The following is a 57,671-nucleotide window of genomic DNA, read 5'->3' as shown; positions in this document are numbered from 1 at the left end:
TGGTGTATAATTTTACAGACAATGCATTAGCTAGTTTTGGGGAAGATGCAAAAGGTGACTTGTATTTTACAGACGTAAATACGAGCAGTATTTTTAAAATTTCAGACACCTGCAATTTAAAAGTAAATGTAATCACCACGGATCCGATCTGTTTTGGAGAAGCCAATGGGCAAGCAAAATCGGATGTGCAGGATCCATTAAATACAAAATTTAAATGGTCAACCGGAGATACACTTGCTGAATTAAAAAATCTCAATGCAGGAACTTATCAACTGAGTGTATTGTATAATGGATGTTTGGCAAATTCCTCATTTACTATAAAAAATCCACCTGCCAATATTACTCAACTTGAATATTTTAGTTGTGATGTAAATGGTTTAGGCTCTGATACCATTGTTTTTGCTACACAAACCTGTGATAGCATTGTGATCGTAACAACCAGCTTAAAAGTTCCCGATACTTCATGCATAACCACCCCTTTTATTACCTCTTTTTGCAAAGGAGATTCTGCACTATTAATTGCTTGCGATCCAGTGGGAGCTGTTTCTTATAAATGGTATCGGGATGGTATTTCAATAACTAAATCAAATGTAAAGAGGCTCTGGATTTATGAACCAGGAAATTATCAATTTACTTACCTAGATAGTTTAGGATGTGAATCTTATTTTTCACAAGCGGTTAATATCACGGTATTCCCGATTCCTGAAAAGCCTTCTATAACTTTGAGTAATGATACCTTGGTGGCTACACCGGGATATACAAGTTACAGATGGTTTCTAGATGGAAACCTGTTGGGTGGTAGCATCATAAATACCTGGATTGCTAAGAAAGAAGGAATTTATCAGGTTGAAATTATTGATTCAAATCAATGTCACAGCGTATTGTCTGACACCATTCGATTTCTAGTTACAAAAAACAGTGACGTCTTTAAAAAAATTCGCCCCATTGAACTGATCCCTAACCCGGTAACTTCACAACTTTTGATAAAACTCAATGCATTTGATGAATCAGCAGTAAACTGGAAAATATTAAATGCGCAATCAGAAGTTGTACTTCAAGGAAACGGTCTTGCAATTCGTAATTCGTTGATTGTGGATGTCCAAAATTTGTTGGCTGGTTTTTATATTTTTATCGTAGAGCAGGAACAGGATAAATCCATTAAATATTTCCTAAAAATTTAAAACCAAAAAGAAAAGATACTGGTCCGGTATTGTAAGTGCTGGTGGGTGTTGGCAGGCTCGAACTGCCGACCTCCGCCCTGTCAAGGCGGCGCTCTGAACCAACTGAGCTAAACACCCATTTTCAGCTTGCAAATTTAAAGGTATATCTGTATTCTCCAAATAAGTTTGTTGGATGAACGAGATAGCCCAACATAAACTGGCTTATTTTTGTATGAAAGACGGAGGTTTGATCTATTTTTGACCGGTTATCGGATTATTCAATAAAAATTAAAATTTTGATCGATGTTTGAAATACCTGATTTTGGAAGTTTCGAGATTATTATGAGTTTTCTCACCCTGACTTTTTTAGAAATAGTTTTAGGTGTTGATAATATTATTTTTATATCGATTACTGCTGCCAGATTAAATGATGAAGATAAAAAGAAAGCGACCCGGATTGGTCTTTTGGCTGCTATGGTTTTGAGGGTTATCTTATTATTCGGATTAAGTTTTTTAACTGCAATGCAGGAACCATTATTTATTATAAATCAAACATGGTTGCATGCAGGATTTTCAATCCAAAGTTTAATATTAATCGTTGGAGGTATTTTTTTAATGTATAAAAGTGTTACAGAAATCCACCACAAACTGGAATCTGATAATGACATGGATCATGCAGGAAGTGGAATTAAAAAATTGAGTTTAACAAATGCTGTTATTCAAATTTCTTTGATTAATCTCATTTTTAGTTTGGATTCAATATTAACAGCTGTTGGAATGACCAATGGATTGCATGGGGCATTGTGGTTGATGATCATTGCTGTAATTACATCTATTTTGATAATGATAGCTTTTGCAAATCCGGTTGGTAAATTTGTAAATGAGCATCCAACCATCCAAATGCTGGGTCTTTCATTTTTGATTTTGATCGGGTTTATGTTGATCGCAGAGGGTTCTCATCTGGCCCATCTCCATGTTGGCGAAAGTGAAATTGGTACCATACCTAAAGGATATCTTTATTTCGCAATTGCATTTTCGTTGCTGGTCGAATTTTTAAATATGAGATTGCGTAAAAAAGTGCGGCCTGTCCAATTACATGGCATTGAAAAGGAAGCTAAAAAATTGGGCTATTTTAATAAAGAAAAACAATAGAATGTTCAGCTTAAATAGAGATTTGATATTTTTTGATGTAGAAACAACCGGATTGCATGTTATAAGGGACCGCATATTACAAATTGCAATGATTAAGTACTTCAAAAGTGGAGCACCTCCTGAAGAATTATCTATGATTATAAATCCTGGAATTCCTATTGCAGCGGAAGCATTGGCTATTCATGGCATAGGTCCGGAGCAAGTAGCCAACCAACCAACATTTAAGGATGTGGCCCAATCGCTGTATGATTTTATTGGCGATGCGGATTTGGCAGGATATAATTCAAATCGATTTGATATTCCAATTCTGGCCGAAGAATTTGCACGCTATGGATTTGATCTTGACTTAGATAAGCGCAGACAAATAGATGTTCAGCGAATTTTTTATAAAATGGAACCTCGAACTCTCAAAGCGGCGTACCAATTTTATTGCAATGAAGAATTAATTGATGCACACGATGCATTGATTGATATCAGAGCCACAGTTCGCGTTCTGGAAGGCCAGTTGGAGCGATATGCCGGACAAGATTATCATGGAGACGATAATGAATTTATTGCCGCTCCGGTAAAACCAGATACACAAGCCTTGCACGATTTTACCAATGACTTAAAAACATTGGATGCCACACAACGCCTGCGTTATAACGAGCAGGGTGAAATTGTATTCAATTTTGGAAAATTTGTTGGTCAAACATTTGAACAAGTTTGGCTAAAGGAATCAAAATATTTTTATTGGATTTTGGATAAGGAGTTTTCGTTTCAGGTAAAAGCCATTATTAAAAAATACATTGAATCAAAGAAAACCGAAAATAACCAAAAATGATCTGATAAAGATCATGCTTGTTTTGAAAGATTTCGCCTTATTTTAATCAACTAATTGTCGTTCTTGTTCGTTATAAGCATATAACAACATAGTATGAAAAAAATAAGCTCGCTTTTAGTGTTTTTACTTTCTTTTATGTCTTGTAGCGATGAGAAGGATTTAAGTGGTTATGGAACCCTTCAAATTGTAATAAAGGCAACGTATGGTGGAATTCCCTTATTTCTTGGCAATTCATACGATTATTTTGGAAACGGTTCTATTAAGTTTACCAAAGCAGAATTTTTTCTGAGTGACTTGACTGCAATCGGGGAAAGCCGTTCCGTAATTTTTAAAGACGTGGATTACGTGTCAATATTAGCTCATAATTTGACTTTACAAGATGCAATTGATGGACTCACTTTGAGTTATTTAGTACCCGGAGGAAATTACAAGGGCATTTCTTTTAATATTGGTGTAAATCCAGCTCAAAATAAAACAAAACCTGTTGATTACAGTCCATCCTCACCGCTTGGAGAAGGGACCCATTATTGGGCAGGCTGGAATTCCTATATTTTTTCTAAAACCGAAGGGATCCTGAACAATGGAAATTCGTTTAGTTTTAGTTACCACGCTGGTTTTGATATTGCACTGCGGAATATTTCGGGCGTAAAAGATTTTTACATTGAAAATTCAGAAACCGCGACCCTTTATATGGACATAGACTTTAAGAAAATATTTGAAATCAATGGAACGGGCATGGATATAGCCAGCAACCCTCAAATCCATAATTCCAGCGACATTATGACTGCATTTGTTGACCGATATAAAGCTGCAATTCAAATCAGGTGAACCGATTTGTAAAATTTAGCCTTGTATTGGCAGGTTTTTACTGGTTCAGTGCCTGTAATGAGGATCCGGTTAAAGGGATGGATGATCTCAGCCAGATCCCTTATGTACCAGAGTCCTATTCTAATGTTATACCGCAGGGAATGCCCCAACTGCCCTTCACAACGGAAGATCCACTGACCAAAGAAGGCGTTCAGCTGGGAAGACATTTGTTTTACGATCCAATCCTTTCATTAGACAGCACCATAGCTTGTGCAAGTTGTCATGATCCACGAAAATCATTTACCGATAATCTTCCGGTCAGCCCGGGTGTTGGAGGCAGTCTTGGCACCAGAAGCAGTATGACCATATTAAATACGGCTTATTTCTATAAAGGACTATTTTGGGATGGGCGCGCTGCGTTTTTAGCAGATCAAGCAGCTCAACCGGTTGAAAATCCTGTAGAAATGCATGAAATGTGGCCATCCGTAATTGAAAAACTGAAACGACATCCAACATATCCAGGCATGTTTCGTAAGGCATTTGGGATTAACTCCAAATCAGAAATCAGTAAGGAATTGGCAACTAAAGCCATTGCCCAATTTGAGCGAATTCTTCTTACCGGTGGCAATTCAATTTACCAAAAACAAATACGGGGTGAGTTGTTTTTTGATGCGGATCAACAAGAAGGACATGATCTATACTTTAATGTGGATGTCCTGATCCCGGATGCAGAGTGTTTTCATTGCCACGCTGCTCCGTTGATGATGGCAAATGATTATTTCAACAATGGCATTGATACTGTCGCCAGTCTGGATGATTTTAAGGACACAGGAAGAGGCGGGATCACCGGAGTTCGGTATGATAATGGCAAATTCAAGGCTCCGACACTTTATAACATCGCCTTGACAGCACCTTATATGCATGACGGTCGCTTTAAAACCCTGGAAGAAGTTATAGAGCACTACAATTCAGGAGGCCATTTTGCAGAAAACAAGGATGGTTTTATTAGGAAGCTGGGATTGAATCGTCGTCAAAAGCAAAGTCTGATTGCTTTTTTAAATACCCTAACCGACACTTCCTACCTTCAAAATCCGGATGTTTTAAGTCCGTTTTAAATTATTTTCATTTTTTTTTAGTTAAAAATGACCTTAAATCAGGCCATTTTATAATTTTTTATAAAATTATTATCGCAATTAATTGTCTCTTAATTTTTTAAATAATTAATAATCAATTAGTTAGAATTTTAAATAGAACATATATATAAATTTGTTATATGACAACGGCATTTTTTTGTACTTGTACAGCCATTTAAATCATCGGATACTTGTATCGTGATTGTTTAACAAAGGGAAAGAATACAATCAGAATGCCGGTAAACGTATCGGCGACCGTATAAAAATCGGATATGTTCATGGGATTAAAATTTGTTAATAGGGAGTTTGGCTCCCAAAAGTCAGGCTCCTATTAACAAATTGATCTTGAACCCCCCAGTAATTTGAAATTCGTCTTTTCTATATTATAGAAGCTATTTTGGATATGTTCATGGGATTATCAGCCGGTTGATGAAAGCAGCCGGCTCTTTTTTAAGAATTTAAAATGTACTTTCTGATAAATCTATTTCAAAACGAAAAACAGAAAAGGTCCTGCTGAAGTGCAGGACTTTTTTTTTGTACTTAGACTAAATACAATTTGTTTGTTATAAAAATTACCGTACCACCGTCAAATCACCGGATTTAAGAATTACCGATCCATCCTGAAGTTTAATACGAGCATTCCAGACATAAACACCCGGTAATACAAATTGCTCATTGGATTTGCCATTCCAACCTTGCTGTGTGTCATTAGGAACCAGTTGGATAGTTTGCCAAATTAAATTTCCCCAACGATCAAAAATGCTCAAATCGTCAATGATTGCTTGTTGACCAAAAATAAACAGGTTGAAATGATCATTTTGCTGACTGGACGTATTGATCACATTGGGGTAATAAATTTGAAGATCTTTATTTATCGTCAAGACCAACCAATGAATGGAATCACAACCTAAAGAGGATAGAAAATTCTGTCTGTATATTCCGGAAGCTGAATAACGCTGTTGATTGACTTTCCAGGTAAAAACTTCCTGCGTATAAACCGAATCGGTAAATTCATAGTCTGGTAGAATATCCAAATGAAGTTTTATTATCGAATCACAACCAGCTACAGATTGAAACATAGCAACATAATCCCCCGAACTGGAAAGCTGTTGTTGCTTGGGCAACCATAAAAAGGGATCGCAAGTCTTGACAGAATCAATATGTATGAAAGAGGGATGTATTAATAGATTTAAACGAAACGAAGAATCGCAGGCATGCTGATTGATGAAATGTTGTTGATATATACCGGATTGAGTATATAAATTACCGTTAACCGGCCATACCAATGAATCACAAACTTCTACAGTATCAGAATGAAAATCGGATAAGATATGGAGTTGAACTGATACTAAGGAATCACAAGCTTGAGCATTCAAAAGTTTAAATAAATAATTACCGGAATTACGTAAAATTTGTCCATTAAAAAGTAATGAATCACAAACGGAAAAACTCAAGTCTGAACGGGAAGCATGGTTGACTGATAGTTTGAGAAAAATTGTACTGTCACAACCCAATTTATTTTTTGTAGTAAATGTATAATCACCTGAAGCTTGAAGGTTGGCACCATTCCAAATTAATGAATCACAAACAGTTTTAGTGAAGATGCTCGAATCAGAAGGTAAAACAACTAATTGTAACATAGCCAAACTGTCACATCCATAAGCATTATGAGACTTAAAAGTATACAATCCGCTTTGATGATAGCTGCTGTCATTCCAAAAGTAAGAATTGCAACTTGTAATTGAATCCAACGATCGCGTGGCAGCATGGATTGTAAGATCCAGGAAAGCCAGACTGTCGCAACCTGCAGCATTTTGTGTTAGCTTAGAATACAAACCATCCTGAGTATAAAACAAACCATTCCATAAAAAGGAATCACAAGCAGTAACTCGTAAATTGGATTGATTGGAATGATTGAGTTGTAAATCTAAATGAGCCATACTGTCACAACCAAGCGTACTCAGGGTATTGAATAGATATTGACCGGAAGCCTTGTAAAGGGTGTTGTTCCAGATCAATGAATCACAGGATTGAATGGATTGAAACGAATGAATGACCGAATCAATTTTTAAATCGAGCACAACCAGACTATCACAATTAAATTGATTAATGGAATTAAATGAATAGATACCGGTTTTATAAAGCCAGCTTCCATTCCAAAAGAATGAATCACAAGCCGTTTGAGTGGAGAAGCTGGTATCCGCTTGATGAATGATCAGATTTAAAACCGCCATGCTATCACAGCCAACCGAATTGGTGGTAGCAACAACAAACTGTCCGCTGTTTAAATAAAACTGTTGATTCCAATAAAAGGAATCACAAGCAGTAGCAGTTAAAGAGGAAAAACTGGAATGCATAAGTTGAAGATCCAGGATGAGGCTGCTGTCACAACCAAATTGATTTGAAAGTACATGTGAATACAATCCGCTGGAATCTAAATGCATTCCATTCCAGATCAGAGAATCACATGCAAAAACCTGAATATGAGTCTGAGATGTATCGCGGAGCTTTAAACTTAATATATGAACGATACTATCACATCCTTTACTATTGATAAAAGAATGAAAATGTAATCCCGGCACTGTAAGGGTAGAATCAAAAAAGCGGAAGGAACTGTTTTGACAAATAAAAGTATCTGTTTTTATAATTGAAGGCAGCTCAAGGGTACTAAAAAAATTATCAGTGTAATCACATTCGTTCAGAATAAAATCAGCATCATTAAAACTACCGGAAGCATTGCGTTGTGTATTAATCACCATAAACAGATGCTTTAAACCGCTGGCAGAAAATTGGAAAACCAGATTTATCAAACTATCACCGGCAACCAAAGTTTGGCTGGTATGGTAGATCCCCAATAAGGGAGCTCCCAATTCAGGATTGCCATTGTAAAAGGCGACAGACAAACCGGAGTCCGCAGCATGAGATGCATTTTTTTTATTAAATAAACTGAAGTCAACCGAATAAAGATCTGTAATGGGATCATATTGAATGCAATCCATCATCCCAAAGAGACTGGCAGCCGGTCTTTTATAATACCCATTGGAATCTACTAAAGACTCCTGTACATAAAAATTATTGTACTTACCATTTTTATAGGTAGCATTATTTTTTTGAACACGGGGTACGGTCAGATCATCATTGATATTCAAAACATGATAATTGTATTGATTCCAGATGCCACGGGCAGGAGCCCAGCCGGGTAAAGAATCGGGCGGACCGAAGATAAAAAGTTTATAATATGTACTATCAAAATTGTAGCAAGTGACACAAATTTTTGATTTTTTTGAATTATCTAAGTCACCTAAAATAGGTCCTTCTTGTATTGAAGATGCAGGACAAAATATTATAGCAATTTGAGTTGGTACATTTCCATCACTGGCTATTATTCGTAGATATCCTTCATCTCGGTAAATAATTTCTTTTTTATTGTCATTATCTAAGTCAAAGAGAGTCAGACAAGAAAATCCAGATAAATCTTCAACTTTCAATTCCCATTCCTTTTGTAAAATAAATGTGCCATTATATTTAAAGCAGTATAATTTATTTGGACAATTAAATACAATAGAAACTAATCCATTTCCTGTAAGATCACCAATAACTGCTGGACCAATTCTATGAATTGGGTCGGTTATTGAAGTGCTAGCTAATTTGATTAAAGTACCATTTTTCAAAGAATAACAATAAATTAAAACATCATTGAGGCCTGCACTAGTTACGATAACATCTAAAGCACCATCACGATCAACATCTGCAATTGAAGTAAAGCCATCACGGTATTCATTATTAATTTGTATATTATTTGCTATGATACTATTACCAGAAATTCCATTGAGATTAGATATACTTATTTTATAAATAGTGTAGCCTGCAGCTAATTCTAGGTCATTAGTTTCGTCATCTAATTGTGCAGCGATCGTAATTGTAGTTGAATACGCATCAAAGATTGATTGTTTTCCAATTCCGAAATTACCTCCATCTATTAATTTGAATCCAGATTGTGCATTAAAAATAGAATTATGAATATAAACTTCTGTAAAACCATCTTGATTGAAATCTGCAAATGCGGGAGAACCCGATTCTTGAAATGCCTGATTTAAATCATATCTTTCATTAGAAACCCATTTTATAGTGCCATCCAAGTTATAACAAATTAATTTTCCTCTATAATTTATTGGAATAGAAAAATACCATGTAATAGCAACAACTATTTCAGGAATCCCATCATTATCTACATCTGCGACAGCAAATGGGGTCGGAGAATCTGAATTAAAAAAGAATGTGCTTATTTTAGATATAATCTTTCCCGAAGTTGAATTTATTATATAAATTTCATTTGCATCTTTGCCTCCTACTAGAATTTCAGGAATGCAATCATTATTTAGGTCTACTAAAATTGGGGATGAAAAAAGTTGTACATCTACTTCAGACTCTAATTTTTTTTCAATTGGTAATAGATTTATATGTTTGTTTAAGAAAATACTACATAAACTACTATCAAACCAATTACAATTTAATTGCTGTGCGTAAAGATTGCTTGATTGAAGAATTATAAAAATGTATAAATAGGTAATCGATAGGTTGATAGTAATGAAATCTAACTTAATATATTTGCTTAGAACACAATTAGTGATCAAAATATATATTTATTTTATTTACTCAAAAAATACCCAATAATTAAAACAAATTTTATAATTTCATTAACTTAATATATTTGAAGCAGCCTTTAGTATCTAAATATTTTATTATGTAAATTCCTGGAATATTAATATTGTTAACATTGTAAGATGTGCCATGGAATTTAGTTTTCTTCAATAATATCATTGAAGAATTATATAATTCAAAATACGTTTCTTTCATAGATGAAATTATTGAGAATTCAGTTAAGGAAGTTGGGTTTGGTAATATATTTAAGTCGGGATCCTTGAAAATTTTATAATTTGTATGAAAAGTTCGATAATCAAGGTTTTCGCAATCAGGTTTTGGAAAATAAATTACCTTAAAGCAACTTGATTCGCAGTCGCAAGAAGACGTGCTACAAATAGAAAGAATTATGTAAATGGAGCTATTAAAAGGACCTAACGGATTACCAAAATTACCGTGATAATAATTAAAATTGCTAGTATTCCCTGGATCGTTAAATGCAAAACTAGTATAGCATAAATAACCGGATCCTACATTGGCACTGTCAAGTTCTAGGTAAAATTCATCTCCTTCTTCATTGCATGAAATTTCTTTCAGAGACACTTCAAGCTCGCATTGTGTTTCATTTGAACATGGTTTAGGTGGGCAAATGATAAGCTTTGATTCACAAATTTGATTCACTATATTTTCATCTTTAAGTAGAACAAGTATGCATTCTTTAGTAATTATTCCTACATTAATTGTGTGATTTGAGTTATAAGAATAAGGAGCACCATTTACTTTATAATTTAGGGAAGGATTTCCCGGAATAAATAAATCAAATGTCCAAGTATCATCTGCAACACTGTACGTACCATGATCATTGCAAGTAATATTACTAACACTTGTTTTTCTAAATTTGAGACAGGCAGAACAAAAGTCTGGGGGTGTTATGTAAAATGTGTCTATGCAATCCTCAAATTTTATTGTCAACATCCAGCTTCCTTCCTGAATAAAAAAGGGCCCTAAATTATACGTACCATCGCCGTTACCGGTTTTAATAACGGAGTGCCCGGATTCATTTGGATACGGATCATCCAATTGTCTTTCGACTGTAAAGGTATCACCGTGTAAATTGGTTAAATCAACTTGTACATAGTAATAATCGTAAGATAATAAGTCATCTGTTGCATTATTTTGACAAATACCAGTATACACATCAACTTGATATTTTTCATAATCACCGGGACAAATTGCAATGGAATTGCTTAGCACAGGAGGTGGATGCGAGAATGTAGAATTAAAATAAATAGCGGCATATAGATCTTTGCATTCTTCCGTAAAAACATAGAGTGGTATATCAAAACAAAATGTATGATTTGAGGTGTCAATATGAATATTAAATAGGGTATAACCAGGAGCTCTTATAGAATCAATTCTCCAGTTTCCGCATATTGTAGGAAGGGTATAACTTCTACAAAAAGTAATCGTATCTAAACAACCATTATAAGCAATTCCCAATCCACTACCATCCAGATCCTGATCATAAAGAGTAGCTGAACCCAATGCGTTTGAAGTACAATCTTCACAAATGCCGTCAATATAAGCATAGCCAAAATGTATAGATTGTCCACAATCACCTGCAATTATTTCAAGAGTGGCAATACTATCTACTATATTTTTGGGAATTTTAATCCTGTGACAAGACCAATCTAAAACATTGATTGTATCAAATGTGCAATAGTGTACTGTATCGCTATAAACATTACCGCATTTTTTTAAAATATTAGCATCAAAACATAATTCACTTGCCGGAGCTCGGTCACATTTAATATTAAACCAAGGTTGTTCATTAAAATGGCCAGAGGTTGGATTTTCAAGGACTACTGCAAACCAAACGGTAAAATCTCTATTTTCTTCCGTTACTTTAAACCGTTTAATTATCTTATATACGCCACCGTTTGTGTGTTGGCAATTATCTCCCGTTTGGCTATATCGGTCATTTAATAATAATGCTTTATTTCCAAACTTGGTACGGTTTATTCCTACTAAACTATCCAGACCATTCGTTACAATTTTAAATCCTCGGAAAGCAGGTAATGATGATACATTCCAAATAACTGAATTGCCATTATTATATGGAGTACAACCATTTATTATGGTATCAAATACAGTTGTAGCACCAGAATAATATACAAAATCCGATTCAAACCCACCATTATCGCAGACTAATGTATCCGAACTTTGAGCCATCATGGGAGGAGTTAACATTTGAGTCAAGAAAATAATAATTGGAAATAAAGCAATTTGTCTATGTGATTCAGAATAATATCCCCCCCCCCCCTCAAATTGTTAATATTTAATTTCGAAAAAAATCGAATAATTGGTTGAATGATTGAAGAGTATTTCATATTGCAATATTTATGTTGGTTAAATAGAACTACCAAATATACAATTTAGATCTGAATAATAAATGAAAATTCAAAACCAGCACCCTGACACTCTTATCAATTGTAATGGCAACTATTTAGCATTTGCAAAAATGGAAGTTTTATTCAGTATTCATTTTTTCCAAACTCCAACGGGTACCTATTAAAAATATAAATGATAAACTAGTACAAATGATAGGAGGCAAAAAAGTAAACACCCACATTAATACTGCCAAGATTCCAAAGATTAGTAGGAAGATATTTATAATTCCAGTCATGACATTCTTTGCCGTTTGATGCTTTAACAAATGCCACAATAGGATTGAACCAAAAAGACACAACAAACTAAAACAAGCGCTCAGAGATGTAAATATCTGAGCAAAGGTCCGGTGAAAACCTGCGCCCATATCCATTTGATACTGGGTCATGGTTTCAACAAATTGTTTTTCTATATCATTGGTTCCCTGAGGTGCTACAAACAAACTAATGCTGTGCAATGCGGCAGTTAAAAATAAGCAGACAATAGAAGCCCAGGTCATTGCAATGTAAATTTTCATAAGCTTTAATTTTAGATTAAAAATAGGCTCATTTTATTAAAAACAAGTAAAAAAAACGGCCTGCAAATTCTTACAGGCCGTTTCAATGATTTTAATTTAGCTTGCTCCAATCCCTTTTAAAACCTAAATATTGATTTGGGGAGGAATAATAATAGGCACTTATATTTTATATCGGCAAGCTACAACCAGATTCCTTCCGGCTCCACTGATTCCGGAGGAAAAAACCCGGTAATACGTATCCAAAATATTTTCCAATCCTAATTGAATATTCAATTTTTCAGTAAGCGCGTATTGAGCATTGATATGGAGGATGGTCCAGGATGGACTGCCATAACTGGAAGCATAAATTAAATTATCCTCTCCGATCTTATTGTAATTTTTAAGTCGTTTCCATCCATTGTACATCGCCGCAGCTTCAACACTCCATTTGTGATTTTTCCAGGTCAATGCAGTTTTTCCCGTGAGTGGTGAAATGTGATCCAATGGATAATCTGTTGTGTCGGTTTTGATGCGCCCAAAAGAATAATTGAGTACCGAACTAAAATTCCATTGATTGCTCAGTTTTAAATTTAAAGCTCCATTCATTCCATAAATAAATGCTTTCCCGGCATTGGCTTGCGTAAAAACTTTACTGAGCGTACCCAGATAATCGATGCTATCCTGACCATTGTATTGTGCACTTTGTACAGTTATTACATCCTGGTACCAGGTATAAAATCCATTCACAGTAAAGCTGCTCCCTTTCATGAATTCTTTACGGATTCCCAGATCGAGACTTACTACTTGTTCTGGTGTTAGATCCGGATTGGGTACAATTAAACGACCTGCACTGGATTCAAACACTTTAACCAGGTCATCTACATTGGGAGATCGAAATCCACTGGATAGATTTGCCTGTAGCTGAAATTTATTACATGGTTTGTAAACAATACCAAAACTACCATTGAAGGCCGTATGTTTTTGTTCAACAGTATTAAATGGCAGGTGAAAAAAACTGCTGTCCTTAAATTCAGATTGAAGTGTGTAATAATTAAATCGCAATCCGGAATGTACAATCAACCGTTCAACGGGTTTCCATTGATGAGACACATAAAGCCCATGATGACTCGTTTGAGAACCCCCATCCGGATACCGGGTATCCAGACCAGTAATTACACCCGATTGGATGTTCTGTCTGTTGGCGGTAGATTTTACGTCATTGAAATTGCTTTCCAATCCGTATTGAAAAATCTGACGTTTCCAGTTTTTAGTAAAATCCAAATTGATGCTTCCGATGGTAACTTGTTCGATTCGATGATTTAAATTATTGCTGTTAAAATTCCTATTATGACGGCTTTCTTCAATTTTTTGAAATGCAGGGATTAGTTGAACCTCATCAAAGAATTTATAATTACCCGATTTATTAAGTTGATATGCAATTAATAGTCTGTCTTGCGGACCATAATACCATTCAGCACTTCGTAAAATTCCATTGCCGTCCGTTTCTGTCAAACGATCATATCTTGGAATATCTGAAGAACTCGACCATTGGATGTTTAATTTATGTTGTGTGGTTTCAGTTGGTTTCCATGCAATTTTTTGAAGGAAATTATACTGTGTATAGCCGCTTTGTTTTTGTATGCTTGGATTGTCATTTACTATCATACTGTCCCGTCCATTAATTCGTTCTGCATACGACAGGCGTTTTCCCCAATTTCCATAAAACGGATCCCGAACGGCTCCTTGTCTTAAATCACCAAAATCAGAATAGCCAAAACCAGTATAGGAAGCCCATTTTCCAGAAGTAAGATTCAAGCCGAGACTGGTCGTTTTTTCTTGATTTGCTGTTGCATATTTTACCAGGGCATTTCCTGAAATCATCGAATTGGTTTGATTTCTAAATTGTGCATTTCGGGTAATCAGATGAATGACTCCGCCCAAAGCATCGCTTCCATAAATAACTGAAGAAGGTCCAAAAACAAGTTCTGCTTTTTCTAAAAGCAATGGATCCACTGTGATAATATTTTGAAGATGTCCGCCCCGATAAATGGCATTGTTCATACGGACGCCATCAATAACCAATAATATTTTATTGGCTTCAAATCCCCGCATGACCGGACTGCCACCGCCTTGCTGACTTTTTTGAACCATAATCGATCCGGTTGATTCAAGAAGATCTGCTGTAGTAGAAGGTAACTGAAAATCTATTTCAGAACGTTTCAGTTGCAAGGTTTGCACAGATAAATCCGAACGGGTTCGATCCGTTCTGGTTGCGGCCACCAAAACCTCGTCCAAAAGATTTGTTCTGGATTTTAGTAAAACGACAAACCCATTTTGTGCAAGTTCTTCTTTTGAAAGGAATAAACTTTCAAAGTCCGGGTGCATGCAATGAATCCTTGTAAATTCTAGATCATTGGATATACTTAGAATACCACTTGGATCTGATGTGAGTTCTTGCAATCCGGGTTCTAGTTTAATATGAACCTGTGGGATTGGGTGCATGTTCTGTGCATTCAAAAATTGAATGTGTTGTGCATTTGCTACAATGCCAGTAATTGAAAAAAAGAAGATGAATAGTTTATAAAATGACTTCATGTTATATTTTTAATAGTTGACAATTCATCACTAAAAATTCGAATGGGTATTTATTAACCCTTAAATTTTTAATAGCTGATTACAACAGGACCTGTTAATTGCAATGGAGTTCTTCTAGTTATAGAACGCTGCAATCCCGCTTGTCAAGCCGATGTAGTTTAACAATTGATTGCAAAAATTAAATGTTGAATCAACGAGCAATTTGCCCTGATAAACGAAATTGATTTCCAATTGAAATTAAACGAAATGAATAAAAATATTTTAAACCCGGGGCGGGGGTTTAATTACAAATTTTGTCAATGAACTGTAGGTTTCCTGCTTTAAATCATGAGATGCAACATCACATTGCCAGATAGATGAAATAAATTCAGCAGGTAGGTACAGGTGGATTTCATAGTGCAGGGTGCCGGTATTCGAATTTGAATTCTTTGAGGGGTCTGCATCAAGAATGATTGAAAGGATGTGTTTTTCTTTTGTATCCTTATACACTAAAAAGGATACAGAGCCATCTTCATATGTCTTTTTATCTACCACATCATACCAGTTTTGCTCCCAGACAAATTCATGATTTTCAATCCAATGAATGGATGATATAGTCTCTGAATTAAAACACAATGTAATCAGCTCCTTGTGTTTTTTACTGCTACCTAAAACAGAATGGATGTAGGATTGGTGAATTTCTTTGATTAATAAATAGGAAAGCAGGTTGACGGACAATAAGAGAATTACGATCCAATTTAGCAAACGGTATTTTCTTGAAAAAGGCATTTAATTACTGACAAATATAGTAAGCAATCTGCCTAATAATTCAAGAGCTTGAAATGAATAATAAAATAGGCCTAAGCCCGATAAGAACTTATTGACCTGGTCCGGCAGGTTGCTCAGCCGGTGGTTGTGCCGGTTGTTCGGTTGGGGTTTCCTCTTGCTGTTGACCATTGCCAATATTTCCTCCAGCTGAAGCCATTACCGCTGCAACAACACATAGCGCAATAAGGATACCAGCAAGCCACCAGGTTAATTTTTCCACAAAATCAGCTGACCGGGCAGCTCCAAACATTTGATTAGCACTTTGTCCACCAAAGGTTGAATCGACGCCTCCTCCCTTAGGATTTTGGATCAGGATCACTCCAATCAATAAAATACAATCCAATGCAATCAAAATCGTAAGTAAAGTCAGCATAGTGCTTAGGTTTTTAATTTTTCAATAGCGGTCGCAAATGTACTGCCTTTTTCGGGAAATTTAAGCATCAATTTTTCATACATCGCGATGGCTTCTAGTTTATGGCCCTGTCTGGCCAGCAGTTTAGCCAGGGTTTCAGAAATGACCTCTTCTTTTAAAGTCAGACTGGATTCAATGACTTTTCGGGTTTCTGAAGCTGGGCTGGTTTCGGTTTTTAGTGGCAACTTGGATTCTGTTGCTGTTTTTTGCCTTTTGACTGTTTTAGGGCCGGAATGTAATTCTTCCAACCACTGGTAAAAGTCCAAATTTTTTGAGATTCGCTTGCTGCTTAAGCTTGAAACAGGGTCAGCGGATTCGTCATGCACCGTTATCGGGGCTTCAATGGGTGTGACTTCAGGCATCTCTTCTATGGGTTTGCGTTGCGTACGTTTGACCGATTGGCTGGGTTGTTGTGCTTTAGCTGGAGGGAATTCGGCAATGGATTCTGTTTCCGGAGCTTTAGTTTCAATTAAATCCTTGGGATTTGGCTCTGCTTCAATGGGAATGGATTGGATGTTTTGTATTGCCGGTATTTCTGAAACTTTGATGAAATCAACCGAATCATTGGATTTTAATGAACTTATTTTTTCCTTTTTCATATAATCCGACCAGTTTTTTGAATCTGCAAATGCAGGATCTGGAAGTCTATAAGAAACCTGCGCTGATTTGTCAGTCGAAGCCAACCACAAAGCGGATGACAAAGGCTGAGATTGTAACAGGATTTTAGCATCCTCCGGATTCAGTTCATTGATTCGTTTCATAATTACCAATTGGTAAAAGCTTTATTAAAAATATCATCCACCAATAAATTATTGATTTCTTTTGTTAGCTGTTGTTGAATTGTACTAAAATTTGCATTCGCATCAAAATCCTGATATCTGGCAAATCCGGTCTTCCAATTTAATTTAGCATCTTTTGCATTGATCATTTCAACTTCAACCGTAACACTTAATCGATTGATTGCTGAACTTGCATTTGCCTGTGCAGCCTGACTGGATACATTAAATTGTGTTATTTTACAGATAAACTTGATATCAGGTTCGCGGTCATTTACTGTAAGTCTGGAATCTTTTCTGATTTTTGACAACAAGGATTCATAAAAATCCAATGGATAAGTTGCAGGAGCCTGATAAGTTTGATCAATCACCTGTTCCAATTTAAACGTATTTACTTCTGCAGGAATGCTGATGCCTTTAAAACTGTAACACCCGCAGAAACAGAAACACAACAATAGATAGCTCGTTATAAATTTCATGTGTCTAAGCCGTATTGTTTAATTTTTCTGTAAAGGGTGCGTTCTGAAATTCCCAATTCTTCTGAGGCATCTTTTCGTTTTCCATTAAATTTTTTTAATGCCTTATTGATCATATCTTTTTCCATATCATCCAGAGATAAAGTTTCTTCCATCACTTCAACGGTTTCAAAATTCTTCTTGTCCGCGTTTATTAAAATTGGACCTGCATGAGCATCCTGTCCATGTTTATTCAAGGGTTCAGGATTCCAATTGGTATTGACCGGATTTGGATAGGAAAGACTCTGTCCCGGTGGATAGGCGGATGCAGCATTTTCCATGGCAGCAGGCATTTCAAGATCGTTGGTGTGTACCAATTGAAAGAACATGTTTTTCAATTGATTCAAATCTTGTTTCATATCAAATAACAGCTTGTACAATATTTCCCGCTCATGAAATCCACCCTGTTGTTCTACATCAGGAATTGACATCGGCAAATTACGATTGTTGATGTTGGGAATGATACGAGCTAAATCATGTGCATGTATCACTTTTTGATCAGATAAAACGGATAATTGTTCAACTGCATTTCTAAGTTCGCGAATATTACCTGGCCAGGAATAATTTTCCATCAAGCTGGCACTGTGTTCGTCCAATTCAATGGGAGTGGTTCTGTATTTTTCAGCAAAATCCTGAGCAAATTTTCTAAATAAAATTTGGATGTCTTCCCGGCGTTCTTTTAAACTGGGAACCCGAATTGGTACCGTATTCAAACGATAATAAAGATCTTCTCTGAATTTACCTACACGAACCCGATCCAATAAATTCACATTGGTAGCTGCAACAACCCGTACATTGGTTTTTAAAGTTTTTGATGATCCCACCCGAATAAATTCACCGGATTCCAAAACTCTCAATAAAAACGATTGCGTATCGTGTGGCATTTCGGCAATTTCATCTAAAAAAATTGTCCCGCCATCGACTGTTTCAAAATATCCTTTGCGATCTGCAGTTGCCCCTGTAAACGAACCTTTTTCGTGACCAAATAATTCGCTATTAATGGTACCAGCAGGAATTGCTCCACAGTTTACGGCAATAAACTGATTGTGTTTACGTGGACTCAGGCTGTGAATTATTTTTGAAAATATTTCTTTTCCGGAACCACTTTCACCGGAAATCAAAACCGTTAAATCGGTACCTGCAACCCGAATAGCGGTATCCAAAGCCTGATTCAGTGTTTCTGAACGGCCGTAAATTCCAAATCGTTGTTTAATTGCTTGTACTGATTCCAAAATTAATTTATTAAATGTTGTCCAATCAATGTTGCACTGGTTGCACGAATTACTTTTACGTTTACATAATCGCCGGGTTTTACATCCGACAATGGAGTAAATACGATGACTTTGTTTTGTGAATTACGCCCTTTCCATTGATCATCGGATTTTTTTGATTTGGCTTCTACTAAAATGCTAAAAATCTTATTGATGTCTTGCTCGTTATGCGTTAATGATAATTGATGTTGCAATTGAATGATTTCATTCAAACGTTTTTTCTTAATGCTTTCTGGTATATCGTCTTTAAATTTTTTTGCAGCAAGTGTTCCAGGCCGCTCAGAATAAAAAAACATATAGGACATGCTGTATTTTGCATATTTCATTAAACTCAAAGTATCCTGATGTTCTTCATCGGTTTCCGAACAAAATCCTGCAATCATATCAGAAGAAATTGCACAATCTGGTAAAATCCGATAAATTTCATCTATTTTATTGATATACCATTCCCGGTCATAAGTACGATTCATCAAATTCAAAATGCGGCTATTTCCTGATTGACAGGGAAGATGGATGTACTTACAAATGTTGTCGTATTTTGCTATTGTAAGAAGCACTTCAGTAGTAATATCTTTTGGGTGTGAGGTAGAAAAACGAATTCTTAAATCCGGATGAATTTGTGCAACCCATTCTAATAAATTCGCAAAAGTGACCATCTGATTTGTCTCAGGATTTTCCCATTTATAAGAATCAACATTTTGTCCAAGCAAAGTAACTTCACGGAAACCTTGATCAAATAAATTTTGAGCTTCTGCAACAATAGTAAATGCATTTCGACTGCGCTCTCGTCCGCGTGTAAAAGGAACCACACAAAACGAACACATATTATCACAGCCTCGCATGATGGAAATAAAAGCAGTCACTCCATTGCTATCCAATCGCATGGGAGCGATGTCTGCATAGGTTTCTTCTCTGGATAAAAATACATTGACTGCTTTGGAACCTTCGTCTACAGTTTGAATCAAATTGGGTAAATCCCGGTAAGCGTCTGGTCCGACGACGATATCAACCAGTTGTTCTTCTACCAGAAATTTATCTTTCAAACGTTCCGCCATGCAGCCTAACACGCCGATTAATAATTCCGGATTTGCCTTTTTTAAACCTCTGAATTCTTTCAAGCGTTTTCGGACGGTTTCTTCTGCTTTTTCCCGGATGGAACAGGTATTTAAAAAGATTAAATGGGCTTCTTCCAAAACCTTTGTAGGAGCCATACCTTGTTCCGCTAGAATGGAAGCCACAATCTCCGAATCGGAAAAATTCATCTGGCAGCCATAACTTTCCAAGTAAAATTTGCGGCCTCCTTCGATTGTATCTGTTTGATAATCAAAGGCTTCTCCTTGTCTGGCTTCTTCTAATACTTCATGTCCGTGTTCCCGGGTGGAATTGTGCATTTCTCAAAATTGGACTGCAAATTTACGACAAATTAAACAATCTGACAAATTGGCAGAAAAGAGTTGTTGGGAAGAACAGTTGGTATTTCTTCAATTGCAAGCATTTTCTTCGTGGTGTTTGTGTTAAAAGAATTTCAACCCAAACAGCCTATTCAGTTACATGTCCAAGAATCCATTGATTTAAATCAATCCAATAGATGATCGAAAACATCGATTGTTTTTGCTGGAATCCCAAACTTTGGGCAAATTATAATGCATGCCTTTATATCGTCAGGCTGGACAGATTCCAAGCAAGCGGCACATCGTATTCAGAAATTCAAATGGTGCTCTTTTTCATGAGGAGTTATTTGGAACGGAAGGATTTAGTGGAATGTCTTCATTGGTTTATCATTTGTATCCACCAACTCAAGTTAAACAAAGAGGCACTCCTTATTCGGTTCGCCCTAAAATTGCAATAGAAGATAATTTGCAAGCAAGGAGTTATTTAACTTTTAATGCGGTGCCACAATCCGATTACATCAAGAGTCGGATTGTTTTATTTGTGAATGATGACATGAGCATCGGAATTGCCGCACCCAGCAGCAGCATGACGGATTACTTTTATAAAAATGCGGACTCTGATGAAATGATATTTATTCATGAAGGCAGTGGCGTATTAAAAACCATGTATGGAAACATCCCGTTTCAGTATGGTGATTATTTGATTATTCCTCGCGGTACGGTGTACCAACTGGATTTTACTAATTCGCATAATAAATTGCTGATCGTTGAATCTCATGGACCGATTGAAACTCCTTCACGTTATCGAAATCAATACGGTCAGTTTTTAGAACACGCACCTTTTTGTGAACGGGATTTAAGAGGTCCGGTAACTTTAATTACTCACGATGAAAAAGGTGATTTTCTAATCAATATAAAAAAGCGCGGACTTATATATCCCTATGTTTATGAAAATCATCCATTCGATGTGGTAGGTTATGATGGATGTTGTTATCCCTATGCATTTTCAATATTCAATTTCGAACCCATTACCGGTCGCATTCACATGCCTCCACCGATACATCAAACCTTTCAAGGGAGAAATTTTGTGATCTGCTCTTTTGTTCCAAGACTGTATGATTATCATCCACAGGCCATCCCAGCACCGTATCATCACAGCAACATTGACAGCGACGAATTGCTCTATTATGTTGACGGTGATTTTATGAGTCGTAACAACATTCAAAAAGGACAGATCACTTTGCATCCCGGAGGCATTCCTCACGGTCCCCATCCGGGTGCAATTGAGCGGAGTATTGGAAAAAAGGAGACTAACGAATTGGCAGTGATGATTGATCCGTTTAATCCGGTAAAAATTACGGAAGCAGCGGCAGGCATTGAAATTCCGGAATATTATCAAAGTTGGATGAAAGACAATTAATAATTAATAATTAAGAATTAAAAATTCTGGGAGCGTAGCGGATATCCCGCGTGCCCGCAGGAATAATTAAGAAAGGTTTCGTTCATCCCGTTTAATTGTTCGAAATATTTAAATTTTTTTAAATTAATAAAATTGAAATGAAAGATTTAACTGCAGTAAAAAATTATCAATATGTTGAAACGGAAAAAATCTTTAAGCAAGCGCAGGATTTTTTACCGATTTTAGGAACAGATTATGTAGAATTATATGTTGGGAATGCAAAACAAGCAGCACACTTTTATAAAACCGCTTTAGGTTTTCAGGAATTGGCATATGCCGGCTTGGAAACCGGATTAAAAGATCGCTGCAGTTATGTGTTGCAACAAGGAAAAATTAAATTAGTGCTCACAACACCGCTTATCCGCGACAGTGAAATTGCACAACATGTCAGAGAACATGGTGATGGCGTAAAAGTGATTGCTCTGTGGGTACAAGATGCTTACAAAGCCTATGAAGAAACGGTAAAGCGAGGAGCAAAACCGTATTTAAATCCGATGGAATCCAAAGATGCATCGGGTACGGTGCGCATGAGCGGCATTCATACCTACGGAGATACGGTGCATCTTTTTATTGAACGTGGAGGATATCAGGGGATTTTTTTACCGGGCTATGAAAAATGGGAAACAGATTATCGCCCTGCACCCGTCGGTTTAAAATACATAGACCACATGGTTGGTAATGTAGGTTTAGGTGAAATGAATGTATGGAGTAAATTTTATGCGGAAGTCATGGGATTCTACAATATGATCACCTTTGATGATAAAGACATTTCAACAGAATATACTGCATTGATGAGTAAAGTCATGACCAATGGCAATGGATTTATTAAATTTCCAATCAACGAGCCGGCACCTGGTAAAAAGAAATCACAGGTACAAGAGTATTTGGATTTTTATTATGGTCCAGGTTGTCAGCACATTGCAGTGGCAACCGATGATATTGTATTTACTATTTCAGAAATGAAAAAACGAGGAATTGAATTCCTGTATGTGCCTGGTAGTTATTACGATACTGTTAAAGACCGGGTGGGAATTATTGAAGAAGATCTGGAATCCCTTAAAAAATTGGGCATCATGGTAGATCGGGATGAAGAAGGCTATCTGTTGCAGATTTTTACCAAACCCATTGAAGATCGTCCCACTTTATTTTTTGAAATCATTCAACGCAAAGGAGCGAAATCTTTTGGAAAAGGAAATTTTCAAGCTTTGTTTGAAAGTATTGAAGCCGAGCAGGCAAGAAGGGGGACATTGTAAATTGTTTTTTTTAATGATTGTATTTTCGCTAAAATTAAAATAAATTTATGTGAAGTACAATTCTTGTTTAATTAGGGTCTAAGCATTGCAGAAGTTTTGGATCTTTGATATTTAAGTTTACCTTGCCATTTATGCCTCATTATGGTCTCCTTGGTAATTCCTTGCAACATTCCTTTTCAAAATCCTATTTTGAAAATAAATGGAAACTGGAAGGATTGATTGAAAATAAATACAGCCTGTTTGAATTAAATACCAGTTCGGATTTAAGATCATTTTTAGCAAGGAATAGGCAACTGGCTGGACTCAATGTGACGGTTCCTTATAAATCTGTGGTAATTCCTTTTTTAGATCAATTGACACATGATGCCCAAACCATCGGCGCTGTTAATTGCATCAAACACCATGAGGGCAGCTGGATAGGTCATAATACCGACAGTTCAGCTTTTTTGAGCAGTTTAGGCCATTTTTTGCCTCAGGGATTTGCTGCCAAGGCACTCGTCTGTGGGACCGGAGGGGCATCCAAAGCAGTCCAACATGCTTTAAAATGCCTTAAAATTGATTTTCAGCTCGTATCATCTACTGGAAACGGGATTTATTATGCGGAATTAGAGCAAAAATGGGATCCAGGCTGGAAGCTGATCATCAATACCACACCCCTGGGCATGTACCCGTACTTGGATTCAAAACCCGAAATACCATACCAAAAACTGGATTCTTCCTTCCTTTTATATGATTTGGTTTATAATCCTGAAAAATCCCTATTTTTGAGGCTTGGAGCCAACCAAGGCGCCCGGGTCAAAAACGGTCTGGAAATGTTACATTTACAAGCGGATTTATCCTGGCAATTCTGGAACCAATAAACAGTATATGGAAGAAACCGACGAGACGCTTTTGGATTTTGGAAATACCGAAATAGCCTTTTCTCATAAAACGGATAGAGAGCTTAAAAATACGTACCGGTTATTTAAATTAATGAATAACCCAAGCTTGGTACGCATCGGTTCGTTTTTTGGAAAACTGGCCGCGCAAGTTCCTTTCCATTTAATGGATCCCCTCATTCGGGAAACCATCTTTAATCAATTTTGCGGTGGCACCAATTTATTAGAATGTCAGCGGGTTGTGGATCGGCTGTATCACAAAAAAACCATGACCATTTTGGATTATGGAGTTGAAGGTCGAGAACACGATGAAGATTTTCAGAATACCCTGGAAGTAAATTTAAAAGCACTCGAATTTGCATTCAGCAACCCAAACATTCCGGTCATCAGTACAAAACTTACCGGATACATTCCAATCGCCGTTTTAGAAAAAATACATGCAAAAGAAAGTTTGTCTGCTTTTGATCAGCGGGCCTGGGAACGATTGGAAGAGCGTTTTGTCATACTTTGTAACAAAGCGGCCGAATTGGGAGTTGGTATTTTTATAGATGCAGAAGAATCCTGGATCCAGGACCCAATCGACCAATTAGTGGATAAATACATGCCGGTTTTTAATAAAGAAAAACCAATCATCTACAATACCTTCCAATTGTATCGTAAAGGTCGCTTGGACTATCTTAAATCAAGTTTTGAAGCTGCCCGGCAGGGGAATTACATCTTTGGGGCAAAAATTGTTCGGGGTGCTTATATGGAAAAGGAACGAAAGCGTGCCCAGGATAAAGGCCTTGAAGATCCAATTATGGTAGATAAACTGGCTACGGATACGCAATACAACGATGCGGTGCGCTTTTGCGTGCAATTTCCAGAACAGATCAGTTTGTGTAATTCAACCCACAATTGGAATAGCTGTTTATTGCAAACGGAACTCATGGCTCAGGCTGGAATTCCAAACGACCATCCGCATTTAAACTTTTGTCAGTTGTTGGGTATGAGTGATAACATCACATTTAATTTGGCTGCCAAAGGATACACAGTTGCAAAATATGTACCTTATGGTCCGATTAAAGATGTGGTGCCTTATCTCGTGCGCCGTGCTGAAGAAAATACCAGTATCACAGGCGACATGAGTCGGGAATTGAAATTATTGAATCAGGAAATGATCCGGCGCGGATTAAAAAATAGTTAGGACAATTGTTTTAATACCTTAAATAAAACGTGATGAAAAATGTAATTGGAATAGCACTGGTTTTTTTAAGCCTGCAAACTTTATGCGGTCAGGCAATTTGGCATGTTAAAGCAATTGACCCTCAGGGCAAATTGATCGATGTTAAAGCATTTGACAAAAACAACAATGTATTTGATGTTAAAGCCATTTCAATAAACGGCAATACGCAATACATGGATATTAAAGCTATAAAAAATGGCAAGCAGATGGCAGTAAAAATTTTGTTGAGTTCTGATGTATTTGCCCCTGTAAAAGCCATTGATGAAATCGGGATGATTTATGATATAAAAGCGCTTACACCAGATAAAGTGAAATGGGATGTTAAAGGAGTAAGTCAATCTGGAAATATTATACATATTAAAGCCATCAGTCCAGCAGGTGAATTTTATGGTATAAAAGCCATTAGCCCGGAAGGTAAATTGCATGATGTTAAAGGGGTTAAATTTAACGAAAATGAAATTGAAACAAAATTGAATGGGGTAGAAATTTGGGCTCATGTAAAGGCTTTGCCTCAGGCTTATTCCCAAAATTCAGATTTTGTATGGAATGTTAAAGCGGTAGATCCCAATGGTCAATTCATCGATGTAAAAGCTATTGACGACAAAGGAGGAATTTATCCTGTTAAGGCATTGGTTGAGAATGGAAATTTACATTTATTAAATGTAAAAGCTTTTGTAAGTAATAAAATTTTACCAATAAAAGTTTTGGATGGTTCAAATTCATATGGGCCGGTAAAAGCAATTGGTGAAATTGGAACCTTATACAATATCAAAGCGATCACAGATGATAAGAAAATATTGGATGTAAAAGCAACCAGTCAGGAAGGCCATATATTGAATATTAAAGCCATCGCTGCAGATGGATCATTCTATGGAATTAAAGCCATTTCTCCCAGTGGACAAATGTATGATATCAAAGGCATTGAAACTGAAGAAGCCATAACGATTCAGGGAATTAAAATTAAAGCACATATAAAAGCTATACCACAAGAATAAAATAAAAATCTCAATAAATATTAAATTTAAATTAACATGAAAAACATTTTCTTAAGTATTATTTTTTTAATGATATTGACAAATCTCAAGGCACAAAAAGTGTATGCATGGATGGATGCCGGAGTAAAAGTTGGATACGGACTTACCGGTATGGTCAATTCCAATTTATTTGATGATAAACTCTACGAACACCATCTTACAACAGGTGCTGGAATCGGTGCTAAGTTAGGTCTCTACATTGGATTATACAATGGAATCACTGTTGATTTTATGCTTTCAAACAGCAAACAAAAATTTGATTTTTTGAGAGATGCTAAAACATATTACCATACTATAAAATGGAAAACCTATGACCTTGCTGTTTTGTATCGCAACCAAAAAAATGGGGTGTATGTAGAATTGGGACCACAGTTTTCATTTGTAAATAAAGTAACACAACAAGATGACTACAATCCGCAATTGACGGATGTAAAAAAATATTATGCAAAAAATTACATTTCCGGAATTTTTGGTGTGGGTGGATATTTGCTGAATTACGAAAATTTCACCACGATGTTAGGAATCAGATTGGGATATGGATTTACTGATATGATCAGCGATGAAGGTAAAAACTTTACACCCAATGCATTTCCAAATCCTTCTTCTGCAAAACACTACGATTCGTATAAGAAGACGAATCCTGCATTTGTGCAGTTAAATATGGAATTCAACTTTGCATTGGGGTATTACGGAAGATCCTCTTGCAGCAAACGTGCTACCTTATTTAGTTTTTAATAGATACTAATAAATCATATTTGAAGCATCAATATTTCAGTTTAAATTCTATAAAACTAATTGCAGTATATCCCAAAGATTCTAAGCAAGCGGCTGTTTTTTATTTGTACAAGCATAGCCTCAACAAGCTTAGAATTTTTGGGATATTGCTTTTATATATTGGTTTTAGTTTCATGGGAAATGCACAGGAAAAAGGAGTTTCACCTTTGGCAGCACCCAATAAATCCGGATTTACAGGCAAACTTTATGCAGTAGTAGTTGGAATATCGGATTACCAGGATGCTGGAATTCCTGATTTGCGTTTTGCTGAACGCGATGCAAAATTATTCTATGATTTTTTGAAAGGTAAGGCCGGTTATTCTCTTAATGAAGATCAAATTCAATTGCTTACAAACAAAGAAGCGACTCAGGGCAAAATAGTTGCAGCATTGGATTGGATGATGACCGAATGCAAAGAAGGAGACCAGGCGATTATTTATTTTAGTGGGCATGGAGATGTTGAACGGAAAACCATTTCACAACCCGGGTTTTTATTGTGTTGGGATGCGCCTTCAAAAGTATATATGTCAGGTGGTGCTTTTGCACTTGGTTTTTTAGAAGATATTGTCAATACCCTGGCCATTGAAAAAAAAGTAAAGACCATAGTAATCACCGATGCGTGTCATTCCGGAAAATTATCTGGCAGCGCGATCAATGGAACCCAGGCCACTGCAGCTTATTTAGCCAGCCAATTTGCAAATGCAATTAAAATCATGTCTTGTCAGTCTAATGAATATTCATTGGAAGGCGAGCAATGGGGAGGAGGCAGAGGTGTATTTAGTTACCATTTAATTGACGGACTCGTCGGATTGGCAGATCGCAATTCAGATGGAAAAGTAGCGTTGGGCGAATTGGACCGGTACCTTGAAGACAATGTCAGTAATGATGTGAAGCCAAATAGTCAAATTCCTTTATTACTTGGAGATAAATTGGCTGTAATCAATACAGTCAATAAGGAAAGTCTGGCACAATTAAAAAAAGAGAAAGATGGGGCAATGGTTGCATTTGCACCTGCAGAAAACAAGGGCTTGGAAACTGAAGTTCTGGCAAAAGCCAGTCCGGAGATTCAGGAATTTTACAAACGATTTAAAGCAAGACTTGAGCAAAAATTATTTTTAAGTCCTGCAAATGACTGTGCAGATTATTATTATTTAAAATTGGAAGCAGATACCAGCATTCAAAAATTGCATAATTCCATGCGTTTTAATTACGCTGCGGTTCTGCAGGATGATGCACAACAAGTTCTTAATCGCTTTCTCAACTCTGATTTGGGTGTATTAACTCAATCCAAACTGGATGCTTTGAAAAAATTTCAGAAGTATCCTGAATACCTGGACCGTGCGGCAAATCTGTTAGGTAAAATGCATTACATGTATCCGGTATTGCAAGCGCGGAAATTATTTTTTGAAGGTTTTTTTGTAGCAAAGACAAATCGAAATCTTGATAAGGAAATTGGGAATAAAGCACTTAGTTATTTAAGTTCAGCATTGCAATTTCAGGAGAATATGCCACAGGTTTATTGGCAGATGAGTTTTATCTATGGCTATAATTTATTACAACAGGATTCTGCAGAATATTATGCTGATAAAGCAACTACACTTGTGCCTTCCTGGCAATTGCCTTACGCCGGTTTGGTATTCTTATACTCTGATAAAATCAGAAATTATTCAAAGGCAAAATTCTATCTTGATAAAATAAATCAAATCGATTCAAATTCTTTGGTTGCCCATTATTCAGCTGGAGTTTATTATGAAACCCAGGGGTCATTTGAACTGGCGACATTTCATTATAAAAAGGCATTGGAAATTGATTCCACATTTATTTATGCGCATTCAAATTTGGGTAATATTTACCTTAACACTGGGAATCTTTCAGAAGCTGAATCCCAATACCAGCGTGCCATTGCATTGGATGCATCCTATCCTATGGCTCATGGAAATTTTGGAATTGTCTATTATTTGACCAATAGAATGACACAGGCTGAACAATCCTTTAAGCAAGCCTTGGAATTAGAACCCAAAGATCCTTTTTTCAATTATAATATTGCTTGTTTCTATTATGGACAAAACGAGGATGTGTTGGCATTCCAATTTTTGAAAAAGGCGCTTGAGTTTGGGTATAACGATTACAAAGGGTTGCAGGAAGATCCTTCTTTGCAAACAGTGCGCGCAGATACTGCAAAGTGGAATGCGTTGATGCAGCAGTTCTTTCCTGATAAAAACAAATAGGAAGTTTAGATTGGCATCAAGTCAATGGCTTATTTGCAAAGTGCATTATTCCAGGCCATTCGACTTTCAACCATGTTTTTGTAGTGAAAATTCAATAGCGCAGACAATTCATTTAGGATGGTAACCAGATTAGACAATTCATCCAGGGCCTGATTGTTTACCATTGGATGGCGAATCTTATTTAATTCGTCGAATTGAGTTTGGAAAGATTCCAAATCAGTTGAACAATTAGCAGTAAATTTTTCCAGCTGTGCGTTGATTTTTTCAGAAGCCAGTTTTAATTGATTCATGGAATTTTGAATTTGCTCACACGAATTATCCAATTCATTAGGCACTACAAAATCTGCATTTATATTGATGGTAGATTCGCGCATATTCTGCCATTTCAAACTGATAGCTTCCCTTGTTTTAGTTAAGTCACTAAGTTGACCCATAACAGTTTTATCTATTGTTGATGGAGCGGATAGCGAAAAACTATTATTTTCAGATGCTCGTTCAATAAATGCCGATGTTGCATCCAGTCTTTCTGAAAATGATTTGATTTCACCACCCGGTGCCCAGGCTTTCGCGCGATGAAAAATTGAATCATTGTCTAATGTTTCTGTTTCCCATTCCAGTTCGGCACTTTTAAATGCATCCTCACAACTCGCTGCTGCAAGTGGAAGGCTTTTAAATAATTTATTAATGTTTTGTGTGTGCAGGATTACTGGAATCAGTAAGGTACATAGGAAAGCAATTGATTTCATAATTTTAGTTTAAAAAACCATGTTTGAACAAGCCTAAAGGAAAGTAAATTTAGCCAATGTTTTAGTATTGCCCGGTAGAAAGTAAGACCAGGGTACAGGAGGTTTCGGTTTGAATCCCATGCGCTTGGGCCAGTTGCAGTAATTCCGGATTTTCTGTTCCGGGATTAAAAATTATCCTTCGCGGATGGATGCTGAGAAGGTATGGATACCATTCGGATTGTTTATCGGGACCGACGTACAAACTGATGGTATCAATGTTTGTGAACGTGGGCTTATCCGTTTGAATGTCTATCCCATCGATGGTTCCTGCTTTGATCCCAAGAGCAATGACTTCATGATGCTTTGAATTTAGTAACTGAACTGCCTGATAGGAAGCACGCTCTGGATTTGGACTTGCGCCGAGTACAATTGTTTTTTTAGAAGCCATTTGTTTATAACATGATTAGGGCAAATAAGGTTCTATCGTTTTCAGGATTCATTAGATGAGAGATTCCTTTTTAACAACAAGAAATATTTTAAAAAAGTGCCATAGCTTGAAATGCTGCAAATCTGAAGACCCCGCCATCCATCTAAGAAACCACGTTTTAGAATGTAGGATTTTATAAAGTGTAGGATTGGGTTAAAGATCATGTGAAACCAAGCATGTTTTTTATGCCTGGAATACATTTCATTCGATGCAATTTTTGCAAAGTACTTCATTTGTTTAATATGCTGCGAAACGCTTGAATAACTGAAATGAAGGATATTTCCATTTAGTACTTCAGTATTTTTAAAGCCTTCAAACAAATCATACCGATCGTGTGGGTTTGTTCCGGTCCAATGCCCCTTTGTTTTATTAAACAAACGCAATTTCCGATCCGGATACCACCCGCAGTATTTGACCCAATAGCCGCAATAATTATTAAATCGATTGCAATAATATGCATCCCGGTTCCAATTTGATTTTACAAACAGGATTGAATTCTTTAAATTTTCATCAAGGGCTTCATCTGCATCCAGAGATAATATATAATCAAATCGTGCTTTGGTCAGTGCATAATTTTTTTGTTGAATATGGCCTTCAAATGGATTTTGAAAAATCAGAGCACCTTTGGATTGGGCGATTTGGACGGTATCATCGGTACTAAATGAATCAACCACAATGATTTCATCTGCCAGATCTTTTACAGAATCCAGACAACGACCGATTTGAAGCGATTCGTTGAAACTTATAATTACAACTGAAATTTGAACCATGGCAAAATCAAATGCAAAGAAATAAAGCATTTCCGGAATTCTTGTTAATTTTCGGAATGAAGATTTTGATGGTTTGTCTGGGAAACATCTGTAGATCGCCGATGGCTCATGGATTTATGCAGGGACTGATAGAAGCGCATCAATTGGATTGGACGGTTGATTCAGCAGGGACAAACGGGTACCATGATGGCGAGCATCCTGATCCAAGGGCCATTCAGGAAATGAAAACTCATGGCCTGGATATCTCAAAGCAGGTCAGCCGAAAGATTCAGAAGCATGATTTGGAAACGTTTGATTTAATTCTTACGATGGATCATGAAAATTTAAGCTATGTTAAAAAACTTAGCAAGGATTTGAATGTTTCCAATAAGATTCATTTATTGCTGGATTTTTCTGGCAATAAAGAAACAGAAGAGGTTCCGGATCCATATTATGACAATCGGTTTAAAGAGGCAGGAAAATTAATCCAGGATGCTTGTAAACAAATTGTGACAAAATATTCATAACCTTATAGAAAAAAAATTGTTGGTAGTAAAAATGAGAATTTATGTTGGATAAAAAAATGGAATTAGCATTAAACAATCAACTTGAGAAGGAAGCTTTTTCAAGTTATAGTTATTTAGCAATGGCAGTTTGGTGTGATCAAAAAAGTATGGAAGGGTGTTCACGTTTTTTTTACCGGCAGGCGGAAGAAGAACATTTGCATATGATGAAAATACTGGCTTATTTGATTGAGCGGAATGGACAACCTGTTATTCCCGCAATTAAAAAACCAAAGGCAGATTACAAAAGCATCTATGAAATTTTTAATCAAACATTTAAGCAGGAGAAAGAGGTTACCCAATCAATTCATGATTTAATCAATGAAACGCAAAAACTCAATGACCATTCCACACAAAATTTTCTGCAATGGTATGTTTCAGAACAGCGTGAAGAGGAAGCAGTTGTTATGAAAATATTGGATAAAATTCAGTTGATAGGTGAGGGACCTATGTGTTTATATTATATTGATAAAGAAGTTGAGGCAATAAATAATCAAATAGTAATAAACGAAGCAAAAGCCTGATGAAGGTTTTTGATGGACCCACAACTTTGGTTTGCGGTTGCTTAAAGCACTTGATGATCTGCCGTAAACACATCGCTTAAAAGCAATTAAAGCTTTCCCGGGGATTTTATTTAAGATTCATTTAATTGATTAATAAAGTGAATCTGTTTGGATATTTAATTTATCCATTAAAACTTAGCATAGATTGAAATTGAATCAGCGCTAAAGGGATCTTCGATTTTTAATGGGCTTGCCCAATTATTAAAAATGGGCGGTTGGCCGACCTACATAAGAATATATTATAATATTATAAATTTGTATTATATTATATTTCAACAAAATATACATTAGTTAATTAATTATTTAATTCAGATTCTATCAATTGGTCAATTGATTCGGAGTCTTTAGTATTTTTATCTTTTAAATTTTGATTATGAAGTATGGAATTGGATTTATCATAGCTCTTTTTGTAATGAATGCAAGTCAGGCTCAAAAGATTACGCCTACGGTTTTAAGCAGTGCAGGAGCTGTTATGAAAGCGAACAATGTGAGTATAGAATGGACTTTAGGTGAAATCGCTACCGAAACCAAAGTTTCAGGTGGAAATATAATAACTCAAGGTTTTCATCAAACCAATCTTACCATTGTTTCTACTCAAAATCCAGGAATTGAAGGTTTAAAAGTTTATCCCAATCCATTTGTTTCTGAGTTAACTATTGAAAATAAGACAGGAGATCAGCTGCTTATTCACTTAGTTGGAATCCAAGGCCAATGCATCACTGAGTTTAAAATTGAGAATGGCGTGCATTCGTTGGATCTTGATTTTCTTCCATCTGGATCGTACATCCTTGAAACCGCAAAGGGAATTCAAACCCAACAATTTATTCTAGAGAAATTAAAATAATGTATTTATAAAATTTTACAAAATGAACAAGATTTTTACAGTACTGATTTGTGTTTTTGCTATAGGAATAGGTTATAGCCAGGGTCCTGCATTTAAATATCAGGGTGTGGCTCGTAATGCACAAAATGCAAGTTTAAACAATCAGGCAATTGCCTTGCGCTTGACTATTTTGAATGCAGGGAATTCGCCCGTATATTCTGAAGTACATAGTGTTACTACTTCTGCGATTGGATTATTTAGTGTCAATGTATGCCAGGGAACCAATCCAACAGGTTCTTGTGCAACCATTGATTGGGCAGCAGGTGGTTTTCAATTGAAAGTTGATATGGATGTTACAGGTGGTGCTCAATTTGCTCCAATGGGAGTTTCTCCAATTCTTGCAGTTCCTGTTGCAGCATATGCAATGAAAGCACAATCAGCAGTCCAAGGAGACGCTGATTCTAATCCACAAAACGAATTGCAAAATTTAACCTTCACACCGGCTACCAATATGTTGTCTATTTCACAAGGCAATGCAGTGGATTTAACCGGTTTAAAAAATGATGCAGATTCAGATCCAGCCAATGAAATTCAGACCCTGGTTTTAGATACAACTACCAATCAACTTATTTTAAGCAAGAATGGTGGGATCGTGACATTGCCTTCAGGGGGCGCCAGTCTTTGGACTAAAAATGGCAATTTGCTTAGTTATGTAGATGGAAGTCAAAGTATTGTTTTTGATCCGAAGGGTGGTGCACCTTTAAACCAAGCGTCTTTAGTTGTAAATTTTAGACCCAATGCAGTTCGCCGCACCGTTTCTGGTCCAACAGATTGGTACGAAGAATTCTGGACCAAACCAGCAAATGCATTGGGAAAAGAAATTGCTTATGGTTCTTATGTTAAAGAATATCCAACAACCTTTGCTCAGCATTACCTGCGTTTTGATAAAGACACATTTCAAGTAGGAAGAATTACGAATACATTAAATGGTAGTTCGAAAAATAGTGTAACCAATGAATTTGTTTTATTAAATCAAGGATACAATGGTGCCACTGCTGTTAGAATATTGGGTGTCGTCAACAGCGCATTTGACGGTGTTGGCCAAATCTACAATGCAGTAGGTGGAAGACCAGGAGGTGTAATCACAGCAGCCAATGTAAACAATACAGTTGTACCTTATGTAGGTGTATTTAATCCTAATAATTCCAGTCAATTAATTGGTGGTATTTATGTAAACGGAACGCAATCAGTTATTGCTGCAAATGTTAAGAATTTCTGGATGGATCATCCAAAAGATCCAACAAAAGAAATCTGGTATGCATCCATTGAAGGACCTGAAGCTGCTGCTTATGAAAGAGGTACCGCTCAGTTGGTAAACGGAGAAGCATTCATACCATTTTCAGAACATTTTGAATTGGTTATCAATCCTTCTACGATGACAATAAACTTAACCCCAGGTTCAGCATCTTCTGAAGGTATAGCAGTGATAGAAAAGTCAGCTAAAGGAATTAGAGTAAAAGAATTGCGCCAGGGTAAAGGAAATTACAGTTTTGATTGGGAAGCAAAAGCTGTGCGTAAGGGCTATGAAGATTATAAAGCCGTACGCATTAAAGGATTGGAAACTCCAACTCCGGTAAGAATTCCAAGTTCAATTCCAGAAGTCAATGAGGCTTTCGAAAGACTAGATTAATCTCATTCTATTATATTTTTAATTAAAGCCTTTGGAGCAATCCAAGGGCTTTTTTTTTAGGGGGGGCGTGAGCTATTTAGCTGTCATGCTAATAAGATGAAAAGTTCTATTTAGTTTTTAGTCTGAAGGGAAGGAAAAACTATACAATTCAAATACCTTCAGACTTCTTTTCTAAAGACTCATTCAGCCAAAAACAGGAGTCTGCAATTAATACTAAGGAATCAGTCAATCTAAATACCCAAGTTCATAAAATTGCAACATTGCAACATTGCATCATTGCAGCATTGTACCATTTCCCTTAAGACTTCCTCTCTACAGACTAAACCCCTTATAAATTTCCTCTTAATTCCTGTTCCCGTTCAATGGCTTCAAATAAAGCTTTAAAGTTTCCTTTGCCAAAGGATTTTGCACCACGACGTTGGATGATTTCAAAAAATACGGTCGGTCTGTCTTGAATTGGTTTGGTAAATATTTGTAGCAGATAACCATCTTCATCCCGGTCAACTAAAATATTCAGACGTTTGACTTCATCTATATTTTCGTCAATATGGCCAACGCGATCCATAACGGTTTCATAATAATTATCGGGAACATATAGAAAATCCACACCGTTTTTTCGAAGTTGGTCAACGGTTTGAAGAATGTTATCGGTTTCGATGGCAATATGCTGTACGCCTGCGCCGCGATAAAAATCAATGTATTCTTCGATTTGAGATTTTTTTCGCCCTGCTGCAGGTTCGTTTATTGGAAATTTAATATAACCGTTTCCATTAGATACTACTTTACTCATCAAAGCTGTGAATTCTGTAGAAATATCTTTATCGTCAAATGTGATGAGTAATTTAAAACCCAATACATCCTGATAGAATTTAACCCAACGATTCATTTGTCCCAGTTCTACATTGCCAACGCAATGATCGACATAATTCAAACCAGTGGAGTGTGTTTTAAGCAGGCTTTCTTTTTTAACATAACCGGGTAGAAAGATCCCATTATAATTTTTCCGTTCTACGAGCGTGTGAATGGTTTCACCATAGGTTTTAATTCCTGCCAGAATTACTTCACCATGTTCATCTTGCAATTTAATGGGTTCAAAAGCAGATTCAGCTCCTCTGGATAGAGCGGTTTCGTAGGAACTGCGAGCATCTTCAACCCATAAGGCTAAAACTTTTACGCCATCTCCATGAAGTTGAAAATGTTTATTGATTTCATGATCCGGAAGTAAAGAGGAAGTCAGTACAAACCGGATTTTATTTTGTTTTAAAACATAGGAACAAAAATCCCGATTACCGGTTTCTGGACCTTTATAAGCGATCAATTCAAAACCAAAAGCAGTTTGATAATAATGAGCAGCCTGTTTGGCATTTCCGACATAAAATTCAATAAAATCAGTTCCCAATATTGGAAAGGCATCCGTTTGAGTTTGAGATTTTATTTCTGTTAGTGTTTGCATGGTCGATTATTTTTATTGAATGTTATGAATTGATATGAACATAAAGGAATTATATGAACAGGATGAATTTATTAATTTTTTATGTAATATTTTGCATAATTGAAGAAACAAAATTATTAAAGAGCACGCAATTTGATATACATAATTACTAAAATCCTTTGCTTAAGAAGTGATGTTATTAAGTTGCATACCGGCATTAGACGATCCTGAATCCAGCCAGGATTTATAATAAGAGCCATCTTCTATACGAACCGCATGTTCAGTCATCAACAGGGGTTTAAAAGTATCAATCATAACTGCCAGTTCGCGGGTTTCCTTTGCACCGATACTCTTCTCAACGGTACCTGGATGCGGACCGTGAGGGATCCCTCCCGGATGCAAGGTAAGCATACCCCGTTCGACATGTTTTCTACTCATAAAATCGCCATCTACATAATAGAGGACTTCGTCGCTGTCGATATTGCTATGATTGTAGGGTGCCGGAATGGCAAGCGGATGGTAATCAAATAAGCGGGGTACAAAAGAACAAATTACAAAATTACGGCCATCAAAGGTTTGATGTACAGGAGGCGGTTGATGGACTCTTCCGGTAATTGGTTCGAAATCGTGAATTGAAAAAGCAAAAGGGTAAACAAATCCATCCCAACCAACAACATCAAAAGGATGATTCAGATAATGATAGGGATAGATGTTGTCCTGTTTTTTTATATAAAGGAGGAAATCACCTTTTTCATCGTGGGTTTCCAACATAGACGGTTTGCGAATATCACGCTCACAAAAGGGCGCATGTTCCATCAATTGACCAAAACTATTTCTATATCGGTTTGGAAAGCTAATGGGTCCGGCAGATTCAATGATTAGTAAACGATTTACAGGCGTATCAAAATGCATTTGGTAGATGGTTCCTCTTGGAATTACTAGATAATCACCATAGGCAAAGGGAATTTGGCCATACATGGTTTTGAGGATGCCCGTTCCTTCGTGGATAAAAATGACTTCATCCGCATCTGCATTTTTAAAAAATACGCAGTGCTGCTTTCCTGAGCAGCAGAAAGAATAATTTGACAATCATTATTTACCAGAATGGGTTTTCGGCTTTTCAGATAATCTGGTTCCGGATCAATTTGAAAACCTTTCAAACAACGATGTTTAAGTTGTTTGTCATGAATGGTTTTAGCTTTTACTGAATAGGGTTCTTCTACCTGCACAATTTGAGTGGGCGCATTGCAATGATATAAGATAGAATATAAATCTGAAAATCCCTCTGTTGAAAACAGTTGTTCGTGATAGAGTTCGCCATTGGATTTCCGAAACTGTGTATGGCGTTTTGGTGGAATCGCGCCAAGATGAAAATAATGCATACCGTTTACTAAATTTGGAGTTTTAAAGGTACAATGAATTCATGAATCAGAAAGGCTGCTATTGGAAGATTCGGGGAAAAGTACAGGGAGTCTGGTACCGGGCATCTGCAAAGCAAGAGGCGGATCGCCTGGGCTTAAGGGGCCATGTCAACAATGATCGGGATGGATCAGTCTGCATTTCAGTTTATGGCAATGAAGAAGATATCAGGAAATTTAAAATCTGGTGTTGGAAAGGTCCTGTAAATGCAAAGGTTGAGTCGATCGAAGAAGAGGAGCTTCCGTATAACGAATTCCCTGATTTTGCAATACGCAAATAAATCAGTTTCTAATCCGATGCAATAAAAAATGCCGGCACGAATGACCGGCATTTGGTGTTCTGATAGTGTTGGATCTGTATTTGAAGACCAGATCGCGATAGGATTATAAATAAAACATAGTTCAAAACAATTACTATTTAATGAAGGAAGCAAATAAATTCAGTTGAATTTATTAAATACAGTTATTAATTTATTTAATAAGGCCTTTGGATTATTTGATCTCAAAAAAAAAATATAAACCTTTTGAAATTTCTGATTTTGATTGAATATGCTATTTGAATGATTGAATACAGCGGTTTGATTATTAAGATAGAAATTGAATTTTAAAAGATGCTATGAGATAAATTTATTTAGCAAACAGCGGTGATCCGCAATAGGAATTTAAAGGAATCCCATTTATATTTGTTAGTGTGAAAGCTAAAAGGCCCCATGTCGTATAAGACTATCATTTATTCCGGACTTCTTTTAATGCTGTGTTTGTTTTCATGCCAGTTACTAAAAGCCCAATCGCCGGCATATCGTCAATTTACGGACGATGACGGATTGCCCAGTATGACAGTTTATGGGATCAAACAAGACAAAGATGGATTTCTATGGATCGCCACGACCAAAGGAATCTGTCGGTTTGATGGAAAGGAATTCAAAAAGTACTTTATACCCGACATGAAAGGTCAGGATTTCCCATATATATTTATGGATGAAACCGGAACCCCCTGGTTTTATAATTTAGCAGGAGAGGTGTTTTATGTTCAGGATGATACGGTGAGGAGGGCAAATGTCACGAGACCAGGAGATGATTGTATAATTCATTCATTTTTTACTACTGCCAGTAATATCTATATTTCATGGTACAAGAGAAACCATATTTTATCTTTTAGATATTCAAGATCTACCCCATTAAGTTATGAAAAGTATGATAGTAGTTATATTTATTTAGGTTATTTCAGGTCTAAATTAATTGGTGTTAAGTATTATCCAGAAAAAGAAATTGAATTATTTGATTTTAATGCTGAGAAGTTATTCTCAAAGCATGAGTATGATTTGAAGAAAACCTATAATTATGCTATAGGTATAAATGAAATAAGAGAAATTTCTTCTGATTCTTTTGTTATTTTAACTTCCTTTATTGCTGCAATTTATAATTCAAAAGGAATTCCTGTTAAATTACTTGAATTGCGCAAATTTGTTCCTGCATTAATTATTTATATTTCGATTATTGATAAATATAATATATTTATTAAAACAAGAGATAGCACTTTTATATTTAATTTATTGACAAGTAAATTGAGTAGTTTTAGTTTGTCTAATTTTGATATTAATACAATTTTTATAGATAAATACAACAGAAAATGGATAAGTACTTCTAATTCAGGATTATTTTTAATATCAAATGCAATTATCTATACCCCAAGTAATTCAGGCATTAATTCAGATGCTGTAGTTAATTTGTTTTTAGATGGAAATAACTTATTGTGTGGGCATGAGTCTGGAAGTATTTCAGTGCTAAACAATTTAACAAATCAATGGTCAAATTATTCTGATCAAAATGCTGGAAAAGTTAGAAAAATATTAAAAATAAATAGTAACGAATTGATTATTGCATATGATAACAAAGTTGTAATATTGAATGTAAAAACAAAGAAGAGTAAGCCAATTAAAAATAGTGAATTAATAGGTGTAAAAAATTTGTATATTAATTCGAAGTTGGAGTTAATAATATTGACTAGAAATGGAATAATTATTTATAAATTAGATAAGATTGGTAAAAATATTTATAATGCTCCATTTAAAAAATATTAAATGGAATTAGATGTGTTGATGCTGTTGAATTAAGTGACACTTTATTTATTGCAACTAGTTTGGGTATTTATAAACTTTTTAACAATGAGGTTTATAAGGAGAAGCTTATAAATAGTGTAATTAATAGACTTTTTGTATTTGATAGAAACAAATTATGGGTTTGCACTGATAATGAAGGAATTTATATATTTCAATTTGGCAGATTAGTTTGTCATTTAAACATTGAAAGCGGTCTGCCTAGTAATAGTGTAACTAGTGTTACCAGTATTAATAAGGAAAGTGTAATTATTGGAACTGATAATGGTTGTTTTATTCAGACTAATTGTAGAAATGCAAATTTCACATTTGATAGATTAGATTGTATCCCAGCAAATGAAATACAAGATTTGATTAATTATAAGGAGAGTGTTTATATTGGAACTGCAAAGGGTTTAGTTCTGGTTAGTAAAGTAAATTTGCAACCAAATATTGAAAAGCCACTAATTTATGTAAATAGCCTGGTTTCTTATAGTAGTGATGGTGAAATAAAGGTAGATGGTCCTTTGAAATATTATCAAAATCATGTTCGTGTAAGTTTTGGGACTAGAAGTTTATTATCTTCTGAAAAATTGGGAATTTGGTATAGGTTAATTGGAAATGATAGTAAATGGATGAACACTAAAAATAATTTTATAGAGTTTGTGGCATTAAATAGTGATAAATATAATTTAGAATTGAAAGCAGTTAATGAGGATGGAATAGAATCTGAAAATTTAATTAGTTTAAATTTTGAAATATTGCGCCCGTGGTGGGAGGCAATTTGGTTAAATGCATATTTGCTTTCATTAGCTATTATTTTATTGGTTGTTGGAATTGTCCTTGTGGTAATATTAATTAGATTAAAGTATAAAAGGAAGGCTAAAATTGTTGATCAAATTAATCAGCTAAAATTAGAATCTTTACAAAATCAGATGAATCCTCATTTTATATTTAATGCATTAAATGCAATACAGGGATTTCTTGGATTTAAAGATGAAGAAAAAGCAATGAAATATATGTCTGAATTAGGAAAATTGATGAGAATTATTTTTGAACAATCAAAAGTGAAGTCAATCAGTTTGGAACAGGAGTTTGAATTACTATGGAGTTATATTAGATTGGAAGAATTACGTTTTGGGGCAGATTTTGAAGTTAAATTTATAGTAGACCCTATCTTGGATTTAAACGAAGAATATATTAAAATTCCTCCTCTTTTGATTCAACCAATTCTAGAGAATTCATTTAGACATGGTTTAATGCATACCAAAGCAAAAGGATTTGTTTCGATAGAATTCAAGTATGTTGATGAATGTATTGTATGTATAGTGGAAGATAATGGTATTGGTAGATTAGAATCAAGAAAAATCAATGAATGGAAGAGAAAGAACCATGTTTCTACAGGTATCGCTTCTGCAGCTGAAAGAATAAGAATAATTGATAAAGCTATGGGTCTTTTGTCAATTGATATTGAAGATATTAGAGATTTAGTAGGAAAGTCAAGCGGTACAAGAACTACTATAGTATTGCAAATGGTCGATAAAAATGAATTAGTAACATTATGAGAGTTGATGCTATTTTAACAATAATTATAGAAGATGAATTCGAAAGTCATACGTTATTATCCAGGATGATAGCGCTTCATTGTAAGAATTTAAAATTGTGTGGGGTCTTTAATTCTGTCAAGGAGGCTTCATATTATATAAAAAGGAATAAAGTTGACTTAATATTTTTAGACATAGAATTACCAAATGAAAGTGGTTTTAGTTTATTTGAATATTTTCCTTCGCCTAAATTTTATGTAATTTTTACGACGGCATATAATAATCATGCAATTAAAGCTTTTAAATTTTCTGCAATTGATTATATCTTAAAACCAATTGACTATCTAGATCTTATAAATGCTGTATCTAAATTTGAACGATTATTTTATTTAAATTCGATTGAGATTAATTATCAAGCTCTGATAAGTAATATGAAAATTAAGGATGATAAAAGGTTTGCTGTAAATCATCAATCAGGTTTTGATATGATTGATTATGATGAGGTTTTGTGGCTCGAGGCAGATGTAAATTATACACGAATACATATGAGATCTCGAGGGATTGTAACAATTGCCAAAACTTTAAAATTATTTGAAGATTATTTAGACTCTAGTAGGTTTTTTAGAATAAGTCGATCTGCAATAGTAAATATTGACTATATTATTAAATTCCACAAAAATACTTCATTTTATGTTACTTTAATTGATAAATCTAATTTGCAAGTATCTGAATCTAGGAAAGATGAGCTTTTGGCTTTGTATAATAGAATATGATTGATTTCAAGCAATTTTAATATTTTATTCGGTTTAGGGCATATAGGTATTGCGCGATAGTTATTAACTTTGCACATTTAGTATAACATTTTATTTTGATTGAATATTACATTGTGACTTCAAAATATTGGTATATAGTAATTAATTTTATATCATTCTTTATATTTTGGTTTTTTGGATATATTCAAGGTCCAAATTTTGTAAGTAATATAAATATTATTTTTGGTTTTATATTTTGCTCAGTAATTATATTGATTCTTATGCTGACATTATATCGAAGTCAAGGAGTTAATATTATTTATTTTGTGAGGGAAAATTTAATTTCAAGGATATTAACAATAAAGCATACTTATTTGGAATTGAATTTTATTCTATTGTTATTTTTATTTACTATAATTTTGGGGTGGTATTGTTCTAATATAAATTACTACTATTTAACAACCCTATTTGCCATCAAAAATGAGAAATTGCATGATTTAAGGTTAAGTTCAAATATGAACATTCAAATCGAAAAGTGTAAAGTTCTAATTGAATTAGTTGAGAACCTAGATTCAAGTAAAATCTATAGTGTCAACAAATCTAAGTATGGAGAAATGTTAAATCGAATTGTTTTACTTAGTTCAGGGTCTAAAATTTATAGTGATTATAAATTGGAAAGAGATGAGTATAATATTGGTAGTAATGTTAGAAAGAAATTATTATTGGCATTGGTAAAAACAAAAATTGATTCATTTTCTTTTAAAAAGATTAAAAAGAATATGGTCTTTTACGGAGTTGATTTAAGTAATAATAATTTGCAGTTTTTGAATTTAGATGGAATTGATTTAAGATATGCAAATTTGAGTTGCACTAATATGGTGCGCATTAATTTGGATTCTGCAAATTTGAATGGTGCGAATATTAGCAGGGCTAATTTAGATAGGGTGTCTTTGGTTGAAGCAAACTTAATTTCATCAAATTTGAATGGGGTTTGTATTAATGAAGTAAATTTGAAAGGTGCTAAATTAGATAGTTCAAATCTGTCTTATATTAACATTAATAATTCTAATTTAGAAAACTCTTCATTTATTCAATCAAATTTAAATAATTCTATGTTGTATAATTCTAATTTAAGCAGTTGTTTATTTATGTCAACCAATTTAATTAATGCGGTTTTCACTAATAGCACATTATATAACATAGACATTTATAATTCATCTCTTGGAAGTGCTTTATTTGAAAATGTTGTTGTAAAAAATAATTTAAAAGGGCAGTTGTTTGAAAAAAACAATGTGGGATTAGATACATTGTTTAGTAAATATATAATTATTTGTGAATTAAGTTCATTTAGTGACTCAATATTATGTAGATTTAAGATTAATGAACGTTAATTATTAAGTAAAAATATGTAATTTTATTGTTTTTTTGGTTAATTTATTTTATGCAATTACAAGATTTATTTCGTATTCCAATTGTTGTTGAAGATAATCATATACAATTGACAAATTTGAATTCTAATTTCAAGAGTAACCAGTTGCAAACAAATGACGTGTTTTCTAAAAAGTGGACAGCAACTGCAGATCTAAATGATGTAAATTTACTTTATAAGCAACAGTATAGTTGGTTTCTGGAGTTGTATGGTTTTAGTGATGAAGAGGAATTAGCTCTTTATTTAAGGAATAAAAGGATAATTATTGATACTGGATGTGGTCTCGGTTATAAATCTTATTGGTTTAGTAAACTTGCTCCAGAATCTATTGTAATAGGGATTGATTTATCAGATGCTGTTTTTCATGCTATGATGAAATATAAGGAATGTAAGAATTTGTTTTTTTTAAGAGCAGATATTTCAAACACATATATAAAAGAGAATTCTTGTGACTTTGTTGTTTGTGATCAGGTTATTATGCATACGGACAATCCGGATGTTACATTCTCTCACTTTAATGATATCATTAAGATGGGAATGGAGATAGCATGCTATTTTTATAGAAAAAAAGCACTTCCTAGAGAATTAGTTGATGATTATTTTCGGTTAGCTACTCATAAGATAAAGGAGGAAGATATGTGGGAATTGGCTGCGCAGTTAACAGAATTGGGGAAGGTACTTACTGAATTAAATACTAAGTTTGTTTCTCCGGAAATTCCACTGTTAGGAATAAAGGGAGGAGAATACGATATCCAAAGATTTATATATTGGAATTTTTTAAAATGTTTTTGGAATCCAGAATGGGGTTTAGATCTTTCTAAAGTCACAAATTATGATTGGTATTCTCCAAGTAATGCTAGAAGATATGAAAAAAGTGAAATTATAAACTTGGTAAATGAATTAAATTTAGCAATTTCATATTGGCATGAGGAAGAGGCGTGTTTTAGCGGTAGGTTTAAAAAGATATAATTTTATTCTTTTTTCACCATGTTTTCTGATTTTAAGTAAACGAATAAAACCCTTCACCAATAATCAAATGGTCCAGAACTTTGATCTCAAATAATCCAGCAGCTTCTTTTATTCTCTTTGTAATATCTATATCAGCAGAACTAGGTTTTGTGCTTCTAGTTGGATGATTATGGACCAGGATGAAACTAAAGGTATTTACTTTGAATACGATAACAATTACCTGTTTTGCACTTGCAACATTACTCGCATCTGATCCTATTAAGTGTTCATGGTAGCCTGAAATCCAGTTTGCTCTATTGTGATAAAGGACCATGAAAATCTCCTTGTATTGCAGCATATCCTCGTTAAACAGAGGTATTATTACTTCATAGGCACCATGGCAGCTTTTAATGAGAGACATAACTGAGCATTTAGGATGATAACTGACTTGTATTTCTGATATGGTGTTCATTGGTGTTCATTTAGGGAGTTACTTCAAAATATGGATAACATAATGGTATAGTAGAGAAGAGTTTGAGTACACAGGTTTGGAATATGGTGATGATATAGTTTTCTGTTAATAAATTTTATTGATAGGCTATTTGGCAGCACTTTATAAGGGTTTCTAAACTCCATATCCTTTAATACCAAATAGCAGCTAAAGTGTCACTACTTTCACTTTATTATATAGAGAATGAAATCTCAAAGTGGTGACAATCAGAAATTACGGGAATTCAATGAGTAGATCCAAGACTTGAATAAGTCATTCCAGAGCTTAAATAGGTCTAAACTAGTATTTAGTAAATCCACCAGGGAGTGACAGACTTTCGGTTTACTTAAAAAATCAATAATAATTTCTAGATACAAATTGAAAAATCAATATTTGGATGAAAATCCCTATTTGGGATTTAATGATTATCATTTAAATGCAAGATACTTCTAAGAGTGTTTAGTTTAATCCGGACAGGGTTGGTCAATTACACTGGATTTTTCAAATATTAGGGTAATTGTTCAATTTCCTCAGGAGTTCAAATATACACTCATGACTCAATAAGTTGGGCTATTAGCGGAGGTAAGGAACCATTCCAATTTGCACCTGTTAAAATTGGTAACAATTGTTACATTAGTCCTAATGTAATTATAGCCACAGGTGTGAAATTCGGGCACTACTTTATAGTTGGAGCAAATAGTTTTGTCATTTCCTATTTTACACCAAATTCTAGAATTGTTGGAAATCCTGCTAGTCGCATTAAATGATTGAAACCAAATTCATTATATTTCACTTTAGGTTTTATTGCAATAATTAGTATTATTTAACAATTGTTATTGTACCATATTTAAATAGGTATTTACAATTCTCAATACTAAAAACATAGACATAAACTCCTGGTATAACTTTCTTATTAAGAAACTCACCATCCCAGTAATTATTTTCACCCTTAAATATGAGTTCGCCCCACCTATCAAAAATTTCTACATAAAATGCTCTAGGAAATGGTTTAGGAGGAAAATAATCATTTATATTGTCCCCATTCGGTGAAAAAACATTGGGCAAATCAATTGAAATTCCATCGACAAAGCTTACTTCTACTTCACTTGAAAATAACCCACAGGAGTTATTAACGATATAAGAATATTTTCCAGGCTCTTTTACCCGAATAGATCTCCCAATATAACCAGTTGACCATTCAACATTTTCAATTCCAGAATTTAATATTATTGAATTTACTTCACACGATAAAATTAACTTTTGGTCTAAAATTATTGGAAAAGAGTCCCACTTTATTAGAATTGTATCAGATATTGTCTGACATTTATCTTCATAAACATAACTATAAATACCTGGAATAGTTACCTCAATTGTATTAATAAATATCTTATTCCAGAGTATTGGTGCCAGCGGAACATTTAGATTTAAAGTAGTATTTAAACAAATGCTTGTATCATTGGCTAAATAAGGTTTAATTTTTTTAACCAATACATTACAGGAAAAAGTATCAGTTTCTAACCCACATGGAGTATATTTTATTCCCCAATAATTTCCAGTCCTATTTACAATTACAAAATTATTTTCTGTTCCATCATTCCATTTTAAGATGTACGGACTAAAAACTGTATCTTGCTCACCTTCACATAAAATGATATCAGGACCTAAGTTTAAATTTACCTTCTCAAAAGCAACAACATTGATTGTGTCACTTGCAATGAAACAATCATTTGATAAGCTTCCGAAATAAACGCCTTCATGATCTATTACTAAATAAGGTCCCTTACTACCATCATTCCAAATTGTATTTGAATCTTTCGACCAAATCGTATCAATTACACCTAAGCAATAAATCATATCATGGCCTAGATCTAATTTTGGTTTTCTTATATAATTGATAATAATTGAATCTCTTAACACACCACATGGGGATTCAATTTCTGCCCAATATAAACCCGGTCGAGATACTAAAATTTCTTTTCCGATCATACCATCACTCCACTTTGTAAGTTCCGAGATAGCCTTCAATGTTAATAATTCACCATCACAAATTATTGTATCATTACCAAGATTTAAAATTGATTTATTAAAAATAGTAATATTATAATTTATTATACTGTCACAACTTCCATTTCTAATTGTGTCTGAAAAAATAGAAGACTTATTAATTAAATTTCCATTTATTATTATATTTTCACAGACCACAGTATCAATTGATTTAATGATACGATTGCAACAATCAGGAAATCCAACATTTATATAAATACCATCATCCTTTGAGCTTATTTCGTTATTATGTTCAACTTCAATTATGTAAGCAGAATCAGGTATATTTCCAAGAATTAAAATTCCACCATCATTGCCTGACTGGCTATTTACAGTAAATAATAAATCGGTTCCATTATTCTGTATAAGTATTGGAGAGAAAATTCCTCCTTCTAAGGGATCCTGTAAGAATTCGCAAATTTTAATTAAGGATAATTGGTTCATAAATTTATCGTAGATCCTAAGTTTTCCAATTTGAAGTCCTGAATATTTATTAGAATTTGGAAATTCACCTAATAAAAGTAATAATTCATTCTTACTAATTAAGCTGTCAAGAATTAGTCTATGAACTAATTTTGTTACACCCGGAATCCCAGGCATCCAAGGCGTCGGGATATTATTTATAAGTTTAGGCTTAATAACATTGCTAAAAAGTCTTATAGAATTCAAATATTTATGTTGATAACCCGTTTTTGGATCGTTACTCAATAAAACTCCTCCCTTTTTTGAATTTCCTCTATAATCAAAACCACTAACAATATTCCAATTCATCCATTCAACCTTTTCACAAAGCAAACTACACGGTAAATACAATTTGAATAATTTTTCATTAGTTGAGCTTGGAGCAAATTCATAGCTATTACTAATTGAGAAGTTCTTGCTTACAAAATATAAATTACCTGACATCAACACTAATAATGTTACAGCCCATATTCTTATGAATTTAATATATTCCATTAATCTATAGGTATAAGTGTTGTAAGTACGCCATTTCCCGAACTAGGTATCAATTGGATTTTAAATATGGTGATTTAATTTTAAATATTTCATAGGATTTAAATTATTTTTATGTCGCCTGTAAGTACCCCATTGTAATACTCCCTATTTCCTGGACCAAATGGTTTAATTGCTAAGTTAATGTTTTCTGATGGCACGTTGCTTGGTTTTTATGGATTTAACATCTGTTATCCATTAAGCATCAAATATTGCAATAAGTAAAAATTGGGTTTCGAAATAATTTACACCATATATTAAAACTAATTTGTAATATTTTTTATCGTATTAATTATGTAATCAAAATCAGATTTAGTCATTAAATTATGTAATGGAATAGCTACTGATTGTTGATCAGCAATTTTAGAGTTAGGAAAGTCATTTTCTTGAATAGAAAATTTTGATTTATAAAAATTTAACATATGAACAGCATGAGTTCCAGGTCTAGTTGCAATTCCTTTAGATTGTAATAACTCCATGAAGTCATTTCTAGTTATTGGTGATGTGCTTGGATTGAGAAGCAAGACATAAGATTGCCATCCATGTCTGTAATTGGTAATTTGTTCTGGAGTGATTATCCAATCTATTTTATTTAATGAATTTGAATAGTATTGAGCCCACATATTTCTACTTTCAATAAAGTGGATTAATTTTTTTAATTGTACAAATCCAATTGCACCTTGAATATCTGTCATTCTATAATTGTACCCAACAAGATCAAAATTTGGTAATATGTAGGGTTTGGGACCTTTGTGTCTTTGCTCCTCAGAAATTGAAGCACCATGGTTTCTTAGTTTTCGAATTAGGTCAGCATATTCATCGTTGTTGGTAGTAATCATTCCACCTTCGCCTGTTGTGATAGATTTTCGAGGATGGAATGAAAAACATCCAATTTCTCCTAAACTTCCTGCTGGTTTATTCAAATAAAGAGCACCAGCTGCACAAGCTGCATCTTCTATAATTATTATATTTGAAGATATACTTCTGATTTTATCAATATTTGCACATAAACCAAATAAATGGACAGGTATTATGGCTTTTGTATTTTTATTTATTTCTTTTTTAATTTTATCCGGATCGATATTGAAAGTTTTCAAATCTATGTCAACAAATACTGGTTTAGCTCCACAATAAATAACTGCATTTGCGGTTGAAATCCACGTAAATGCGGGTACAATAACTTCATCCCCAGGTCCAATTCCGATTGCTAATAGCGAAAGATGCAATGCGGTAGTGCAATTAGAGACTGCAATAGCATGTTTTACATTATGAATTTCAGCAAATAAATTTTCAAATGCTTCTACCTGAGGGCCTTGGGTAACCCAACCTGACATTATAGGCAATTTGCATGCTTCCCATTCTTCTTGACCCATACTTGGTAATGAGATAGGTATATACTTTTTTGATTCCAATTCTAACAATTTATTTTATAAAATAATACTAATTAATTTTTATTTTTTAAAAATTCATTTAATAATGAACCAACTACCTGATTTGAATCATGAAATTTTTCAATGTATTTTCTTGATTCTATTCCTTTTTGTTTTCTTAAAGTGGAGTTTTGCAAATACGTTAATAGATTTATTTCTAAAGATTCTAAACTGCAATTAACAATTGGGCAACTTTCAGGAAGAAGTTCTTCGACTTCTCTTAGTAAATAGCAGAAAACGGGTTTTCCAAAAGCCATAGCTTCACAAGCAGCCATACCATATGAACCCAAAATAAATTGATCAAGAAATATACTACAGTTTGAAATAATTTCTAAAGTTTCTTTTCTTGTTTTATTTGTTACTTCGATATAGTCAAAATCAATTTGTTTAATTAATTTATTTACAATTTGTCTTATTTGTAAAGTACCCTTTGCTCCAATAGAACTGGGGGCATGGACTACACTAATTCTAGCACCTTCAATGGTGTTTACAATGTATTTGTCAGAATTTATTCTTTGCATAGTTTTAATATATTGCGGAAATAATTTCTTATCTAAGTATAAGGACATTTCAGGACAAAGTAAAGGTATTGCATTTAAAAATTTAAATTTTATTTGTCTAAACCAACTTCTAAAATTACTTTCATTTAAATAGGAATATGTTCCTAATTCAAACTCTTGTTTATAGAACTTATTTATTTTTGAAAGTAATTTTGGTTTACGAATATCACTTCCTACCCATTCTATATATATGATTTTACCTGTGATTTTTAAAAACCAATAATGAGGTAAAAATATTCTTGCATCCCACTGCCATATAATTATATCAGCCCAAAGTATGCTTTTACATAAATAGTATTCGGAAAGTAATATATTTTTTAATAAACGTACTGGATTTCGGTAGGATGTATAAACATCAAAGATTTTCCAAACTTTTGTTTTGTTTGGACCAAAGTCCTGAAATTTATGATATGAAATGGCTATTCCTTTACCACTAAATAATTTGTTATTATTTATTTCATCTAGCGTGATAGCTGGCATCGACGCGATATTATATGGAGCGTATAGTATTTTTATATTCAATTAAAATTTTAAACTAATTTAGCTGGATTTCCTGCTATTTTGGAATTGGCATTGAAAGATTGATTAACAAAGCTGTTTGCACCTACTATGCAACAATCACCTAATGTTACACCTTTTGATATAACGACATTTGGTCCAATATAACAATTATTTCCAATATTTACTGGAAGATATTCATATAATTCAGATCCACCAGATGTTGCCCATTTAACAGTATCATGAGTGTAAATTTGAACTGAAGCTGAAATCGAACAATTATCTCCAATGCTTAAATTTCCAGTTCCATCAAGTATTGTAAAAGGTCCAATCCAAGTATTTTTACCAACTTTAACATTTCCAAAAACTAATGAATTATCATAAATACTAGTGCCCTCACCGAAGCCCATAAATTTTGCTTTTTCCCAACGATCAATTAATAATTCATTGAAAGGTAATGTTCTATTAAATTTTGAGTTAATATAATACCGATTAGATTGGTATGCCTTTTTTAATAAATAATTGATAACTTTAATTAGCATTGATTAATTCATAAGTATTAAAATAACTATTCAAATTTTATAATATTGAATAAAAATTATAATTTGAAAAGGCCAAAAAAGTTCACTTTTTCTTAATAAGTTTTAAATGCAATTTATTAAATTAATTTAATATCCTTCCAAAAAAAAATCCGCCAAAAGCGGATTTCTATGTAGCCCGTAGGGGAATCGAACCCCTCTTACCAGAATGAAAATCTGGTGTCCTAACCCCTAGACGAACGGGCCGTTAAAAAGGACTGCAAATATATAAAAGCTTTCTAGTTTAGATGAACCTTTTTGTTCGTTTTCTATTTTATTTGTACGCAATCTTATTTTCATGAAACGCATCGCTATTAATGGTTTTGGACGAATTGGACGGCTGACACTCAGGCGTTTATTACTTAATCCGGAGGTTCAGGTCGTGGCCATTAATGATTTAACTGACATCCCTACTTTGGCTCATTTGTTTACCTACGATACCGCGCACCGGAAATTTCAAGGTACCGTTGACTATAATGACCACGCACTAATTATCAATGGCCAGGAAATTAAAGCGTTCATGATCAAAGATCCCTTGCAACTGCCCTGGTCTTCGCTTCAAATTGATCTGGTTTTGGAATGTACCGGCATCTATTTGAGCCGGGATACAGCCGCTGCACACCTTACCTCGGGTGCTAAAAGGTCTTACTTTCTGCTCCGCCTAAAGATGAAAGCATTCCAACCCATGTATTAGGAGTAAACGATGATCAAATTACTGATAATCAAACGATTATTTCTAATGCTTCTTGTACCACCAATTGCCTGGCTACCGTTATAAAAGTGTTGGATGATGCGTTTGGGATCCAGTTTGCCACCATGAATACCATCCATTCCTATACTCAGGATCAACGACTGCAGGATGCACCCCACAAAGACCTCAGAAGAGCTCGCGCTGCAGCTCAAAATATTATCCCAACCTCCACAGGAGCTGCAAAAGCAGTTGAAGCCGTTTATCCTGCCATTAAAGGGAAACTGATGGCTTCCTCCTATCGGGTACCGATTATCACAGGTTCGATCATTGAGCTGGTTTGTAAAGTTCAAAAACCGGTATCGCGCGATCTGGTTAATTCAACTTTTAATGCGGCTTCCAATAATGAATTGAAAAATATTCTGGAGTATGCCACTGCTCCTTTGGTTTCCTCAGACATCATAGGCAATACACACAGTGCCATTTTTGATTCGCAACTCACAGAGGTAGGCAATGAATTTGTCAAAGTTGTCGCCTGGTATGATAATGAAGCCGGTTATTCAGCCCGATTCGCTGAGATGTGTGCTAAATTTGCAAACTTAAGTTAAACCCATGTTGCAATCATTTCAAGTAAAAGACCGGAATGTAATACTCCGGGTGGATTCCTAAACTGTAAAGTGGTCTTTGCAAAGGATTGCGGAGACGCAGATACCCTTGCAAAAATCCAAGATCTGCAATCTGGGGAAATTTTACTCTGTGAAAACACGCGGTTTTATAAGCAAGAAGAAAAAGGAGATGTTGATTGGGCTTCCAAATTAGCAGCCCTGGGTGCATTTTATATTAATGACGCATTTGGTGCGGCACATCGGGAACATTGCAGTACCGCAACGATCGCCCGTTTTTTTGATAAAGAACATAAAGCCTTTGGTTTTTTAATGCAAAAGGAAGTTGAAAACGGATTGCGGGTGCTTCAAAATCCACAACGTCCTATGACGGCCATCATTGGTGGTGCGAAAGTTTCAGATAAAATCGAACTCATTTCCAGTTTGATGGATTTTTGTGATCAGATTCTAATTGGGGGTGGCATGGCTTATACTTTTTTACATGCATTAGGCTATCGCATTGGCAATTCTTTGTGCGAATTGGATAAAATGGATTTAGCAAAATCATTGATTGAAAAAGCACAGGCAAAAAATGTTCAATTGGTGTTGCCTGAAGATTCTGTATCAGGTCAAAGTTTTGCTAATGATACCAACATTCAAATCAGTGCGGATCAAAATATTCCGGATGGCTATATGGGTTTGGATATTGGTCCGAATACCATTAAAACATATACGCAACTTATACTTAATTCAAAAACCATCATCTGGAATGGTCCAATGGGTGTATTTGAAATGGAACATTTTTCAAAAGGAACCCAAACCATTGCGGAAGCAGTTGCACAAGCAACACAACAAGGTGCTTATTCATTGATTGGAGGTGGAGATTCAGTGGCAGCCATCAATAAATACCAACTTCAGGATCAAGTTAGTTTTGTTTCAACCGGTGGCGGTGCGATGCTTGAAATGCTGGAAGGCAAACAATTGCCCGGAGTACAAGCAATTTTAAATTAATTCAAACGGTCAATTAATAATATTAAAGATAATATGGCAGTTGCCTGCGCAATAGAATCGGCAACTACTTTTGCCCAATCAACATCTTTGTGTTCTTTCTTTTCTTTTTGAAGCTTTGCATCTTTATAACCCACATTGATCACAGATCCTTTGTAAACTTTTGGATAGGTTCTGAAAAATAAAACCCGACGGGTTCGTTCAATTTTTCCATTGGCATGTTCTACCGTAATCTTTTTAGGATCTCCATTTCCTGAGATACCTGCAGCATAATGATCAACATAGTATTTTGCATTTTTACCTTCAAAATATGCAACAGAAATCGTGTTGTTATTGGCTAATAATTTATCAGGATACAAATCTTTTGCATTGGTTGCTCCTGCAATTCGAACCAGATCTTTTTGTTTTGGTACATTGATCTGATCATTTTCTTTTAATATAAAATCAAATCGGGAATCCGGTTTTTTCATTGCCTCTTTTAAATCCAAAACAACATATCCAATGCTGTCTTTAACCCGATACAAGGTAGCCCCTTCCGGAAATGCTTCCAATGTTAATCCACCGGCTCGCTGTATGATATCTGAAATTTTTTCATTGGGATTTAATAATGCATAGGGTCCGGGATATCGCACTTCTCCTTCGAGATAAACCATTTGTTGAAATTGGAATTCGGGTTGACTGCGTATCACCACGATATCATAAGGATCCAATTGAAAATCTGGCAAGGCATTCCGTTCATCCATATCTCTGGAAGATACAATCGATTTTACAATGGTTTTAGTTGGTTCGTTGTTTTTGATGACGACTCGAAAAATATCAATTTTATTTGATGCGGCGTAATAAGTAAAACCTTTTGCCAAATTGATCAAATCATTGGCTGACATTCCTGAACCATAAGTATATCGACCGGGTTCTTTGATAGCACCTGAAATTTCAACATACGCCTGATCGGTAAAACTGGATTGCGATAAGACTACCAAACTATCAAATGCTTTTACAAAAATATTCTGGTCGGATTGCTGATTTTCCATCACATCTTTAATGCCAATCCGAATGATTTCATAATCTTTGGTATTATTGGATTTCATTCGAAATAAAAACGCATAAGGAAACGCCTCCTGTTTGAGTCCTCCGGACAATAATACCAAATCCCGAACGCGGATATCATCATTTGGATTCAAATCAAATTTGCCGGGCAATCGAACCGCACCGTCTACGTTTACATGCGTGCGATCTGCATAAAATGATTGTTTGTAAATGGTTAATACATCTTGTGCTTGCAATACTTTATCAGCGTTGGCATCTCCTCGTAAAATGGCTTCAAGATCAATGCGTAACAAAGAGTAGGTTAAATTCGGATTGCGTCTTTTTAAAAATGCAAATTGTACATTGGATTGTGGAGTAAATTCTACGCGTTTGAGTAAATCGGATAATTTTAAACCTGGTTTTAATTGATACGAAGCTTCAGCACGGACTTCACCGGAAACAAAAACCACATCTTCTACCTGAGTTTTAATGGAGAATACGGTCAAGCGATCTCCTTTTTTCAATATAAAATCACCACCTTTTGCTAAAATTTCCTGATACGGGATGTCAATAATTATTTTGCGATCATTCTGTATTCGTTCTAATTGAATGGTTTTAAGAATGGCATTATCCTGAAATCCTCCGGCGTAGTTTATCAAATGATTTAAATCTTCTGTTGCCAATAATTCATATTGAAACGGACGGTTGATAGCGCCTTCAATTCGAACGACTTTATCAGCAACCGGTACCTGAATGATGTCATTGTTTTCAAGATAGTAATCTTTATCAGCTCCCGGATTTTGCATGAATTTATAAACATCTATCGTACTGCTTTTTCCATTACGAATCAGTTTAATTCGACGCACGGAACCTAAATTATTCGGACCACCGGCAGCAATCAATGCATTAAAAGCGGTATTGATGGCGGGAATAGTAAATCCGCCGTATTGATATACTTCACCAAAAATATTGACATTGATGGTTCTGGAATAATTTAAACTGACATCAAATTGATTATTGGTAAATCGATAAAAACGCTTGAAATAATTATTCAACATGGTTTTTGCACGACCCAGCGTCACACCTTTTAAAAAAATACGGGGCATGCGTGTGGGTAAAATATAACCCTCTGCATTGAGTTCATACGTTTCATTTAATTGACTGTAGCCATAAATGCTTACCGTAATTTGATCGCCAACTCCCAATACATAGGATGAAGGCGGTTTAATATCATTTGCCTGACGGTAGAGTGCCAGACTTTTATTTCTGAAGATATGTTGACCCCAAATTGCAACAGTATCGTTTATGATTGGAAGTTTTCCTTCCTGATCTTTCAAACTATCCAACTGAATACCGCCAACTTTATTTGGGATGACTGAAGGTTCTTGCTGTTTGTTTTTTGCCTGAATCCGATTTTGAATTTTATGATCATCAATGGCAGTGGGCGCAGTTTTAGTTCGGTTTTCATTTTTTTTCTTTGCTTCCAACTCTTTTACAGCAGTTTCAATTTCAGCTTGCAGTTGGATGGCTTGTTCAGCAGATAAGGAATTAGCCTGATCAATATCTATTCCTTTTTCCAGCAAATAGTCCCGAAGTTCTTGCTCGCTAATCCCGGTTTTTTGTAATTCAGCAAGGGCTTGATTTTCCATTAACTTTCGTTGCTGCGCCTGAGCTGTAAAAGTTAAATTACCCAAAATAAAAACAAAACCCAATAGGATTGTTCTATATGTCATAAACCGGAATGCATTGATGGCTGCTTTCAGAAAAAGATCAAAACGCACGAACTGGTTCATTGGTTGAGTTTATTAAACGCGTTGCAAATAATGTTGCTCATAGTATTTTAAATAATCACCCGAACTCACTTTTTGTAACCATTCCGGATTGTTTAAATACCAGTCAATGGTTTTTTGTAATCCATCCCGCAAGGAACAGCTCGGCTGCCAACCGAGTTGGTGTGTCAGATAACTAAAATCAATCGCATAGCGCAAATCATGTCCCGGGCGATCGCTTACAAATTGAATACGACTTGCTGAACTTCCAGCCGGTCTGCCCAATTTTTCATCCATCAATTCACAGAGTAATAAGACCAGGTCAATGTTTTTCATTTCGGATGCACCGCCAATGTTGTATGTCTGTCCGGGGATGCCCTGATGAAAGATTAAATCAATGGCAGCTACATGATCTTCAACCCACAGCCAATCCCGGACATTTTCTCCTTTACCATAAACAGGCAATGGGTTTTGATTGAGGATGTTGTTAATAATTAATGGAATTAGTTTTTCAGGAAATTGATTGGGTCCATAATTATTAGAACAATTTGAAATTAATGCGGGAAATTTATAGGTGTGAAAAAATGATCTTACTAAATGATCTGATCCGGCTTTAGATGCAGAATACGGTGAACGAGGATCATAAGCGGTCTTTTCAGTAAAATATCCTTCCGCACCCAGGGAGCCATATACTTCATCCGTGCTTACATGATAAAAGCGATTTGCTTTCGTTGGATCTGTCCAAATGGTTTTAGCGCACAACAATAAATTGAGTGTACCCAACACATTGGTTTTAATAAATGCTGTCGGATCCGAAATGGAACGATCGACATGGGATTCAGCCGCAAGATGAATTACCGCATCCGGTTGTATGGATTCAAATAAAGTTTTTAAATTATCAAAATCAACAATATCTGCTTTTACAAAATGGTAATTGGAAGCATGCTGGATGTCTTTTAAATTTTCAAGATTTCCGGCATAACTCAATACGTCTAAATTGTAAATGGTATATTCAGGATATGTGTTAACAAAACGTCGCACCAAATGCGAACCAATAAATCCTGCACCTCCGGTTATTAAGATCGTTTTTTAGAATAGCTCATGAAATTAAACGACAACTTGTTTAAAATATTCGTAGGTCATGGCTAAACCTTCTTTCCGGCCTACTTTGGGTTCCCATTGCAATACCTTTTGTGCGATGCTGATATCCGGTCTTCTTTGTTTAGGATCATCTTCCGGTAAGGGGTGGTAAGCGATCTTAGATTTTGTGCCTTCAACTAATTTTAAAATTTCTTCTGCAAATTCTTTGACCGTAATTTCTTCCGGATTTCCCAGATTTACCGGATAACTGTAATCACTTAATAGAAGTCGATAAATTCCTTCAACCAAATCATCAACAAAACAAAACGAACGCGTTTGAGATCCATCGCCAAAAACACTCAAGTCATTTCCTTTTATTGCCTGACTAAAAAATGCGGGCAATACTCTG

46 protein-coding genes, 2 tRNA genes and 2 pseudogenes (2 of these 50 only partly in view) are annotated in these 57,671 nt (G+C 35.0%); 25 read left to right on the top strand and 25 right to left on the bottom strand.

Annotated features, from left to right (window positions below; all coding sequences use genetic code 11):
* Positions 1-1,181, top strand: partial view of a PQQ-dependent sugar dehydrogenase gene (locus IPJ80_02015; protein ID MBK7912255.1) — the 3' portion only. The gene continues 1,027 nt to the left of window position 1, outside the view; the window shows 1,181 of its 2,208 coding nt (coding positions 1,028-2,208); the start codon falls outside the window, past its left edge; its stop codon occupies positions 1,179-1,181.
* Between the two features lie 39 nt (positions 1,182-1,220).
* On the opposite strand, the gene IPJ80_02010 is transcribed toward IPJ80_02015, so the two are convergent.
* Positions 1,221-1,298 (bottom strand) — tRNA-Val (locus IPJ80_02010).
* Positions 1,299-1,463: 165 nt separating this feature from the next.
* Between IPJ80_02010 and IPJ80_02005 the strand changes: the two genes are divergently transcribed.
* The 4 genes from IPJ80_02005 to IPJ80_01990 all read left to right on the top strand — a co-directional run bounded on the left by IPJ80_02005 (position 1,464) and on the right by IPJ80_01990 (position 5,057).
* On the top strand, positions 1,464-2,312 hold the full coding sequence (locus tag IPJ80_02005; protein ID MBK7912254.1) for a TerC family protein: 849 nt from the start codon (positions 1,464-1,466) through the stop codon (positions 2,310-2,312).
* A gap of 1 nt (position 2,313) precedes the next feature.
* A complete protein-coding gene (locus IPJ80_02000) occupies positions 2,314-3,135 on the top strand; it encodes a 3'-5' exonuclease (protein MBK7912253.1) in 822 nt (273 codons plus the stop codon).
* Between the two features lie 93 nt (positions 3,136-3,228).
* Positions 3,229-3,963, top strand: a complete 735-nt coding sequence (locus IPJ80_01995) for a hypothetical protein (protein MBK7912252.1) — start codon at positions 3,229-3,231, stop codon at positions 3,961-3,963.
* The gene (locus IPJ80_01990) at positions 3,960-5,057 is read left to right on the top strand and encodes a cytochrome C peroxidase (protein MBK7912251.1); all 1,098 of its coding nucleotides are present in this window, start codon (positions 3,960-3,962) and stop codon (positions 5,055-5,057) included. The genes IPJ80_01995 and IPJ80_01990 overlap by 4 nt, the downstream gene beginning before the upstream one ends.
* Positions 5,058-5,647: 590 nt before the next feature.
* Here the strand turns inward: IPJ80_01990 and IPJ80_01985 are convergent.
* The 10 genes from IPJ80_01985 to miaB form a co-directional block, all read right to left on the bottom strand.
* Positions 5,648-9,709, bottom strand: a complete 4,062-nt coding sequence (locus IPJ80_01985) for a VCBS repeat-containing protein (GenBank protein MBK7912250.1) — start codon at positions 9,707-9,709, stop codon at positions 5,648-5,650.
* Positions 9,710-9,761: 52 nt separating this feature from the next.
* The gene (locus IPJ80_01980; protein MBK7912249.1) at positions 9,762-11,975 is read right to left on the bottom strand and encodes a hypothetical protein; all 2,214 of its coding nucleotides are present in this window, start codon (positions 11,973-11,975) and stop codon (positions 9,762-9,764) included.
* A 271-nt stretch (positions 11,976-12,246) separates the two neighbouring features.
* Positions 12,247-12,681, bottom strand: coding sequence for a hypothetical protein (locus tag IPJ80_01975; GenBank protein ID MBK7912248.1), 435 nt, complete (start codon positions 12,679-12,681; stop codon positions 12,247-12,249).
* Positions 12,682-12,840: 159 nt separating this feature from the next.
* On the bottom strand, positions 12,841-15,255 hold the full coding sequence (locus IPJ80_01970) for a TonB-dependent receptor (GenBank protein ID MBK7912247.1): 2,415 nt from the start codon (positions 15,253-15,255) through the stop codon (positions 12,841-12,843).
* A gap of 261 nt (positions 15,256-15,516) precedes the next feature.
* On the bottom strand, positions 15,517-16,023 hold the full coding sequence (locus IPJ80_01965) for a hypothetical protein (GenBank protein MBK7912246.1): 507 nt from the start codon (positions 16,021-16,023) through the stop codon (positions 15,517-15,519).
* 88 nt (positions 16,024-16,111) lie between these two features.
* Positions 16,112-16,435 (bottom strand): preprotein translocase subunit SecG, encoded by a 324-nt coding sequence (gene secG, locus IPJ80_01960; protein MBK7912245.1) that lies wholly within the window; start codon positions 16,433-16,435, stop codon positions 16,112-16,114.
* Positions 16,436-16,440: 5 nt separating this feature from the next.
* Complete coding sequence (locus IPJ80_01955; protein ID MBK7912244.1) at positions 16,441-17,235, bottom strand: hypothetical protein; 795 nt, start codon at positions 17,233-17,235, stop codon at positions 16,441-16,443.
* 2 nt (positions 17,236-17,237) lie between these two features.
* Entirely contained in the window at positions 17,238-17,729 is a 492-nt protein-coding gene (locus IPJ80_01950; protein ID MBK7912243.1) for a hypothetical protein, read from the bottom strand.
* Positions 17,726-19,000 (bottom strand): sigma-54-dependent Fis family transcriptional regulator, encoded by a 1,275-nt coding sequence (locus tag IPJ80_01945; GenBank protein ID MBK7912242.1) that lies wholly within the window; start codon positions 18,998-19,000, stop codon positions 17,726-17,728. The genes IPJ80_01950 and IPJ80_01945 overlap by 4 nt, the downstream gene beginning before the upstream one ends.
* Positions 19,000-20,427 carry a tRNA (N6-isopentenyl adenosine(37)-C2)-methylthiotransferase MiaB gene (gene miaB / locus IPJ80_01940; GenBank protein MBK7912241.1) on the bottom strand — a complete coding sequence of 476 codons (1,428 nt, stop codon included), beginning with the start codon at positions 20,425-20,427 and terminating at the stop codon, positions 19,000-19,002. The genes IPJ80_01945 and miaB overlap by 1 nt, the downstream gene beginning before the upstream one ends.
* 256 nt (positions 20,428-20,683) lie before the next feature.
* Between miaB and IPJ80_01935 the strand changes: the two genes are divergently transcribed.
* The 7 genes from IPJ80_01935 to IPJ80_01905 all read left to right on the top strand — a co-directional run bounded on the left by IPJ80_01935 (position 20,684) and on the right by IPJ80_01905 (position 29,278).
* Positions 20,684-21,847 (top strand): homogentisate 1,2-dioxygenase, encoded by a 1,164-nt coding sequence (locus IPJ80_01935; GenBank protein MBK7912240.1) that lies wholly within the window; start codon positions 20,684-20,686, stop codon positions 21,845-21,847.
* A 137-nt stretch (positions 21,848-21,984) separates the two neighbouring features.
* Complete coding sequence (hppD, locus tag IPJ80_01930) at positions 21,985-23,139, top strand: 4-hydroxyphenylpyruvate dioxygenase (GenBank protein ID MBK7912239.1); 1,155 nt, start codon at positions 21,985-21,987, stop codon at positions 23,137-23,139.
* A gap of 131 nt (positions 23,140-23,270) precedes the next feature.
* Positions 23,271-23,999, top strand: coding sequence for a shikimate dehydrogenase (gene aroE / locus IPJ80_01925; protein MBK7912238.1), 729 nt, complete (start codon positions 23,271-23,273; stop codon positions 23,997-23,999).
* Positions 24,000-24,006: 7 nt separating this feature from the next.
* Positions 24,007-25,203 carry a proline dehydrogenase family protein gene (locus IPJ80_01920; GenBank protein ID MBK7912237.1) on the top strand — a complete coding sequence of 399 codons (1,197 nt, stop codon included), beginning with the start codon at positions 24,007-24,009 and terminating at the stop codon, positions 25,201-25,203.
* A 32-nt stretch (positions 25,204-25,235) separates the two neighbouring features.
* Positions 25,236-26,237, top strand: coding sequence for a hypothetical protein (locus IPJ80_01915; GenBank protein MBK7912236.1), 1,002 nt, complete (start codon positions 25,236-25,238; stop codon positions 26,235-26,237).
* Positions 26,238-26,273: 36 nt separating this feature from the next.
* The gene (locus IPJ80_01910) at positions 26,274-27,011 is read left to right on the top strand and encodes a hypothetical protein (GenBank protein ID MBK7912235.1); all 738 of its coding nucleotides are present in this window, start codon (positions 26,274-26,276) and stop codon (positions 27,009-27,011) included.
* Positions 27,012-27,031: 20 nt separating this feature from the next.
* Positions 27,032-29,278 (top strand): caspase family protein, encoded by a 2,247-nt coding sequence (locus IPJ80_01905; GenBank protein MBK7912234.1) that lies wholly within the window; start codon positions 27,032-27,034, stop codon positions 29,276-29,278.
* A 29-nt stretch (positions 29,279-29,307) separates the two neighbouring features.
* On the opposite strand, the gene IPJ80_01900 is transcribed toward IPJ80_01905, so the two are convergent.
* The 3 genes from IPJ80_01900 to IPJ80_01890 all read right to left on the bottom strand — a co-directional run bounded on the left by IPJ80_01900 (position 29,308) and on the right by IPJ80_01890 (position 31,260).
* Positions 29,308-30,024 carry a hypothetical protein gene (locus tag IPJ80_01900; GenBank protein ID MBK7912233.1) on the bottom strand — a complete coding sequence of 239 codons (717 nt, stop codon included), beginning with the start codon at positions 30,022-30,024 and terminating at the stop codon, positions 29,308-29,310.
* Positions 30,025-30,085: 61 nt separating this feature from the next.
* The gene (locus tag IPJ80_01895; GenBank protein ID MBK7912232.1) at positions 30,086-30,451 is read right to left on the bottom strand and encodes a CoA-binding protein; all 366 of its coding nucleotides are present in this window, start codon (positions 30,449-30,451) and stop codon (positions 30,086-30,088) included.
* A 41-nt stretch (positions 30,452-30,492) separates the two neighbouring features.
* A complete protein-coding gene (locus tag IPJ80_01890) occupies positions 30,493-31,260 on the bottom strand; it encodes a glycosyltransferase family 2 protein (GenBank protein ID MBK7912231.1) in 768 nt (255 codons plus the stop codon).
* Positions 31,261-31,316: 56 nt separating this feature from the next.
* On the opposite strand from IPJ80_01890, the gene IPJ80_01885 reads away from it, so the two are divergent.
* The 4 genes from IPJ80_01885 to IPJ80_01870 all read left to right on the top strand — a co-directional run bounded on the left by IPJ80_01885 (position 31,317) and on the right by IPJ80_01870 (position 34,878).
* Positions 31,317-31,766: a low molecular weight phosphotyrosine protein phosphatase gene (locus IPJ80_01885; protein ID MBK7912230.1), complete on the top strand. Its 450-nt coding sequence runs from the start codon at positions 31,317-31,319 to the stop codon at positions 31,764-31,766.
* Positions 31,767-31,807: 41 nt separating this feature from the next.
* Positions 31,808-32,326 (top strand): ferritin, encoded by a 519-nt coding sequence (locus tag IPJ80_01880; protein ID MBK7912229.1) that lies wholly within the window; start codon positions 31,808-31,810, stop codon positions 32,324-32,326.
* A gap of 412 nt (positions 32,327-32,738) precedes the next feature.
* Positions 32,739-33,209, top strand: a complete 471-nt coding sequence (locus tag IPJ80_01875; protein MBK7912228.1) for a T9SS type A sorting domain-containing protein — start codon at positions 32,739-32,741, stop codon at positions 33,207-33,209.
* 22 nt (positions 33,210-33,231) lie between these two features.
* Positions 33,232-34,878: a hypothetical protein gene (locus IPJ80_01870; GenBank protein MBK7912227.1), complete on the top strand. Its 1,647-nt coding sequence runs from the start codon at positions 33,232-33,234 to the stop codon at positions 34,876-34,878.
* Positions 34,879-35,206: 328 nt separating this feature from the next.
* On the opposite strand, the gene hppD (IPJ80_01865) is transcribed toward IPJ80_01870, so the two are convergent.
* Both hppD (IPJ80_01865) and IPJ80_01860 read right to left on the bottom strand, forming a co-directional pair.
* On the bottom strand, positions 35,207-36,331 hold the full coding sequence (hppD, locus tag IPJ80_01865) for a 4-hydroxyphenylpyruvate dioxygenase (GenBank protein MBK7912226.1): 1,125 nt from the start codon (positions 36,329-36,331) through the stop codon (positions 35,207-35,209).
* A 162-nt stretch (positions 36,332-36,493) separates the two neighbouring features.
* Positions 36,494-37,692 (bottom strand): annotated as a pseudogene (locus IPJ80_01860) (homogentisate 1,2-dioxygenase).
* Between the two features lie 41 nt (positions 37,693-37,733).
* On the opposite strand from IPJ80_01860, the gene IPJ80_01855 reads away from it, so the two are divergent.
* The 6 genes from IPJ80_01855 to IPJ80_01830 all read left to right on the top strand — a co-directional run bounded on the left by IPJ80_01855 (position 37,734) and on the right by IPJ80_01830 (position 44,518).
* Entirely contained in the window at positions 37,734-38,009 is a 276-nt protein-coding gene (locus tag IPJ80_01855; GenBank protein MBK7912225.1) for an acylphosphatase, read from the top strand.
* Between the two features lie 429 nt (positions 38,010-38,438).
* Positions 38,439-39,809 (top strand): hypothetical protein, encoded by a 1,371-nt coding sequence (locus IPJ80_01850; protein MBK7912224.1) that lies wholly within the window; start codon positions 38,439-38,441, stop codon positions 39,807-39,809.
* 59 nt (positions 39,810-39,868) lie between these two features.
* Positions 39,869-41,389: a histidine kinase gene (locus IPJ80_01845; GenBank protein ID MBK7912223.1), complete on the top strand. Its 1,521-nt coding sequence runs from the start codon at positions 39,869-39,871 to the stop codon at positions 41,387-41,389.
* Entirely contained in the window at positions 41,386-42,141 is a 756-nt protein-coding gene (locus IPJ80_01840; protein MBK7912222.1) for a response regulator transcription factor, read from the top strand. The genes IPJ80_01845 and IPJ80_01840 overlap by 4 nt, the downstream gene beginning before the upstream one ends.
* Positions 42,142-42,635: 494 nt before the next feature.
* Positions 42,636-43,511, top strand: coding sequence for a pentapeptide repeat-containing protein (locus tag IPJ80_01835; GenBank protein MBK7912221.1), 876 nt, complete (start codon positions 42,636-42,638; stop codon positions 43,509-43,511).
* Positions 43,512-43,561: 50 nt separating this feature from the next.
* On the top strand, positions 43,562-44,518 hold the full coding sequence (locus IPJ80_01830; protein MBK7912220.1) for a methyltransferase domain-containing protein: 957 nt from the start codon (positions 43,562-43,564) through the stop codon (positions 44,516-44,518).
* A 31-nt stretch (positions 44,519-44,549) separates the two neighbouring features.
* Here IPJ80_01830 and IPJ80_01825 read toward each other — a convergent pair whose 3' ends face one another.
* Positions 44,550-44,969, bottom strand: coding sequence for a DNA repair protein (locus tag IPJ80_01825; GenBank protein ID MBK7912219.1), 420 nt, complete (start codon positions 44,967-44,969; stop codon positions 44,550-44,552).
* Between the two features lie 542 nt (positions 44,970-45,511).
* Here IPJ80_01825 and IPJ80_01820 point away from each other — a divergent pair.
* Positions 45,512-45,754 (top strand): hypothetical protein, encoded by a 243-nt coding sequence (locus IPJ80_01820; GenBank protein ID MBK7912218.1) that lies wholly within the window; start codon positions 45,512-45,514, stop codon positions 45,752-45,754.
* Positions 45,755-45,806: 52 nt separating this feature from the next.
* On the opposite strand, the gene IPJ80_01815 is transcribed toward IPJ80_01820, so the two are convergent.
* The 5 genes from IPJ80_01815 to IPJ80_01795 form a co-directional block, all read right to left on the bottom strand.
* Positions 45,807-47,987 carry a gliding motility-associated C-terminal domain-containing protein gene (locus IPJ80_01815; protein ID MBK7912217.1) on the bottom strand — a complete coding sequence of 727 codons (2,181 nt, stop codon included), beginning with the start codon at positions 47,985-47,987 and terminating at the stop codon, positions 45,807-45,809.
* Between the two features lie 299 nt (positions 47,988-48,286).
* Complete coding sequence (locus IPJ80_01810) at positions 48,287-49,396, bottom strand: DegT/DnrJ/EryC1/StrS family aminotransferase (GenBank protein MBK7912216.1); 1,110 nt, start codon at positions 49,394-49,396, stop codon at positions 48,287-48,289.
* A 71-nt stretch (positions 49,397-49,467) separates the two neighbouring features.
* On the bottom strand, positions 49,468-50,493 hold the full coding sequence (locus IPJ80_01805) for a hypothetical protein (GenBank protein MBK7912215.1): 1,026 nt from the start codon (positions 50,491-50,493) through the stop codon (positions 49,468-49,470).
* Positions 50,494-50,543: 50 nt separating this feature from the next.
* Entirely contained in the window at positions 50,544-51,053 is a 510-nt protein-coding gene (locus IPJ80_01800; GenBank protein ID MBK7912214.1) for an acyltransferase, read from the bottom strand.
* A 171-nt stretch (positions 51,054-51,224) separates the two neighbouring features.
* A tRNA-Glu gene (locus IPJ80_01795) sits at positions 51,225-51,296 on the bottom strand.
* Positions 51,297-51,387: 91 nt separating this feature from the next.
* Here IPJ80_01795 and gap point away from each other — a divergent pair.
* Both gap and IPJ80_01785 read left to right on the top strand, forming a co-directional pair.
* Positions 51,388-52,385: pseudogene (gap, locus tag IPJ80_01790) on the top strand (type I glyceraldehyde-3-phosphate dehydrogenase).
* Positions 52,386-52,397: 12 nt separating this feature from the next.
* Positions 52,398-53,390 (top strand): phosphoglycerate kinase, encoded by a 993-nt coding sequence (locus tag IPJ80_01785; protein ID MBK7912213.1) that lies wholly within the window; start codon positions 52,398-52,400, stop codon positions 53,388-53,390.
* On the opposite strand, the gene IPJ80_01780 is transcribed toward IPJ80_01785, so the two are convergent.
* The 3 genes in view from IPJ80_01780 to IPJ80_01770 are tightly spaced (at most 24 nt apart) and all read right to left on the bottom strand, a layout consistent with a single transcriptional unit that may run on beyond the window.
* Positions 53,387-56,206: an SLBB domain-containing protein gene (locus IPJ80_01780; GenBank protein MBK7912212.1), complete on the bottom strand. Its 2,820-nt coding sequence runs from the start codon at positions 56,204-56,206 to the stop codon at positions 53,387-53,389. The genes IPJ80_01785 and IPJ80_01780 overlap by 4 nt on opposite strands.
* A gap of 12 nt (positions 56,207-56,218) precedes the next feature.
* Complete coding sequence (gene rfbB, locus IPJ80_01775) at positions 56,219-57,265, bottom strand: dTDP-glucose 4,6-dehydratase (GenBank protein MBK7912211.1); 1,047 nt, start codon at positions 57,263-57,265, stop codon at positions 56,219-56,221.
* A 24-nt stretch (positions 57,266-57,289) separates the two neighbouring features.
* A protein-coding gene (locus IPJ80_01770) for an SDR family oxidoreductase (protein ID MBK7912210.1) crosses the window boundary here: on the bottom strand, positions 57,290-57,671 show its end. 563 nt of this gene lie beyond the right edge of the window; the window shows 382 of its 945 coding nt (coding positions 564-945); its start codon lies off the right edge, out of view; the stop codon is at positions 57,290-57,292.

This window comes from Saprospiraceae bacterium (assembly GCA_016714025.1).
GTDB lineage: Bacteria > Bacteroidota > Bacteroidia > Chitinophagales > Saprospiraceae > Vicinibacter.
Note: the sequence above shows the minus strand (reverse complement) of the source record. Positions and strands in the feature narration are given on the sequence as shown.

Bases quoted from the DNA above. Each gene is read 5' to 3' on its own strand.
- IPJ80_02005 (MBK7912254.1), top strand. From the start codon at position 1,464: ATGTTTGAAATACCTGATTTTGGAAGTTTCGAGATTATTATGAGTTTT.
- IPJ80_02000 (MBK7912253.1), top strand. From the start codon at position 2,314: ATGTTCAGCTTAAATAGAGATTTGATATTTTTTGATGTAGAAACAACC.
- IPJ80_01995 (MBK7912252.1), top strand. From the start codon at position 3,229: ATGAAAAAAATAAGCTCGCTTTTAGTGTTTTTACTTTCTTTTATGTCT.
- IPJ80_01975 (MBK7912248.1), bottom strand. From the start codon at position 12,681: ATGAAAATTTACATTGCAATGACCTGGGCTTCTATTGTCTGCTTATTT.
- IPJ80_01970 (MBK7912247.1), bottom strand. From the start codon at position 15,255: ATGAAGTCATTTTATAAACTATTCATCTTCTTTTTTTCAATTACTGGC.
- IPJ80_01965 (MBK7912246.1), bottom strand. From the start codon at position 16,023: ATGCCTTTTTCAAGAAAATACCGTTTGCTAAATTGGATCGTAATTCTC.
- secG (MBK7912245.1), bottom strand. From the start codon at position 16,435: ATGCTGACTTTACTTACGATTTTGATTGCATTGGATTGTATTTTATTG.
- IPJ80_01955 (MBK7912244.1), bottom strand. From the start codon at position 17,235: ATGAAACGAATCAATGAACTGAATCCGGAGGATGCTAAAATCCTGTTA.
- IPJ80_01950 (MBK7912243.1), bottom strand. From the start codon at position 17,729: ATGAAATTTATAACGAGCTATCTATTGTTGTGTTTCTGTTTCTGCGGG.
- miaB (MBK7912241.1), bottom strand. From the start codon at position 20,427: ATGCACAATTCCACCCGGGAACACGGACATGAAGTATTAGAAGAAGCC.
- IPJ80_01935 (MBK7912240.1), top strand. From the start codon at position 20,684: ATGCCTTTATATCGTCAGGCTGGACAGATTCCAAGCAAGCGGCACATC.
- hppD (MBK7912239.1), top strand. From the start codon at position 21,985: ATGAAAGATTTAACTGCAGTAAAAAATTATCAATATGTTGAAACGGAA.
- aroE (MBK7912238.1), top strand. From the start codon at position 23,271: ATGCCTCATTATGGTCTCCTTGGTAATTCCTTGCAACATTCCTTTTCA.
- IPJ80_01920 (MBK7912237.1), top strand. From the start codon at position 24,007: ATGGAAGAAACCGACGAGACGCTTTTGGATTTTGGAAATACCGAAATA.
- IPJ80_01915 (MBK7912236.1), top strand. From the start codon at position 25,236: ATGAAAAATGTAATTGGAATAGCACTGGTTTTTTTAAGCCTGCAAACT.
- IPJ80_01910 (MBK7912235.1), top strand. From the start codon at position 26,274: ATGAAAAACATTTTCTTAAGTATTATTTTTTTAATGATATTGACAAAT.
- IPJ80_01900 (MBK7912233.1), bottom strand. From the start codon at position 30,024: ATGAAATCAATTGCTTTCCTATGTACCTTACTGATTCCAGTAATCCTG.
- IPJ80_01895 (MBK7912232.1), bottom strand. From the start codon at position 30,451: ATGGCTTCTAAAAAAACAATTGTACTCGGCGCAAGTCCAAATCCAGAG.
- IPJ80_01890 (MBK7912231.1), bottom strand. From the start codon at position 31,260: ATGGTTCAAATTTCAGTTGTAATTATAAGTTTCAACGAATCGCTTCAA.
- IPJ80_01885 (MBK7912230.1), top strand. From the start codon at position 31,317: ATGAAGATTTTGATGGTTTGTCTGGGAAACATCTGTAGATCGCCGATG.
- IPJ80_01880 (MBK7912229.1), top strand. From the start codon at position 31,808: ATGTTGGATAAAAAAATGGAATTAGCATTAAACAATCAACTTGAGAAG.
- IPJ80_01875 (MBK7912228.1), top strand. From the start codon at position 32,739: ATGAAGTATGGAATTGGATTTATCATAGCTCTTTTTGTAATGAATGCA.
- IPJ80_01870 (MBK7912227.1), top strand. From the start codon at position 33,232: ATGAACAAGATTTTTACAGTACTGATTTGTGTTTTTGCTATAGGAATA.
- hppD (MBK7912226.1), bottom strand. From the start codon at position 36,331: ATGCAAACACTAACAGAAATAAAATCTCAAACTCAAACGGATGCCTTT.
- IPJ80_01855 (MBK7912225.1), top strand. From the start codon at position 37,734: ATGAATCAGAAAGGCTGCTATTGGAAGATTCGGGGAAAAGTACAGGGA.
- IPJ80_01850 (MBK7912224.1), top strand. From the start codon at position 38,439: ATGTCGTATAAGACTATCATTTATTCCGGACTTCTTTTAATGCTGTGT.
- IPJ80_01840 (MBK7912222.1), top strand. From the start codon at position 41,386: ATGAGAGTTGATGCTATTTTAACAATAATTATAGAAGATGAATTCGAA.
- IPJ80_01835 (MBK7912221.1), top strand. From the start codon at position 42,636: ATGAACATTCAAATCGAAAAGTGTAAAGTTCTAATTGAATTAGTTGAG.
- IPJ80_01830 (MBK7912220.1), top strand. From the start codon at position 43,562: ATGCAATTACAAGATTTATTTCGTATTCCAATTGTTGTTGAAGATAAT.
- IPJ80_01825 (MBK7912219.1), bottom strand. From the start codon at position 44,969: ATGAACACCATATCAGAAATACAAGTCAGTTATCATCCTAAATGCTCA.
- IPJ80_01815 (MBK7912217.1), bottom strand. From the start codon at position 47,987: ATGGAATATATTAAATTCATAAGAATATGGGCTGTAACATTATTAGTG.
- IPJ80_01810 (MBK7912216.1), bottom strand. From the start codon at position 49,396: ATGGGTCAAGAAGAATGGGAAGCATGCAAATTGCCTATAATGTCAGGT.
- IPJ80_01805 (MBK7912215.1), bottom strand. From the start codon at position 50,493: ATGCCAGCTATCACGCTAGATGAAATAAATAATAACAAATTATTTAGT.
- IPJ80_01800 (MBK7912214.1), bottom strand. From the start codon at position 51,053: ATGCTAATTAAAGTTATCAATTATTTATTAAAAAAGGCATACCAATCT.
- IPJ80_01780 (MBK7912212.1), bottom strand. From the start codon at position 56,206: ATGAACCAGTTCGTGCGTTTTGATCTTTTTCTGAAAGCAGCCATCAAT.